The organism is Leeuwenhoekiella obamensis, from assembly GCF_055391795.1.
In genome coordinates this window covers 294412-345000 of record NZ_AP029251.1, presented here as the reverse complement: position 1 = coordinate 345000, position 50589 = coordinate 294412, and the positions used below count along the sequence as shown (strand labels likewise).

At 39.8% G+C, this 50589-nt stretch carries 38 protein-coding genes and 1 rRNA gene (2 of these 39 cut by a window edge); 23 read left to right on the top strand and 16 right to left on the bottom strand.

All coding sequences use genetic code 11. The features are described 5' to 3' along the window. Both ACZ5L8_RS01625 and ACZ5L8_RS01620 read right to left on the bottom strand, forming a co-directional pair. Positions 1-1445 (bottom strand): 16S ribosomal RNA (locus tag ACZ5L8_RS01625) (it extends 83 nt beyond the left edge of the window). A gap of 407 nt (positions 1446-1852) precedes the next feature. Continuing rightward, positions 1853-2095, bottom strand: a complete 243-nt coding sequence (locus ACZ5L8_RS01620) for a hypothetical protein (protein ID WP_464439274.1) — start codon at positions 2093-2095, stop codon at positions 1853-1855. Positions 2096-2313: 218 nt separating this feature from the next. Here ACZ5L8_RS01620 and ACZ5L8_RS01615 point away from each other — a divergent pair, with 218 nt between their 5' ends. Next, positions 2314-2721 carry a DUF2141 domain-containing protein gene (locus tag ACZ5L8_RS01615; protein WP_464439273.1) on the top strand — a complete coding sequence of 136 codons (408 nt, stop codon included), beginning with the start codon at positions 2314-2316 and terminating at the stop codon, positions 2719-2721. A gap of 62 nt (positions 2722-2783) precedes the next feature. Here ACZ5L8_RS01615 and ACZ5L8_RS01610 read toward each other — a convergent pair whose 3' ends face one another. Continuing rightward, a complete protein-coding gene (locus tag ACZ5L8_RS01610; protein ID WP_464439271.1) occupies positions 2784-4223 on the bottom strand; it encodes a glycoside hydrolase family 30 protein in 1440 nt (479 codons plus the stop codon). Positions 4224-4481: 258 nt separating this feature from the next. Here ACZ5L8_RS01610 and ACZ5L8_RS01605 point away from each other — a divergent pair, with 258 nt between their 5' ends. After that, entirely contained in the window at positions 4482-5423 is a 942-nt protein-coding gene (locus tag ACZ5L8_RS01605; RefSeq protein ID WP_462599206.1) for a LysR family transcriptional regulator, read from the top strand. 45 nt (positions 5424-5468) lie between these two features. Here the strand turns inward: ACZ5L8_RS01605 and ACZ5L8_RS01600 are convergent, their stop codons facing one another. The 3 genes from ACZ5L8_RS01600 to ACZ5L8_RS01590 form a co-directional block, all read right to left on the bottom strand. Beyond that, positions 5469-5666, bottom strand: a complete 198-nt coding sequence (locus tag ACZ5L8_RS01600) for a hypothetical protein (RefSeq protein WP_462599207.1) — start codon at positions 5664-5666, stop codon at positions 5469-5471. A gap of 141 nt (positions 5667-5807) precedes the next feature. Beyond that, positions 5808-6608 (bottom strand): TIGR00266 family protein, encoded by an 801-nt coding sequence (locus ACZ5L8_RS01595; protein ID WP_464439270.1) that lies wholly within the window; start codon positions 6606-6608, stop codon positions 5808-5810. Between the two features lie 69 nt (positions 6609-6677). Next, positions 6678-7133 carry a DUF4442 domain-containing protein gene (locus tag ACZ5L8_RS01590; protein WP_464439269.1) on the bottom strand — a complete coding sequence of 152 codons (456 nt, stop codon included), beginning with the start codon at positions 7131-7133 and terminating at the stop codon, positions 6678-6680. Positions 7134-7281: 148 nt separating this feature from the next. On the opposite strand from ACZ5L8_RS01590, the gene ACZ5L8_RS01585 reads away from it, so the two are divergent. From ACZ5L8_RS01585 to ACZ5L8_RS01535, 11 genes are all read left to right on the top strand, one after another. Beyond that, positions 7282-7818 (top strand): DUF4870 domain-containing protein, encoded by a 537-nt coding sequence (locus ACZ5L8_RS01585; RefSeq protein WP_464439268.1) that lies wholly within the window; start codon positions 7282-7284, stop codon positions 7816-7818. Positions 7819-7869: 51 nt separating this feature from the next. Continuing rightward, on the top strand, positions 7870-8214 hold the full coding sequence (locus ACZ5L8_RS01580) for a PadR family transcriptional regulator (RefSeq protein ID WP_462599211.1): 345 nt from the start codon (positions 7870-7872) through the stop codon (positions 8212-8214). Next, on the top strand, positions 8207-10228 hold the full coding sequence (locus tag ACZ5L8_RS01575) for a PspC domain-containing protein (protein ID WP_464439267.1): 2022 nt from the start codon (positions 8207-8209) through the stop codon (positions 10226-10228). The genes ACZ5L8_RS01580 and ACZ5L8_RS01575 overlap by 8 nt, the downstream gene beginning before the upstream one ends. A gap of 20 nt (positions 10229-10248) precedes the next feature. Continuing rightward, positions 10249-10986 (top strand): head GIN domain-containing protein, encoded by a 738-nt coding sequence (locus tag ACZ5L8_RS01570; protein WP_462599213.1) that lies wholly within the window; start codon positions 10249-10251, stop codon positions 10984-10986. Positions 10987-11137: 151 nt separating this feature from the next. Further along, positions 11138-12055 (top strand): geranylgeranylglycerol-phosphate geranylgeranyltransferase, encoded by a 918-nt coding sequence (locus ACZ5L8_RS01565; RefSeq protein WP_464439266.1) that lies wholly within the window; start codon positions 11138-11140, stop codon positions 12053-12055. Further along, complete coding sequence (locus ACZ5L8_RS01560) at positions 12045-12632, top strand: Maf family nucleotide pyrophosphatase (RefSeq protein WP_464439264.1); 588 nt, start codon at positions 12045-12047, stop codon at positions 12630-12632. Before ACZ5L8_RS01565 ends, ACZ5L8_RS01560 begins: the two co-directional genes overlap by 11 nt. A 122-nt stretch (positions 12633-12754) precedes the next feature. Next, positions 12755-15268, top strand: coding sequence for a PIG-L family deacetylase (locus ACZ5L8_RS01555; protein WP_464439263.1), 2514 nt, complete (start codon positions 12755-12757; stop codon positions 15266-15268). 102 nt (positions 15269-15370) lie between these two features. Continuing rightward, complete coding sequence (locus ACZ5L8_RS01550) at positions 15371-17095, top strand: sodium:solute symporter family protein (RefSeq protein ID WP_464439261.1); 1725 nt, start codon at positions 15371-15373, stop codon at positions 17093-17095. Continuing rightward, on the top strand, positions 17082-18050 hold the full coding sequence (locus ACZ5L8_RS01545; protein ID WP_464439260.1) for a Gfo/Idh/MocA family protein: 969 nt from the start codon (positions 17082-17084) through the stop codon (positions 18048-18050). The genes ACZ5L8_RS01550 and ACZ5L8_RS01545 overlap by 14 nt, the downstream gene beginning before the upstream one ends. 97 nt (positions 18051-18147) lie before the next feature. Continuing rightward, positions 18148-18921, top strand: a complete 774-nt coding sequence (locus ACZ5L8_RS01540; RefSeq protein WP_464439259.1) for an aldose epimerase family protein — start codon at positions 18148-18150, stop codon at positions 18919-18921. A 2-nt stretch (positions 18922-18923) separates the two neighbouring features. Further along, positions 18924-19784: an alpha/beta hydrolase gene (locus ACZ5L8_RS01535; protein WP_464439258.1), complete on the top strand. Its 861-nt coding sequence runs from the start codon at positions 18924-18926 to the stop codon at positions 19782-19784. 75 nt (positions 19785-19859) lie between these two features. Here the strand turns inward: ACZ5L8_RS01535 and ACZ5L8_RS01530 are convergent, their stop codons facing one another. The 4 genes from ACZ5L8_RS01530 to ACZ5L8_RS01515 all read right to left on the bottom strand — a co-directional run bounded on the left by ACZ5L8_RS01530 (position 19860) and on the right by ACZ5L8_RS01515 (position 23883). After that, entirely contained in the window at positions 19860-21233 is a 1374-nt protein-coding gene (locus ACZ5L8_RS01530) for a DUF5106 domain-containing protein (RefSeq protein WP_464439256.1), read from the bottom strand. A 144-nt stretch (positions 21234-21377) separates the two neighbouring features. Then, on the bottom strand, positions 21378-22139 hold the full coding sequence (locus ACZ5L8_RS01525) for a DUF6090 family protein (RefSeq protein WP_464439254.1): 762 nt from the start codon (positions 22137-22139) through the stop codon (positions 21378-21380). Between the two features lie 6 nt (positions 22140-22145). Beyond that, complete coding sequence (locus ACZ5L8_RS01520) at positions 22146-23249, bottom strand: adenylate/guanylate cyclase domain-containing protein (RefSeq protein WP_464439253.1); 1104 nt, start codon at positions 23247-23249, stop codon at positions 22146-22148. Positions 23250-23307: 58 nt separating this feature from the next. Continuing rightward, positions 23308-23883 carry a M48 family metalloprotease gene (locus ACZ5L8_RS01515; protein WP_464439252.1) on the bottom strand — a complete coding sequence of 192 codons (576 nt, stop codon included), beginning with the start codon at positions 23881-23883 and terminating at the stop codon, positions 23308-23310. A 113-nt stretch (positions 23884-23996) separates the two neighbouring features. Here ACZ5L8_RS01515 and ACZ5L8_RS01510 point away from each other — a divergent pair, with 113 nt between their 5' ends. The 4 genes from ACZ5L8_RS01510 (at position 23997) to bshA (ending at position 30108) form a co-directional block, all read left to right on the top strand. Next, positions 23997-25352: an MATE family efflux transporter gene (locus tag ACZ5L8_RS01510; protein ID WP_464440899.1), complete on the top strand. Its 1356-nt coding sequence runs from the start codon at positions 23997-23999 to the stop codon at positions 25350-25352. 152 nt (positions 25353-25504) lie between these two features. After that, complete coding sequence (locus ACZ5L8_RS01505) at positions 25505-25990, top strand: ABC transporter ATPase (protein ID WP_464439250.1); 486 nt, start codon at positions 25505-25507, stop codon at positions 25988-25990. Positions 25991-25997: 7 nt separating this feature from the next. Further along, positions 25998-28904: a glycoside hydrolase family 3 N-terminal domain-containing protein gene (locus tag ACZ5L8_RS01500; RefSeq protein ID WP_464439249.1), complete on the top strand. Its 2907-nt coding sequence runs from the start codon at positions 25998-26000 to the stop codon at positions 28902-28904. A gap of 58 nt (positions 28905-28962) precedes the next feature. Further along, the gene (gene bshA, locus ACZ5L8_RS01495) at positions 28963-30108 is read left to right on the top strand and encodes an N-acetyl-alpha-D-glucosaminyl L-malate synthase BshA (protein WP_464439247.1); all 1146 of its coding nucleotides are present in this window, start codon (positions 28963-28965) and stop codon (positions 30106-30108) included. A gap of 105 nt (positions 30109-30213) precedes the next feature. Here the strand turns inward: bshA and ACZ5L8_RS01490 are convergent, their stop codons facing one another. Continuing rightward, complete coding sequence (locus ACZ5L8_RS01490) at positions 30214-30708, bottom strand: hypothetical protein (protein ID WP_464439246.1); 495 nt, start codon at positions 30706-30708, stop codon at positions 30214-30216. 134 nt (positions 30709-30842) lie between these two features. On the opposite strand from ACZ5L8_RS01490, the gene ACZ5L8_RS01485 reads away from it, so the two are divergent. Then, on the top strand, positions 30843-33770 hold the full coding sequence (locus ACZ5L8_RS01485) for an FAD-binding and (Fe-S)-binding domain-containing protein (RefSeq protein ID WP_464439244.1): 2928 nt from the start codon (positions 30843-30845) through the stop codon (positions 33768-33770). Here the strand turns inward: ACZ5L8_RS01485 and ACZ5L8_RS01480 are convergent. Further along, on the bottom strand, positions 33767-36706 hold the full coding sequence (locus tag ACZ5L8_RS01480) for a protein O-mannosyl-transferase family (protein WP_464439242.1): 2940 nt from the start codon (positions 36704-36706) through the stop codon (positions 33767-33769). The genes ACZ5L8_RS01485 and ACZ5L8_RS01480 overlap by 4 nt on opposite strands. A 256-nt stretch (positions 36707-36962) precedes the next feature. Here ACZ5L8_RS01480 and ACZ5L8_RS01475 point away from each other — a divergent pair, with 256 nt between their 5' ends. Further along, a complete protein-coding gene (locus ACZ5L8_RS01475; RefSeq protein WP_464439240.1) occupies positions 36963-40412 on the top strand; it encodes a beta strand repeat-containing protein in 3450 nt (1149 codons plus the stop codon). A 37-nt stretch (positions 40413-40449) separates the two neighbouring features. Continuing rightward, complete coding sequence (locus ACZ5L8_RS01470) at positions 40450-41433, top strand: hypothetical protein (protein WP_464439238.1); 984 nt, start codon at positions 40450-40452, stop codon at positions 41431-41433. Positions 41434-41514: 81 nt separating this feature from the next. Here ACZ5L8_RS01470 and ACZ5L8_RS01465 read toward each other — a convergent pair whose 3' ends face one another. Continuing rightward, positions 41515-43335, bottom strand: a complete 1821-nt coding sequence (locus ACZ5L8_RS01465; RefSeq protein WP_464439237.1) for an MGH1-like glycoside hydrolase domain-containing protein — start codon at positions 43333-43335, stop codon at positions 41515-41517. A 181-nt stretch (positions 43336-43516) separates the two neighbouring features. Here ACZ5L8_RS01465 and ACZ5L8_RS01460 point away from each other — a divergent pair, with 181 nt between their 5' ends. Continuing rightward, positions 43517-43855, top strand: a complete 339-nt coding sequence (locus ACZ5L8_RS01460) for a potassium transporter KefB (RefSeq protein ID WP_464439235.1) — start codon at positions 43517-43519, stop codon at positions 43853-43855. A gap of 367 nt (positions 43856-44222) precedes the next feature. Here ACZ5L8_RS01460 and ACZ5L8_RS01455 read toward each other — a convergent pair whose 3' ends face one another. Continuing rightward, positions 44223-46589, bottom strand: coding sequence for a S9 family peptidase (locus ACZ5L8_RS01455; RefSeq protein ID WP_464439234.1), 2367 nt, complete (start codon positions 46587-46589; stop codon positions 44223-44225). Between the two features lie 97 nt (positions 46590-46686). Here ACZ5L8_RS01455 and ACZ5L8_RS01450 point away from each other — a divergent pair, with 97 nt between their 5' ends. Beyond that, positions 46687-46962, top strand: coding sequence for a YciI-like protein (locus tag ACZ5L8_RS01450; protein ID WP_464439232.1), 276 nt, complete (start codon positions 46687-46689; stop codon positions 46960-46962). Positions 46963-46964: 2 nt separating this feature from the next. On the opposite strand, the gene ACZ5L8_RS01445 is transcribed toward ACZ5L8_RS01450, so the two are convergent. Together ACZ5L8_RS01445 and ACZ5L8_RS01440 are read right to left on the bottom strand one after the other, a co-directional pair. After that, a complete protein-coding gene (locus tag ACZ5L8_RS01445) occupies positions 46965-47528 on the bottom strand; it encodes a pyridoxamine 5'-phosphate oxidase family protein (RefSeq protein WP_464439231.1) in 564 nt (187 codons plus the stop codon). Positions 47529-47530: 2 nt separating this feature from the next. Further along, entirely contained in the window at positions 47531-48229 is a 699-nt protein-coding gene (locus tag ACZ5L8_RS01440) for an HAD family hydrolase (protein WP_464439230.1), read from the bottom strand. Positions 48230-48400: 171 nt separating this feature from the next. Here ACZ5L8_RS01440 and ACZ5L8_RS01435 point away from each other — a divergent pair, with 171 nt between their 5' ends. Further along, a protein-coding gene (locus ACZ5L8_RS01435) for a S41 family peptidase (RefSeq protein ID WP_464439228.1) crosses the window boundary here: on the top strand, positions 48401-50589 show its 5' portion. The gene runs 1042 nt beyond the window's last position; 2189 of the gene's 3231 nt are visible here — the first part of the coding sequence; it begins with the start codon at positions 48401-48403; its stop codon lies off the right edge, out of view.

The window sequence follows — 50589 nt, the reverse complement described above, 5'->3', positions numbered from 1 at the left end:
CCTTACGGTGACGGACTTCAGGTACCCCCAGCTTCCATGGCTTGACGGGCGGTGTGTACAAGGCCCGGGAACGTATTCACCGGATCATGGCTGATATCCGATTACTAGCGATTCCAGCTTCATGGGGTCGAGTTGCAGACCCCAATCCGAACTGAGACCGGTTTTTAGGATTCGCTCCACCTTGCGGTGTGGCTGCCCTCTGTACCGGCCATTGTAGCACGTGTGTGGCCCAGGACGTAAGGGCCGTGATGATTTGACGTCATCCCCACCTTCCTCACGGTTTGCACCGGCAGTCTGGCTAGAGTTCCCGACTTGACTCGCTGGCAACTAACCACAGGGGTTGCGCTCGTTATAGGACTTAACCTGACACCTCACGGCACGAGCTGACGACAACCATGCAGCACCTTGCAATCTGTCCGAAGAAAAACCTATTTCTAGATCTGTCAGACTGCATTTAAGCCCTGGTAAGGTTCCTCGCGTATCATCGAATTAAACCACATGCTCCACCGCTTGTGCGGGCCCCCGTCAATTCCTTTGAGTTTCATTCTTGCGAACGTACTCCCCAGGTGGGTTACTTATCACTTTCGCTTGGCCACCCAGCCCTCAATTGGGCCGGACAGCTAGTAACCATCGTTTACGGCGTGGACTACCGGGGTATCTAATCCCGTTCGCTCCCCACGCTTTCGTCCATCAGTGTCAATATATTATTAGTAGCCTGCCTTCGCAATCGGTATTCTATGTGATATCTATGCATTTCACCGCTACACCACATATTCTAGCTACTTCATAACAATTCAAGATTAACAGTATCAATGGCAGTTCTCCCGTTGAGCGGAAGACTTTCACCACTGACTTATTAATCCACCTACGGACCCTTTAAACCCAATGATTCCGGATAACGCTTGCACCCTCCGTATTACCGCGGCTGCTGGCACGGAGTTAGCCGGTGCTTATTCCTACGGTACCGTCATCAGATCACACGTGATCCTTATTCTTCCCGTAAAAAAGCAGTTTACAACCCATAGGGCAGTCTTCCTGCACGCGGCATGGCTGGATCAGTCTTTCGACCATTGTCCAATATTCCTCACTGCTGCCTCCCGTAGGAGTCTGGTCCGTGTCTCAGTACCAGTGTGGGGGATCTCCCTCTCAGGACCCCTACCCATCGTTGCCTTGGTATGCCGTTACCATACCAACTAGCTAATGGGACGCATGCTCATCTTGTACCGTAACCTTTAATAATTAAGTGATGCCACTCAATTACACTATGGAGGATTAATCCAAGTTTCCCTGGGCTATACTCCAGTACAAGGCAGATTGCATACGCGTTACGCACCCGTGCGCCACTCGTCAGCAAATTAGCAAGCTAATTCCTGTTACCGTTCGACTTGCATGTGTTAGGCCTGCCGCTAGCGTTCATCCTGAGCCAGGATCAAACTCTTCATCGTAGTATCTTATATAATATTCAACGAATCAAGGTCTTGTCAAGGTTTGAAAATCTAAGGATTCCCAAAATGCTCATAATGATTAATTCTAGTCTTTTGTTTCAAATACTATCTCTATATTTAGAAATAATACGCGCTGTCAATTCAATATGTCAATGAACAACGAAAATCAATTTTCGTCTCTTTGGTAGTTAGTAAGGAATCGAACCTTATCTCTTGTCACCAGACTAACTCTTTTTTTTTTAAAAGAACCTACCCTCAGAACCTCTCTCTGAAAGCGGGTGCAAATGTAAGAACTTTTTTAAACATCAAACAAATTTAATTTGATATTTTTTTTAAGTCTCTTTTGCTACTATTTTAATGAACGCCCGTCTCGTTTATTTTTAAGCCGGAAGGCAAAGGTACGACGTTTATTGAAATCTGCAAGCTAATTGCAAAAGTTTTTTTAACCTCATTTTAACCTTTATTTCTAAGAACTGCCCCGCAACGTTTTTACCGTTTTGGGAGCGCAAAAATACACTCCTTTTTTCTTTACTTCCACACATTTTTTGAAGTTTTTTGAAATTATTTTTTGACTCTCTTATTACCAGCATTTTATACACTGAAATAAATTTTAAAAAGTCTCTAAATAACTTCAGGATTTCTAGAATCATGAAAAATGAACTGCAATTTGCGTTAAGGATGGAGCGCATGTTTGAGCTCATGCGCCTAAGCGCATAGCGAGTAGCGAGAGCCTGACCCCGCCCAAAGCGGGGTAACGCCCAAAAGGAGAATGCTACAATTCATCCTTATAATATTACAACTGGGTAATTGAAATTACCATAGCACACTGATTCCCTATACTTTAGCAGCATAAACAAAACAAAAAATCATGAAAACTATTATTTATGCTGTTGTTCTTATGCTGGGATCCTTAATTTATGGTCAGGAGAATTCTACGATCACTGTTGCTGTAAACAATGCAACTTCTGATGTTGGAAAGATGCATTTTGCCCTGTATACAAAGGGTTCTTTTATGAAAAAGCCTGATGCGAGTGCTACCGGAATTATCAAAGACGGTAAAACGGTGGTGACCTTTGAGAATATTGAGCCGGGCGTGTATGCTATTTTGTGCTTCCAAGACAAAAATGAGAATGAGAGAATGGATTTTGAATTGAACGGAATGCCTAAAGAGCCTTACGGAATGTCAAATAATGAGTATTTAATGGGTCCTCCTACTTGGGAGTCGACAAAATTCACGGTGAAAGATGAACCGCTTGTGATAGAAATTAGACTTTAAAACGCATACCGACTAATAAAAAAGACCTCTAATAGAGGTCTTTTTTATTTTAGTGCATTGCATTAATCAAAAACAAAGGTCATAACTGCTCGTGGTGGAATGCTCAAAATATGATCTGCATCATTTAATTGCAACTTGAAATATTCTTCTTCCTCACTTTTGTTTTGTGCGATAAGCACAATATTTCCTTCCGGAGTTTTAAAAGCGACGTTAGCGATGGAAGAAATTTCGGTTGATTGAATTCTATGCGAACCTGGTTTTACAAATTTTGAAGCTTGACCGATTGTATAATACGCCGGATTTCTTTCAACTTTATCTCCTGTAATGGTAATTGCGCCCAAACAACGGTCGCACCCTCCTCTATCTGTATGTGGATCTTGGTTCTCATCGGCAGCAAGATTCCATTCTAAAACTGTTTTGCACCAATTGCGCGTAGCGCCGATGATCAAATTCTCAATATGCCAATCTAATTCTTGCTCAAAATTTGCTGGCGCTCCCACCCATTGCTCTGTGAAATAGAGATTCTTTTCGGGATGGGCATTATGCACTTGGCTTAAATTTTCAATTTTACCACCATATAAATGAAAAGCACTACCATCAACATACTGCGCTGCATCTATATCATCAAGTATACTTATGGGATAATCTGGTCTGTCTGCATTATGATCATACAAAATGATCTTTGTCTTGATTCCCTCTTTTTTGAACGTTGGTCCCAGATTTTCTTTAATAAAAGTAGCTTGCTGATCTGCTAGCATGAGTAAACTGGGATTGTTGCCTGGATGCAGCGGTTCATTTTGAATGGTAATCGCATCAATTGTGATTCCGTTTTGCTGCATTGCTTTGATATATTTCACAAAATAATCTGCATACGCTTGGTGATATTCTGGCAACAAACTTCCTCCGCGTGTATCTCCATTATCTTTCATCCACACGGGCGGCGACCATGGCGAACCCAAAATCTTAATACCTGGATTTATTTTTAAAATTTCTTGAAGCATCGGCACAACATCTAGCGTGTCATGTGCTAGAGAAAAATGGTTAAGCTCTGGATCCTTTTCGCCGAAAGGCAAATCATCATAAGAAAATGGAGCTTCATCAAGATCTGAAGCACCAATGCTCACCCTAAGATAACTTATGCCAAGATCGTTCTCACCGTTACCAAAGAGTTCTTGCAAAATATTTGCCCTCGCCGGAGCACTCATCTTATGCAAATGCATCGCGCTACCGCCGGTAAGCGTGTAACCAAAACCATCCATTTCTTGAAAAGTAGTTTCTGGATCTATCGCTATAACTGGCAAATTTGCGATCGCAGTGTCTGTCGCAAAAATGGTTTCTTTCTTAAGTTTTGCTTCACCGTCGTAGGTTGTAAGATATCCCGTGGCGATTTTTTGATTCGATTTTTCTTTACCGCAACTTGTAATTAGGCTTGCGCCAAAAAGAATCCCAATGAAAATCCCTAGCAATTTTGATGTGCTAAAACCCGAATGCAACCGACTCATAAAATTTGAAAATTACGCTTGATAAAATGGTAGAAATATCATGTTGTTCTACAATGTTAATATACAGTGAAAAATAGTATATATATTAAGGACAAGTAAAAAATTGCAAAACATACAGTTTAACTGAAGCAAAATTGATTTCATATCACTGAAAACAAACACCTTAAAACAATCTTAATAGATAACACTTTTGTTTTATATCTATTTTAATAAGTTTTCCTGATAGTTTTAATAATTTTACTTTACTAAAATTTCCCTATGACTATTACTCAATTAAAATATGTTCTTGCGGTTGCTGAAAACCAGAATTTCACGAAAGCTGCTCAAAAGACTTTTGTTACTCAACCTACACTGAGTATGCAAATCCAGAAGTTAGAAGATGAGCTTGACGTGCAGATTTTTGATCGCAGTAAAAAGCCCATTGAGCTTACAGACATAGGCAAGAAAATCGTTAACCAAGCGAGAAATATAGTTAACGAAGCAAACAGAATTGCAGATATCGTTGACCAACAAAAGGGGTACATAGGGGGAGAATTTAAACTAGGTGTTATCCCAACGGTAATGCCCACATTGCTCCCTATGTTTTTGAGAAACTTCATTAACAAATATCCTAAAGTAAAACTTAGCATAGAGGAACTACCCACTGAAACAATTTTAGAACGTTTACAAGAAGGACATCTTGATGCTGCCATCGCCGCTACGCCTTTAAAACATGAAAATATTAAAGAGCGCCCTCTCTATTACGAGCCATTTATGGCGTATATACCAGAGAATCATCGCTTGCGTGGTCAAGAAAAAATAGATGTTACAGATCTTGATCTTGGCGACATGTTATTGTTAGAAGACGGCCACTGCTTTAGAGATGGCGTTATTAATCTTTGTAAAGCAAATAGAAATTATGATGATGAGACTTTCTCTTTAGAAAGTGGAAGTTTTGAAACCATGATAAAACTAGCTAATGAAGGTTTAGGAATGACTCTTCTTCCCTATTTACACACATTAGAATTTAGCGCTAAAGCAAGAGAATCATTGCATTCTTTTAAAGAGCCAGTTCCTGCGAGAGAAGTAAGTTTATTGTATCATAAAAGCGAATTAAAAATGCAGATCATTGAAGTCTTAAGAGCTACAATTTCTGGTGTAGTAAAAGGTGCGATCGCTTTTCAAAATGTAAAGATCATAAGCCCTATAGCTAAATCATAAAATTAAAAAAGCCTCTGATTAGGAGGCTTTTTAATAATTAGTATTTTACTTCGTTAAATAGATCAATGATTTTTCCAGTTCTGGATTAGTTTCGCTCAGGGAAAGAATATATTCTTTTAACTCTTCGATTTCAAAAGGTAAAAGACGCTTTACAGCTTTCTTTAATTCCCTGCAAAAAAGTACATAATCAAAACTCACCTTATCAAGGATCGTTTTTGTGTACTCAAACATCGCTCTTGCCATATTTGGATTGTGATTAGGGTTATTGTTAGTAATTAAGTAGTTGTACAATCAATAAGCAGAATTCATAATTTATACTTTAAATATACTAAAACTGTTAAAGATTTTACGAACTAAACCGGTTTTTTAACAAAAAATATGCAATTAAAAACGGTTATCCCCATCTAGTAAATTACCTAAACCTCCTAGGATACTACCTTCTCCTTTATCGTGTCCGCCCATCTTTGGCGCTGCAGCGATAACTCTATTTGCCAGACGGCTAAAAGGTAACGATTGTATATACACAGTACCTGGACCAGTAAGCGTAGCAAAGAAAACTCCTTCACCACCAAAAATCGTATTCTTAATACCGCCGACAAATTCTATATCATAATCTACGGTATGGTCAAAACCTACGATACAACCTGTATCAACCTTAAGACGTTCACCAGGCAGTAATTCTTTTTTCATCATGGTTCCGCCGGCATGAACAAAAGCCATACCGTCGCCCTCTAGTTTTTGCATGATAAAACCTTCGCCTCCAAAGAGTCCTCGACCCAATCTTCTAGAAAACTCAATACCTATTGAAACTCCTTTTGCCGCGCAAAGAAAAGCATCCTTCTGACAAATAAATTTCCCACCACTTAATGTAAGATCCAGAGGAATGATTTTTCCTGGATATGGCGAAGCAAAGGTTACCTTCTTCTTCCCCATGATCTGATTGTAGAAAACAGTCATAAAAAGACGTTCGCCGGTCAATAATCTTTTTCCTGCACCAAAGATCTTCCCCATAAATGTGGAATCATTTTGTGAACCGTCGCCAAAAATGGTTTCCATCTTTATACCATCTTCCATGGTCATAAATGTTCCTGGCTCTGCAATTACGCCTTCTTGCGGGTCTAGTTCCACCTCAACATATTGCATTTCTTCGCCAAAAATCTTGTAGTCTATTTCGTGTGCAGTCATTTGTATTTTTTGTTTTGATTGATGAATGTTCTATTAATACGTATAACAATACTTGATATTGTTACAGGTTTAGGACTTCAATTTTACCGTCCATTGAAATTGAAACGTGCTTACCTCTACTCCATCTTTATTTGCACCCACAGCTTTCATCCAGCAAGTTTGCCCTTCTCCTGTTTCAATAGCTCTATTAATTGTCTCTCGTATAAGCGCTCCATCTTTACAGATAAAAGTGATCTTCCCAGTGGCCTTTTTGGTGAAAACCGCATTATTTTGCGCCACCAGCATAGATATCTTCTTACCTGATCTTTGCACTTCGCTCATTACTAATGCTCCTGTGCTCATCTCTGCAGCCATACCTTGCACCGCCCATAACATTGACTTAAATGGATTTTGATTGATCCATTTGTGCTTAACGTTAACCACGCAAAAACCATCATTGATCTCTTTGATGCGCACCCCGCAAAGCCAGGCAGATGGGAGCTTAAGCATCATAAACGTATTTATTTTTGAAGGAGTAAGTGCCATAATAAAAGGGTATGTTTCTCCTCAAAGATACAGTTTGAGTTCTATATTTTGAGTTAAACTCAAAAGTTAATAAAAAGTTAATTTTAGGTACTATGTTTTGCAAACTACCTTTTTTTAGACATATATTTGCATAAGAAATTAATAAGTAATGGAAACTAGCATCACAAATCACCAGAAAACTTTGGCAATGTTTATACACTTGTCAACCTTTTCACAAATCTTTATTCCGTTTGGCAACTTTATAGCGCCAATGATCCTATGGATGGCTCAGAAAAAAGATTCAGCGTTTGTTGATGATCACGGCCGCAGGGCTATTAATTTTCAGTTAAGCTTATTTCTGTATAGCATTATTATCATTCTTATTGCCGTGCCTATTATTCTTTTACAGGCATTAGCAATTGCAGATGATACGCTATATGGAACTATTGATAACTGGGAAGAAATAATCTCTGTGGGTGAAGTTACTGGGCTAGTCGTTACGGCTATTATCACCGGGATAGTATTAATCGCACTATTCGTTATCGGTATAATCGCTGTAATTTCTGCCTCGATAAATGCTAACAATGGCAGGTATTACAAATACCCTATTTGTATTTCATTTATCAAACCAATCGTCAATCAAACTGAATCTGCGTCGGCCTCATCAACCGATAATTCAGAGGGACCATTCAACACACCTCAATAATGAGGAAACAATCAAAAAACGAACAGTTTAATCGAATTAAAATGAGAATCCATGAAGATTGAAAACACAAAGGCGCAGATGCGCAAAGGGGTTCTAGAGTACTGCATACTCAGCATTCTTAAAGATAATGATGCCTATGTAGCAGAAATTCTAGAGACTCTTAAAGAAGCTAAGCTCCTTGTGGTTGAGGGTACGATCTACCCACTTCTAACAAGACTTAAAAATGCTGGGCTTCTTAGCTACCGCTGGGAAGAATCTACTAGCGGTCCACCTAGAAAATATTATGGACTTACCGATACCGGAAAACTCTTTCTTAACGAACTCACCGGCACCTGGGAAGAATTAAAAATGGCCGTAAACACGGTAACCTCTCAAAAAAGCAACACAAATGAATAAGACAGTTAATATAAATCTTGCAGGCTTATTTTTTCATATAGATGAAAACGCCTACATGAAGCTTCAGCGCTATCTTGCCGCGATAAAGCGATCATTTACTGATGCTCAGGGACGCGATGAGATCATACAAGATATAGAAGCGCGTATTGCAGAGCTTTTCAGCGAAAAGGTGCAAAACGAAAGACAGGTTATAGGCCTTAAAGAAGTAGACGAAGTCATCGCGGTAATGGGACAACCCGAAGATTACCAAGTAGACGAAGAGATCTTTGAAGATGAACCGCAACCTAAAACACACTATAAATCACAAAGCAGCGCAAAAAAACTGTATCGTGATCGTGACGTCTCTTACGTGGGCGGTGTATGTTCTGGTCTTGGCCATTATATGGGTATAGACGCGATCTGGGTTCGTATTCTGGTTATCCTTCTTACTTTCTTAACAAGTGGGATATTCATACTATTTTATGTAGTGTTCTGGATCTTTATCCCAGAAGCAAAAACCACTAGCGAAAAACTAGAAATGCGGGGAAAGCCGGTGAACATCGACAATATTCAGCGTAAAGTAAAAGAGGGATTTGAAAATGTTGCCGACAGTGTAAAAAGCGTAGACTACGAGAAATATGGTAACAAAGCAAAACGCGGAGCTACAGGTTTTTTCGCCACACTAGGCAAGATCTTAATGTTCATCGTTAGAGTCTTTGTGAAACTATTCGGTATTCTATTGATATTAATTGGAGCCTCTAGTGTGATTGGTCTTTTTATCGGACTTTTTACAGCCGGAACATTAGGAGTGCTTGACGGCGGTTTCAATGATTATGTTACAGTATTCAATACCACAGGAGCGCCGCTTTGGTTAATCTCACTTTTAACGCTATTAGCAGTAGGAATTCCATTTTTTGCAATCTTCTACCTAGGTCTTAAGATCCTCGTTAATAATCTTAAAAGTATGAGCCTTACGGCGAAATTAATCTTGGTAGGATTGTGGTTTATTTCTCTAATCGCTCTTGGCGTACTTGCTATAAGACAAGCTACCACTTATACCGTAGAAGGTGAAACCTTTGAAAAAAGAGAGATCAATCTCACTGAAGACGATACTTTGAGAATCGAGATGGTAGGTTACAGAACAGGAAGAAGTAACTACTATAAAGACATGAGCATTGTAAAAGACAAAGACAATAACAAAGCACTTCTTGTAGGTCATGTAAGATTCAGAATCTTAGAATCTGAAGATGACAAGGCACATCTAGAAATTATAAGAAGTGCTCGTGGCACAACTTATGACGATGCAGAAGAAAATGCTTCACAAATTGCAGCAAACTGGTCTTTAATTAATGGTAACGAGTTAAAGCTTTTCAATTATTTCTTATTGCCTTTAGACATGCAGTTTAAAGATCAAGAAATCAATTATGCGATCTATTTGCCAGAAGGAGCTAAACTTATAGTAGATGACAACACCAGCCATTATCATTTAAATTCTTCGATCAGTGGAGATCTGCTTTGGAGTGGTTCAGAAGAAAATCTACTGATCATGCGTGATGGCGAGTTGCATTGTGACTATTGCCCAGAATCTAACAGAAGAACTTCTACCAGTGAATGGAAGTACTCTGATGAAGATGGTGAGTATGATTTTGACGCAAGTCTAAAAAGACAAGATGGTACGGCTATAGGTACAGATGTAGATACTACTGCGGCAACTATAAGTGATGATGTTATGGAGTATCTGCCTGGTGCATGGACGCAAACAGGAAGTGATGAGATCAAAGAAATAGATTTTAGAAAAGATGGAACAATGTCTATTACCTTTGATAACGGTGATAAAATAGACGGTAAATGGGACACAAAACCTTCGGCGATAGCGCTTAAGTCATTCCCAGCGATGGAATCTTTTTCTGGACCAGACCTGTATTTAGAATACGACAGAACGAAATCTAACTATATGATTACCGCACTTAATAAGGAGATGTCTGCTGGCGAACTTACTTTAACCGGCAAAGACATTGTACTTAAGAGAAAATAATAATCAATAAATCAATCAAAATGACAACTCTAATCAAATTTCTTGTAGCATCAGCAGTAGGTTTACTGTTTACTTCATGCAACTTTAATGTTTCATGGGGTCAAGTAGATGGCAACGGCAATGTTGTAGAAAAGGATCTTATGATAGACGAAGCATTTACCACCGTTGACGCAAGTAGCGGTTGGGATGTGTATTTGTCTCAAGGTTCTCAAGTAGAAGTTACCGCAGAGACTGATGAAAATCTTCTAGAACTTCTTGAAGTTGAAGTTCGTGGTAACACACTTTACATTAAAACGCTAGATCATGAGAATGTAGGCCGCGCAACTTCTAAAAAGATCTATGTTACGTATGTAGATGATCTTAAAAATATCTCTGCCAGTAGTGGTGCAGATGTTTATGCAGAAGACACACTAGAAGGTGAAAATCTTAAAATAGATGTTTCTAGCGGTGCTGAAGTTGAAGCTAAAGCAATGGTTAGAAAAATATCTTTAGAAGCAAGTAGCGGTGCCGGCATTACCGTAAGCGGTGGCGCAGAAACAGTAAGCCTTGATGTAAGTAGCGGCGCAGATATTGATGCTCGCGAACTTAAAGCAGAAGATGTAGATGCAGATGCTTCTAGCGGCGGATCTATAGAAACTTGGGCTGGCAATTCTATCACCGCAAATGCTTCAAGCGGCGGCGATATAGAATACTGGGGAAATCCTAAAAAGAGAGATATTCCTAAGAGTGTTTCAGGTAATGTAAAAAGCCGCGATTAGAGTGAAATTTTAGTATTGAGCAATGCCTTTTCGGTTTGCCTTTCGGCGAAAGCCATAAAAACTTGATCACACTTATAATTGACCGATTAAAAAATAAAAGCCGCATTTGCGGCTTTTGTTATATTTGGCAAAATAATTATCTGTAGCAATATTGGCCTTTCTCAATCTTATTAGATACAAAAACCTGTTGATGATCGCGATCACGCAGGTTATTATACATTATGGTTTTATAATTCAGTTAAAACTCCCGCACACACTGAATGACCTCCAACTCATAATTTTAATTCTGGCCAGTGTTTTTATTGCGGCAGCGGGATACATTATTAATGATATTAACGACGTTGAGATAGACAAGATCAACAAGCCGAAGAAACTTTATATCACAAAAAACTTTTCGGAAAAGACGGCTTACAATCTTTATTTGCTCCTTAATATTATAGGTGTTGGTTTAGGGTTTTTATTAGCAAATCTCATCAACAAACCTGGTTTTGCGTTGAGCTTTGTTTTGATCTCAGCTCTGCTTTATAGCTACGCTTCTTTTTTAAAACGTATTTTACTTGTAGGCCATATCGTGGTAAGTGTTCTTGTAGCTGCGACCATTTTTGTTGTCATTCTTTTTGATCTTGTTCCCGTGTATGCCGTTTATTATAATGTGCTAGCTACACCATTATCGGTTTTGAGAGATTATGCGATTTTCGCTTTCTTGCTCAATCTTTTGCGAGAGATCGTAAAAAGCATTGAAGATATTAAAGGTGACAAAAATGGCGGAATAAAAAGTCTTCCTATTCTTCTAGGACGTACACGTACATCTGTGATCACTTCAGTTTTAGCACTTGTTTATATCGCTGTGCTTATCGCGTACATTTATGAGTTTCTTTATGGTAATTTATTTTTTGTGATCTATCTGCTTCTTGGAGTTTGTTTCCCATTATTATTTTTTGCTACAAAAGCCTGGACCGCCGAAACTAAAAAAGAATTCACAAAGCTTTCAATAGTGATAAAGTGTGTAATGCTTGCCGGTGTTCTATCTTTGGGCGTACTCACGCTAACGATTAAATATGCTGCTTGATAAATTAGCCGGTAAAAAGATCATTCTTGCATCGCAATCTCCCAGAAGAAAAGAGTTGCTTAATGCAATGAATATCCCGTTTACTGTTAAGCCAAAACCCGTAGATGAAACCTTCCCTGACGGACTGAACGGCAAAGAAATAGCAGAACATATCGCTAAGCTTAAAGCCGAAGTTTACCTTAACGATATCGCAAAAGATGAGATCGTGATAACTTCTGACACCGTGGTTTGGTGCGATGGTATAGCAATGGCAAAACCTGCAGATGCTAAAGAAGCTTTTAAAATGATCAAGCACCTTAGCGAGAAGAAACACGAAGTTATTACTGCGATCTGTCTTTTTACTGCTGATAAAATAATGGTGAAAAGCGATGTGGTTTCGGTTACATTTAAGGAGTTGCGAGGTGCAGAGATCAACTATTATGTTGAGCATTTTCAACCGTTTGACAAAGCTGGTGGTTATGGCATTCAGGAGTGGATTGGCCACATTGGCATCACTAAGATCGATGGCGCTTACAACTCTGTCGTGGGCTTACCTACGCACTTGCTCTACGCTATGCTAGAGGAGCTTTTAGATTAGAATTTTTCTTTTTTGGCTGTAGCCAAAACAACACACTTTACCACTATAAAACTTTAGCAACAGCACAACAATTATTGCAGAAACTAAATGTTTATCTTTGAAAGTATAAGTCGCCATAATCCATGAAAATCAAATCCCTTTTACTTCTATTTTTACTCTGTTTCAACACAACTTTATGGGCTCAACAACCTGAAAAATTAAATGCTTCACAGATCTATGAAAAGATCGAAGACCTCAATTTTCTGGGTACTGCGCTGTATATCGCTGCGCATCCTGATGATGAGAACACCACGATGATCTCTTATCTGGCAAATGAGGTGCACGCACGCACGGGATATTTATCATTGACGCGTGGTGACGGTGGCCAGAATTTGATAGGTCCAGAAATTAGAGAATTGCTTGGCGTGATTCGCACAGAAGAGTTGCTTGCCGCTCGCGATATTGATGGTGGCGAACAGCGTTTTTCGCGTGCTAATGATTTTGGGTTTTCAAAACATCCAGACGAGACCTTAGAAATTTGGGATAAAGAAGAAGTGCTGGGTGATGTTGTGTGGGCGATTCGCAATTTTAAACCAGATGTGATCATAAATCGTTTTGATCATCGTACGCCAGGATCAACGCACGGTCACCATACATCTTCGGCGATATTAAGTTATGAAGCTTTTGATCTTGTGGGTGATCCTAAAATGTATCCAGAGCAATTAAAATACACCGAAATTTGGCAACCTAAACGTCAATTTTTAAACACTTCAAGCTGGTTTTACAGAAGCAGAGACGCTTTTGAAAAAGCGATGCAAGACAAAGATCTTGTAAAACTCGACCTTGGCGTTTACTACCCCAGCGCTGGTCTGAGCAATAATGAAATCTCGTCGTTAAGTCGCAGTGAGCACAAGTCTCAGGGAATGGGCAACACCGGATCTCGCGGCAGTCAGCAAGAATTTCTTGAACTCATTAATGGTGATGAGACCACTAATAATAATATTTTCGCCGGTATTGACACTTCCTGGGGTCGTGTAGAAGGTGGCAAAGCCATAGGCGATATTCTTTACGCAGTTCAAAAAAAATATGATCATAACGATCCTGCGGCAAGTTTGCCAGAGTTGATAAAAGCCTATAATCTCATCCAGAATCTGTCAGATAAACATTGGCGAACGCTTAAAGAAAAGCAGATCAAAGAAGTGATTGTTGCTTGCGCTGGTCTTTATCTTGAAGCGGTTACAGATAGACAAACCGCCACAAAGAACGAAGACGTAACCCTTAGAATTGAAGCGATCAATCGCAGTGATTTCTCAATTAAACTAGATGATATAACTGTTTTGCCTTCCGGCGAAAAGATCGCTGCTAGCACTACCCTAGCCGATAATTCTCGCTTTAATACAAATGCTAATTTTAACACAGGCAATGCCGAATTGACTACACCATATTGGTTAAAAGAAGAAGGAAGCCTGGGCATGTACAAAGTAGATGATCAAGAATTAATAGGCAAACCTGAAACTCCTAGAGCGATCCAGGCACGCTTCAATCTAGACTTCAACGGCACCAAAATCCCTGTAACTAGAACTATTACTTACAAATACAATGATCGCGTAGCTGGTGAAGTTTTTGAACCTTTTGAGATCGTACCACCAGTTTCGGTGGCGATTGATGAGCCGGTAATCATTTTCGCGGAAGCGTCATCAAAAAAAATCGGAGTAAAAGTAACGGCTTACAAAGAAAATCTTAGTACAACCGTTAAGCTAAAAACATCACAAGGTTGGGAAGTTTCGCCTGGGCAGCAAGACATCATCATCGCTCAAAAAGGTGAATCTCAAACGGTGATTTTTGATGTTACTCCGCCTGCAAAACAAGATCAAGGAACCATTGAACCCATCGCTACCATAGATGGTAAAGATTACGATCTTAAGGTTCAGAAAATAGATTATGAGCATATCCCGTTATTAACGTTAAGCCTTTCGGCGAAAGCCAAAGTGGTGCGATTAAACATCGAGAAAAAAGGAAATTACATAGGCTACATAGAAGGTGCTGGCGACGTTGTACCGCAGGGCCTTGAACAGATAGGTTATCAAGTTGCAAAGATCTCGCCCGCAGATGTCACACCAGAATTGCTGAAACAATTTGACGCGGTAGTTGTGGGAATTAGAGCGTATAATGTGAGCCAAGAATTAAAATACAAACAGCCTGCTTTAATGGATTATGTTAAAGATGGCGGCACGATGATCGTGCAGTATAATACTGCTCGCGGTTTTGATTATGATGATATTGGTCCGTATCCTTTATCATTGAGCAGCGACAGGGTTACACGTGAGGATGCTGAAGTGAAAATTTTAGACCCAAATAATGAGTTACTTAACGCGCCAAACAAGATCACAAAGGAAGACTTTGATGGCTGGGTGCAAGAACGCGGATTGTATTTTCCTAATCAGTGGGATGAGCATTACACACCTGTATTTTCTATGCATGACGATAAAGAACCCAATAGTAATGGAAGTTTATTGATCACAAAATATGGCGAGGGTCACTATATTTACACAGGTTTAAGTTTCTTTAGAGAGTTACCTGCTGGTGTTCCTGGAGCATTTAGATTATTTGCGAACATGCTCTCTGTGGGTAAAAACGACGAAAAAATTAAAGGATGAAAAAGATCTTTGGAGATAAATGGCAGTGGTGGTACACCTTGCTTCTTGTAGCAAATGCTATTTATATCATCCTGTTTTATATACTGATGAAGGCCTATTAATATGCAGCAGATAGACTGGATCATACTTAGTGTCACTCTTGCTTTTATTGTGATCTACGGAACTTACAAAACCCGTGGTCGTCGCAATGTTCAGGATTATTTGCGTGGTGGTAATGAAGCAAAATGGTGGACGGTAGGTTTATCTGTTATGGCAACGCAAGCCAGTGCAATTACTTTTTTATCTACGCCAGGACAGGCTTTTAATAGCGGAATGGGATTTGTTCAATTTTATTTTGGACTTCCTATCGCGATGGTTTTGATCTGTATATTCTTTATACCGCTTTACCACAAACTCAACGTTTATACGGCATACGAATATCTCGAAAGTAGATTTGGAATAAAAACTAGATCGCTTGCGGCAATCTTGTTTTTGCTTCAGCGTGGCCTTTCTGCCGGGATCACCATTTTTGCGCCCAGTATAATTCTATCTGCAGTTTTAGGTTGGGATCTTAACACACTTAATATAATCATAGGATTATTAGTGGTGATATACACTGTTTCCGGTGGTACAAAAGCGGTAACTGTAACGCAAAAGCAACAAATGACGATCATTTTTCTTGGGATGTTTGTTGCTTTTTTATTGATCCTTTTTAGACTTCCAGATGATATTTCATTTAATAAAGCGCTTAACATCGCTGGAGCGAGTGGCAAACTAGATGTGCTTGATTTCTCTTTTGATTTTGAGAATCGCTATACCATCTGGAGCGGATTACTAGGTGGAACTTTCTTAATGCTGGCATATTTTGGTACAGATCAAAGTCAGGTGCAACGTTACCTTACAGGTCGTAGCATGCGCGAAATGCAGCTAGGTATGATCTTTAACGGTCTGCTTAAAGTACCTATGCAGTTTTTCATCTTGCTTGTGGGTGTAATGGTTTTTGTTTTTTATCAATTTAATCCCACACCAGTAAACTTTAATCCTGCAGCCGAAGAAGCTGTTATAGGTTCTCCTTACGAGCCAGATTTCTATGCCTTGCAGGGAAAACTTGACGAACTACGTAGTGATAAATCTGATCTTAGTTTTGCTTATGCAAATGCCGCAGACAACCCCGAAAAGCAAAAGGCCTTACGCCAAGGATTAGACAGAATACAAAACGAGGAAGAAACCATTCGCGAACAAGCACGTACATTGATCGCTCAGGTAGATAAACATGTAGAAACTAATGACAAAGATTATGTCTTTATTCACTTCATTCTGCATAATCTGCCGCGTGGTTTTATAGGTCTTTTACTCGCTGTGATCTTATCTGCTGCCATGTCTTCTACCGCCTCAGAACTTAACGCACTTGCCACGACAACAACCATTGATATTTACAAAAGAAGTATAGAACCAGACAAAGACGATCCTCATTATGTAGGCGCTTCAAAATGGTTTACACTAAGCTGGGGAATTCTCGCCGTGCTCATTGCATGTACAGCAAATCTTTTTGACAATCTTATACAGTTAGTGAACATTATCGGTAGTTTATTTTACGGTACAATATTGGGAATATTTATCTGTGCATTCTTTGTAAAAAAAGTGGGCGGAAAAGCCGTTTTCACAGCAGCCATTCTCAGCGAAATAATCGTGATCTCGTTATTCACACTAGATAAATTTGACCTGATCTCACTACCTTATTTATGGCTTAATATGGTAGGCTGCGGTTGTGTTTTTGTGATCGCATTAATTATTCAAAGCACGCTTCCGCGAAATCCTGAAAAACAACTTAGTCTTGAAAACAATTAACTGGGGAATACTAGGCACCGGCAAGATCGCGCACAAATTTGCCACAGATGTTCTTACTGTGAGCAACTCACAGGTTTATGCGGCAGGCTCGCGCTCGCTAGAAAGCGCCACAGATTTTATCAAAGAATTTAATGGCCACAAGGCATACGGCTCTTATGAAGCGCTTGCTCAAGACCCTGATGTAGATATTATTTACATCGCCACACCGCACGTACGTCATTGCGAAGACACCATACTTTGCCTAGAAAATGGCAAACACGTGCTTTGTGAGAAACCATTTGCCATGAACGCTCAGCAAGTTGAGCAGATGATCGCTTCCGCGAAAAAGAATAACAAATTTCTCATGGAAGCATTATGGACACGCATGATGCCCTTTTTCCTTTTTATAGAAGAAGAGATCAAATCTGGCAAATACGGAAAGATCCAAAGCATCACTGCAGATTTCTGCTTCCCTGCTCCTTTTGATCCAGATGGCAGACTTTTTAATAAAGCCCTGGGCGGCGGCGCGCTTCTAGATGTTGGGATCTATCCGGTGTTTTTTGCACTTGCGCTTATGGGTGAACCCAGCGAAATTTTGGCGAAAGCCAAAATAGGAAAAACCGGTGTAGACGAGTTTACCGAAATGACTTTCACATATCCTGATGGAGCAAAAGCCCACCTCAACGGCGGTGTCACACAACAATCTCCCACGGTTGCGACCATCATTTTAGAAAACGGAATGATCTACGTTCCCACACGATTTCACCACAGCGACACAGTCACGACGGTGCTAGACGGCATTAAAGTAGATCATGATTTTTCGCACGGCGCACGCGGTTATAATTATGAGATCGCGCACGCTGCAGATTGCATAAGAAACGGCAAGACCGAGAGCGATCTTATGACGCACGACCTCAGCCGACTTATTATCAAAACGCTAGATACTGTGAGAGAAAAGATCGACCTGCATTATTAAAATATATTCGCTTTCGCGAAAAGAACTACGCCGCTGTTTTATCATCAAATCAGCGGCTTTTTTATTTAACTTTAAGCTATAGAACTAAAATAAAACCATGCAATTAAAACATAAAGACCTGACGGTAACCATTGATGCTGGCGAACTCGTTGGGTTTACAAAAGAAGATAAACAATACATCCATCAAAAGGGAACTCCCGGTTGGGGAAGCAGCGACACCGAAATGTTCCCAATCATCGGGCCAACGGCAAATGCAGATTTTAAAGTAAAAACTCCGCGTGGAGAAGCTGTGATGGATCAGCATGGTTTATATAGAGAACTAACGTATTCTTTAAAAGCGAAAACAGAAACAACTGCTGTTTACGAGAAAAGCTACACCGCAAACACTAAAGTCAAAAACTCAAAATTCCCCAAAAAATCTACTGAAGAATGGCTTCACTGGCCGTATGATTTTAAAGTAGAAAAGCACTTTGAGCTTAGTGATGATAATCTTAAAATCTATTTTAAGATCTATGCCGCAGATGAAATGCCATATATGCTAGGCTATCATCCTGCTTTTAATCTAGAAACTGACGATGTTACCATAACCGCAAACGGCAAAACGATCACGCTAGCCGATGTTATGGCTGTGGGAGATAGAGCGTATCACGTTGCAAATTGCTCTTCAGTAATCTTACAAGATTCTAAAAAAATAGAAATCACTTCAGAGGGTTTTGGTGATTTTATGCTTTGGAGCCCTACGCCAAACATGATCTGTATTGAACCCATTACATTCTATCCATACGCTGTAAATCAACTGAACCTTAATGAAGGTTTTAGAACTTTTGGCGAAAGCCAAAACACATACAGCTTAACCTTAAAGCCACTTTAAAAATGAAAAAACTAATTTTTACGCTTGCCTTGATCTATTGCTCAACTGCATTATTTGCGCAGCGCGGTAAAGTGTTTGACGAACTTTCGCTCCCTAGTAAGATCCTTAAAATGGATCGTAAATATGCGGTGTATCTTCCGCCAGACTATGAGACTTCTGGACGTAGTTATCCTGTTTTGTATTTGTTGCACGGCGCTGGCGATGATCAGACGGGTTGGGTGCAATTTGGTGAAGTTTTACGCATTACAGACGATGCGATAAAAGATGGCACGGCCACGCCTATGATCATTGTGATGCCTGATGCAGATACTAAAGTGCGTGGATATTTTAATACCATTGATGAGTCATGGAATTATGAGGATTTTTTCTTTGAGGAGTTTATGCCTTTTATAGAGAATAAATATCGGGTAAAGAAGGAGCGCCGTTTTAGAGCGATCGCTGGTTTATCTATGGGTGGTGGCGGCACTTTAATGTACGCAATGCATCATCCTGAGTTGTTTTCTTCGGTGTGCCCGCTAAGTGCTTACGTTGGTCCGCTTACACACGATCAGCTTAAAGAACGTCTAGATAGATCTGAAACAAAATATAAAGAGGCTGACATCAAACCGTATTTTGAAAAACACAATGCCGTAGAACTTGCTAAAAGTATGGATGCAAAAGAGCTTTCTTCCATTCGCTGGTATATAGATTGCGGCGATGATGACTTCCTTTATGAAGGCAATAGTTTATTGCACATGGCCATGCGTAAAAACAAAATCCCGCATGAGTATCGCGTGAGAGAAGGTGCGCATAACTGGACGTATTGGAGAGAATCACTCCCCGAAGTGCTCAAGTTTGTGTCTGATGCTTTTCATCAATATTAAGAACAAAAAAATGCGCTTTGAGAAAAGCGCATTTTTTATATCGTGTGTTTTTATTTCGCTTTAAGCGAAAAGAACTTATTGCTGTTGTAGCTCTACATTTTGCAACACCGCTGGTATTTGTGACGGCATCACCTGTTTTGCAACAATCTTCTTGTCTGCATCTAAAATATAGATCTGCGGAAAAGTTGTAATATTATATTGTGCGCCCAGTTTATCTGCAAGTTCTTCACTTTCTGGGATGGTCATCTTCCAGAAGTAATCACGCTCTTTTTTTACAAGTTGAAGCTTATCCATCTTTGTGTTGAACGCTACGCCAAGAATGGTAACAGTTTCTGGTAATTGCTCGCGTGTTTTCTTAAAATCATCTGCCGCCTGCTGACAGTGATCGCAATCTGGATCCATAAAGAAAACCACTGTGTATTTTGAATCTACATCGTACAGTGAATATTCTTTACCAGTAGACTCTATCACATTAAAATCTTGAGCCGGCATACCTACAAGACTCGTCTTTAATTGCTCAACATTTGCTTTAATTCTGTCAAGGTTTTCTTGATCTGCCCATGGCGCATCGCCGCTTAGATAATATTTGTTCGCAAGGTGAACATACACACCGTCGTAACCCATTCTTTTGCTAGAAGCAAATTGATTAAAAAGATTTACAAGCGTGTATTTGTAAACTTCCTCGTTGGCCTTAGATTTCTCGATAACCTCATCTGCAGCAACCTTTAAAGAATCTACCGCCGGAAAAGTCAATCGCTGTAAATACGTATCTATCGTACGCTGATATAAAGGTGTGCGAATAACCCACTCTTGATCAAAAGGCACATTGTCTAAATAATGATCCTTAAAATAATAATACGCCGCCTCCTTATTATCTTCTATCGCTGCAGGAACTTCAGGCTCTTTGCTCATGCTCATCATTCTCACAAAAAGATTATCAGGGTGCTCTGCGATCATTTTATCTACAAACGTTGCATACTCTGCATTAATAGCATCAACATCTGCAGTACCTTCTGCTTGACCAGCATTTTGGCGCGCATCGCTCATCTTTTTAACGATCTGCATGTTATCATACTTCAACTCGTTAGAAAGAGAATTTTTTGCCGTCATGGTAAACATAAGATCAGATCTATCTGCAGTTACATTAAGATCTTCACCGTCATAAATAAACTCTCCATATTCATTATTAGGAGGAAAAACCACCATATACAAACCTTTCTTTAAACTGTCGTTTGTATACGTTGCCTCACCTTTATCATCAAGATGAATTACCGTATTATCGCCTTTATCACCTATAAAGTACTGCTTATCTCCCAGATAATATCCTATCATCAAACTATCGTTTGCAGCACCATTAATCTTAAAATGAACATTAGCACCTTCAGCTGAATCCTCACCACATGAGATCATGCAAAATACAGCCAGTGCGATCAATAAAAATCTAGACATTCGTTGTTTGAATTTTTTAATTAAAGCGTGAAAATTAAACAAAATAAAACAGGCATTACCGCTCCGCACAGATAAACTTCATAATTATGATCACAGCAGTGATGATCTTTATTTTTTGGCTGCAGCCAAAAGACAAAAACCTTATCAACTCTCCTCTTCCAGAAGTTCTAGAATTGCATCTATCTCTTCGCTTAAAGGCAAATAATGCTCTGCCGAAGTTGTGATACCGGTAAGGATAAAAAGTAGCAGCGCATTCTCAAACTCACGCGAACTCAAAACCGCCGCATTACTATCATGTTCTTGAAGTGTGGGGATGAGCAAAGCGTTCTCGCTAATACTTGTAAGATCTAGTACCGTGCGAATGCTGCCATTTGCATTTCTAAAAGCTTCAATGGTATTTTGTCGCTCTTGCGAAAGGGTTTCTTCTTGTCGCTGCACGCTAAGCACATGACTTTCCCAAGCGGTGAGATGCATTCTCAACTCAGAATTATTGATGTCTTTGAGATTGCCAGAGTTGAGCAATTCTCGCAACATAGAATTTGTAGGGTTAAAATAGGTCTCATTCGCAAAAGATTTGTACATCAACGTTGCTAGCTCCTCTTCGCCAGGAATACTATCGCCATGCATATAATTGACAAGCTTTTTCGCCATCTCATAATTCTGCATATTCACATCCATGAGAATAGCGAGCTTGGCTTTATTCAGTTTGAATTCGGTTTTTAAACCGGCGAGGTAAAAATCTTCTCGCTTACTTGCCGCGCTATTTTCTGAAATATTATTAATTCCCACAGCGATGAGAATACCTATTACGATCAAGACAATTTCGCCTACAGCATAAAGCAAATATTTACTGATCTTATTACTGGCTATAAATTTCTTTCGGGCTTTTTTAAAGATGCTTTTCATGACAATTTACTCTGTATTGATCTTCAATGCGGTTGTAAAAAGTTTTGCCTCTTTTTTTCTTCCGCGCAAAGCGACCGTTCCCAGCGCAGTGATCTGGTAAGAGTTGTTTTCATGCAAATGAGAATAAAAAGATTGCGTTATAATATTGTCTACTGCATAACTGTTGCAAAGCGATTGTATGCGAGCCGTGGCGTTAAGAACATCGCCGGTATAGAGAATTTCTTTCTTAACTTTGCCTATCTCTCCCGCTGTAACAGAGCCGCAATGTATGCCGGCTTTAAATGTTGGGCTTTCGCCAAAGGTTTTCTCATACCATTCTGCCTTTTCCAGAAGTCTGTACTTCATCTCATAAAAACAATCTAGCACACAACGCGCCTGAAAGTTCTTCTTCAATGGCCACGAAAGCACAAGCTCATCACCTACATATTGATAGACTTCGCCATAATTGTTGATCACCGCCTCAGAAATATCATCGTAGTATTGCTTTAAAAACTCAAAGTATTTGCTGTGTCCTAAACGTTCTGCGATGGTTGTTGAAGATTTCATATCCAGAAACATAAAAACCCGTTTCTCTTGAATAGGCGCATGATATTTACCGGTAAAAAAATCGAGCATTACCTCATGACCTACATGTGCTCTAATCTCAACATAGAAGAAACAGGCAAAAAGCGTCACCGCCATTTGAAGCATGGTGCTGTAAAACGTCTGACTTCCTAAAAATTCTTCTGTTCGCTCTAAGATCGCACTATCAAAAAGTGAAATTTGTTGTTCTATACTTGCCGCAACAGGATACGCGATGCCAATGATCAAGACCATCAACCCGGCATACAATAGGGTTTTGAAGATTATTTTTTTTACTAAAGGCTTACGCGAAAAGACTTTTTGCAGAAGAAAATTCTCAATTGCACCAACAATAAATCCTACAATCGTTACCGCTATCATCGCGTAGGTAAAAACATAAATATCTACCTTGATAGCAGACTTTGCGATCTCTTGCTGATTTTGCGTAGCAGCAAATTCTATAAACATAAAGATCATTCCCAATACTAGCCAAATAACCGGGAATGGTAGAATTTGATAAAAATTGCGCTTCGCCCTTGGGCTGATCATATACCTTAAGTTGAATCTCTAAAGGTATATTTTTTTATAAAAACTTAAAATTGAGTATTTAAAGACCTACTTCTTCGACTTTATGGTCTTCTATAAGCTGCATGATCTCTTCTGGAGAGAGGTATAATTTTTTAATTCGGGCTTTGTATATCGGCGAGATCTTAGCATGGTTAAGAATAAAATCTTTAGTCTTTAAAATATATTCTCCCATGCCGTGAGCCACAGCATAAGTATCTGCTGCTCGTTCTACTTCTTGAATATGCCCTTTGCTGTAAAGATATTTAGCTCCAAAAACAAGCATACCTAGATTACTGCGCTCCATATAATCAACCACATGACCTAGTTCATGTCCCAGCCAACCTATAAGCACATCACTAGGAATATTTGTGATCTTAAAAGTCTCATCATCAATTTTGACTTTCTTACTGATCAAGATAATGTAAGCGCGATCTTTTTTATTCTTAAAAAAGCTAGACCACGTAGGCTGTGCTTGCATTGTAGATTTCTTAATATCCTTCTTAAATTGAAATGTGATGGATGTATCCTTCAATTCTGGATAATAAGACAGCGCTTTTAACGCCTCTTTCTCAATAGACTTTGGTATTACTTTATTTTTAAAGTCGGTAGTATTCATGCCTAGCAAAATAAAAAACAAAAAACCAAGCCAATGTTAACATGCTGGTAAAATAAGTTAAGGTAGGTTAAGCCTAAAAAATGCCTAATTTTGCACGCCTGTTTTTAAGAGCCATGACGATAACTGCATACACAAGAGAATTCAAAAAAAACCTTCATCTCGCATTTCCTATAATGCTGGGGCAACTAGGTCATGTGATGGTGGCGCTTGCAGATAACATCATGGTAGGTAGACTGGGCGCTGCGCCACTTGCAGCGGTTTCTTTGGGCAACAGTCTTGTGTTTATCGCCATGTCGTTAGGTATTGGCTTTTCATTTGCGATCACACCGCTTATCGCAGAGACAGATGGCGCTAAAGATCTCGCTCTGGGGCGAAATTACTTCCAGCACGGTATCATTATGTGTGGCATTAATGGCATTATGTTATTTGTCGCTTTGCTTTTTGCTAAACCCTTGCTCAATCACATGGATCAACCGCCAGAAGTGGTTGCACTTGCCATCCCGTATATGGAAGTGATCGCATTTTCATTGATCCCGTTAATGATATTCCAAGCATTTAAACAATTTGCAGATGGTTTATCTAACACGAGATTTGCGATGTATGCAACACTTGCAGCAAATGTGGTAAATGTACTTTTCAACTATTTATTGATCTACGGTAAATTAGGCTTCCCAGAAATGGGATTAGTTGGCGCTGGTTATGGAACGCTGATCTCACGTATTTTTATGGTTTTGCTGTTGATCTTTATCTTAAAGAATAGAACCAAATTCAAACCTTATTTTGAATTCAAGTATTTCAAGAATTTGAGATGGTCTGTCTTTAAACGTTTATTTCTACTAGGTTTCCCCACGGCTTTACAAATGTTCTTTGAAGTCGCGCTGTTCACTAGTTGCATTTTCCTTTCAGGGATTCTGGGTACAAACGCTCAAGCAGCAAACCAGATCGCACTTAATCTTGCTTCAATGACGTTTATGATTGCGACAGGTTTTGGCGTTACAGCCACAATACGCGTAGGTAATCAAAAAGGGATGAAAGACTTTCCAAACCTGCGTCGCATTGCATTTTCGCTCTTCTTGCAAGTATTCTTGATCATGGGCGTTTTTGCATTGGGCTTTATCGCTTTAAAAAATATCCTTCCCGCATTTTACATTGACAATGCAGAGGTAGTTTATATCGCCTCACAATTATTGATCATCGCAGCCATCTTTCAGCTTAGTGATGGTTTGCAGGTGGTGATCTTAGGTTCGCTTCGTGGACTGCAAGATGTTACCGTACCGATGGTGATTTGCTTCATCGCATACTGGATTGTTGGTTTTCCTGTGGCGTGGTATTTTGGCAAAGAAGATATCATGGGCAGCCAAGGAATTTGGCTGGGTCTTTTTGCTGGGTTGACCACTTCTGCCCTATTGCTTTTTATACGTTTCAATCAGTTGAGTAAAAAGCAGATCGCAAATTTTAATTTGGCTTAAAGCCAAAAAACCGCAGCGACCTTTTCGATAAAAATCTTAAAGATCTACATCCAGATTTTTACAAAACTTTTGCAGTTATTAACAGCCTGAAAGGAGTTTAACCCTATTCATATTCACCTGCTTTACGGTATATTTGTGCTAAAACTAGCACAATGCTTATTCCCTTTAATGAACTACCTGGAGATGCCAGGATCTGGATATATCAAGCCGATAGAAAATTTGAAGAAAATGAGGAACCTCAACTCAAAGAAGACCTCGAAACTTTCTTAACCCAATGGACGGCACATGGCTCTAGCCTGCATGCCGGTGTGACTATTGAGCATCAAAGATTTATAATTATAGGTCTAGATCAAGAAATGGCTGCTGCCAGCGGTTGTAGTATTGATTCTCAAGTGAGATTCATTCAACAATTAGAACAAAAATATAACGTTGAACTTCTAGACAAGATGAACGTTACTTATTTTCAAAACGAGCGCGTGCACTACAAACCATTACTTGATTTTAAGAAAATGGCAAAAGATGGCGCGGTAGGAAAGAAAACTATAGTTTTCAACAATTTAGTAAATACAAAAGAAGAATTTGAAGAGCATTGGCAAGTGCCTGCAATAGAAAGCTGGCATGCTCGTTTCTTTAAATAAAAAATATATGCAGAGATTTTTTGCGATCCTTACCTTCTTGCTGATCAGCAGTACGCTTTTCGCTCAGGGTAAGAATCCTTTGATGGTGAGAGAACTGAGTGAGCAACAAGCTTGGGTTGACAGTGTTTACAACAGCATGGACCTTAGAGAAAAAATAGGTCAACTGTTTATGCCCATGGTCTTCAGCAATGGCTCTAAGGCAGATTTGCAGTATGTAGAATCGCTGGTTAAAAACTACAACATAGGCGGAATTATCTATTCTAAAGGTGGTCCCATTCGCCAAGCGAAACTCAACAATAAGTTGCAGGCTAAAGCCAAAATCCCAATGCTCATCTCAATGGATGCAGAATGGGGATTGAGCATGCGCCTAGACAGCACTTATGCCTTCCCGTGGAATATGACACTGGGCGCCATTAAAGATGATGAGATCGTAAAAGAAGTAGGCTACAGAATTGGTGAACATTGCAAACGTCTGGGCGTACACATGAATTTTGCTCCAGATGTAGACATCAATATCAATCCAGAAAATCCCATTATTGGTAACAGAAGTTTTGGTTCAGATAAAGTGAATGTTACGGCTAAGGCAAAAGCTTTTCTTCAAGGAATGCAAGAAGCCGGAGTTTTAGGCAGCATAAAACACTTTCCTGGTCATGGCGATACAGATCAAGATTCGCACAAAACACTTCCTACGATCCCCTTTTCGCGCAAGCGTCTAGATGATGTTGAGATGTATCCGTATAAACCGCTTATTGATGCCGGCGTTGCCAGCGTGATGGTTGCGCACCTCAACGTTCCTGCATTAGAGAGCAGAAAAGGTTATCCTACTTCGCTTTCAAAAAAGGTTGTGACAGATATTTTGCAAGACAGTCTTAAATTTCAAGGATTGATCTTTACTGACGCGTTGAATATGAAGGGCGCGTCTAATTTTAGTGGTTCGGGCGAGGTAGATTTGCAAGCCTTTAAAGCGGGTAATGATATTTTGCTTATCAGCGAAAATATTCCTGCCGGGATTGACCGTCTCGAGAAAGCATACAATGACGGTGAGATCACAGAAACCCGACTTAGTAAAAGCGTAAGAAAGATTCTTTTTGCTAAATATAAAGTGGGTTTAAATGATTATCAACCAGTAAAAATTGAAAATCTATACGAAGATCTTCACACGCCGGAAGATGAAGTTGTGTATCGTAAAGCCATAAGTGCGGCGATCACGGTTTTAAAGAATGACGAAGCCATTTTACCGGTAAAAGATCTTGACAAAAAGAAAATAGCTTATGTAAAATTAGGCGACGACAGTGGTTCTGCATTTTACAAGCAGATGAAAAAATACGCTGACGTTACAGAGATCACTACAAACGATTTTCAGGATCTAAGAACAAAGCTTAAAGATTTTAATTATGTGATCTTTGGCTTTCACAGAAGTAACGACAACCCGTGGAAATCTTACAAACTTTCTTCACAACAGATCAATTGGATAGAAAGCATCGCTGCAGAAAAACCTGTAGTTCTTGATCTTTTTGTAAGACCATACGCGCTGATGGATTTCAACAATACCACAAACATTAAAGGTATTGTGATGTCGTATCAAAATAGCGATACCGCTCAAGAATTAAGCGCTCAGATGATCTTTGGTTCGCATGGAAGTAACGGTAAACTGCCTGTTGATCTAGGTATAGATTTCCCGGTGCATACCAGTTATGAAATTGGGACTTTAAGAAGACTTCAATATGGCATCCCTGAAGAGGTGAAAATGGATGGCGAGAAGCTTAAAAAGATTGACACACTTGTGGAAGCCGGAATTAAGCAAGTGATGTTTCCTGGTGCGCAAGTTCTTGTAGCCCGCAATGGCAAAGTCATCTATGAAAAGGCTTTTGGCAATCACACCTACACAAAAGATGAAAAAGTAGACCTTGACGATGTTTATGATCTAGCCTCAATGACAAAGATCCTTGCAACGTTACCTATGCTTATGGAGCGTTACGACAATGGTAAGATCAGTCTTAACACTAAACTGGGCGAAATTTTACCTGTTCTTAAAGGTTCAAACAAAGAGAATATTACTGTAAAGGCCGTTCTAAGTCACTATGGGCGTTTAGCACCATGGATCCCTTTTTACACGGCAACACTAGATGGCGGCAAACCAGCAAAAGCATATTACCACACACGCCCTGATGAGAAATTTGACCTCAAAGTTGCTGAAGCTTTGTACATGCGTCATGATTATCAGGATAGTATAATCAAGGTTATTGCAGATAGTGATCTTCTAAGCAGATCGCAATATAAATACAGCGACCTTTCATATTATCTGTTTAAAAAATATTTAGAAGACACTTCTGGTAAAGATCTAAATCAGCTTACGCAAGAAACCTATTATTCTAAATTAGGAGCGTATCGTTTAGGGTATTTACCGCTAAATCGTTTTGGCAAAAGCCAAATAATCCCAACCGAAAATGATCAAGCCTACAGAATGCAGCAATTACTTGGTTACGTGCATGATCAAGGGGCAGCGATGCAAGGCGGAATAGGCGGTCACGCAGGTTTGTTTGGCAATGCTAATGATGTGGCAAAAATGATGCAGATGTATTTGCAAAATGGTTACTACGGCGGTAAACGATTCTTTAGTAAAGAAACCATGACCGACTTCAACACGAGATACTACGAAAGTCAAAATGTGCGCCGTGGTGTAGGTTTTGACAAACAACAACTCTCTGGTGGCGGCCCTACTTGTGGTTGCGTTTCAGATGAAAGTTTTGGTCACAGTGGTTTTACAGGCACACTTACATGGGCAGATCCTAAAACAGGGATCATCTATGTTTTCTTGTCTAACCGTGTGCATCCTTACGCCACAAACAGAAAGCTAATTTCTTCTGGCTTACGATCAGATATACAGCAGGTAATAGAAGACGCTATCCTTTAAAGGTTAAATATTCTTTTAAAGTATGGTAAGTACGTTTTTCATGCTGTATTTTTAGGCAATGAAAATTGCAATAGTTTGTTATCCTACATTTGGCGGTAGTGGCGTAGTTGCTACAGAGTTAGGTATCGCTTTAGCGAAAAGAGGTCACGAAGTACATTTTATCACCTATAAACAACCCGTAAGATTAGATCTTCTAATGGAGCGCGTGTTTTTTCATGAGGTGAATGTTCCTGATTATCCTCTTTTTCATTACCAGCCTTATGAGCTTGCACTTAGTAGCAAATTGGTTAACATCATCAAAGCATATCATATTGATCTTTTGCATGTGCATTATGCTATACCGCATGCCTATGCTGGATATATGGCAAAAAAGATGCTGCAACAAGACGGCATAAATATTCCGATGGTTACAACACTTCACGGTACAGATATTACCCTTGTGGGCAACCATCCTTTTTACAAACCTGCGGTTACCTTTAGCATCAATAAAAGTGACATGGTAACCTCAGTTTCTGAGAGTTTAAAGCAAGACACGCTTAGGTTATTTGATATTAAACGTGAAGTTTCTGTTATACCAAACTTCATTGATCAAAGCAATATAAAAAGCGGTTTTACTGACTGCCAGCGCGAACTTATGGCGGCTCCTCATGAGCGTATCGTGACGCACATTAGTAATATGCGCGCTGTAAAATGCATACCAGATGTGATCAAGGTTTTTGCTAAAATTCAGAATGAAATTCCGGCAAAATTGATCATGGTGGGTGAAGGTCCAGAACGTGAACCAGGAGAAGCGTTGTGTGATGAACTAGGCATTTCTAAACAAGTGATCTGGCTGGGTAATAGCAACGAGATCGATAAAATCCTTTGCTTCTCAGATCTTTTCTTGCTTCCTTCACGAGCAGAGAGTTTTGGTCTGGCAGCGCTTGAGGCGATGAGTCACGGCGTTCCTGTGGTTTCTTCAAACGCTGGCGGACTAGCAGAAGTAAATATCGATGGTGTCTCAGGTTATCTAAGCGATATAGGCGATGTAGATGCAATGGCAACAAATGCTTTGAGCATTCTAACAGAAGATGGCACATTAGAGCGTTTTAAAAAGCAGGCTAAGGCTGAGGCTAAAAAATTTGATATTGATTACATCGTCCCAATGTATGAAGAAGCTTATGAGAAAGCTTTGGGACGCAAACAGAAAAAGGAGAAAGCCTAAAGTCAATCTGAAGGCAATTACATAAAAATACTTTTCCCCGTAAGGCAATAAAAAAACCATCTACAATTTGCAGATGGTTTTCTTTTTATCGTTTGATCAAGTTTCTTAGAACTGGTATCTTATACCTAAAGCGATGTCTAGATCTACATCATCGTCATAATCGTCAAAACCAAATTCTGGTCTGAAGTCTAGTGACAACATCAACGGGATATCAAAGTTATACTCAATACCTACGTTACCCGCAACCAAAGCAAAAAGCTCATCGTCATCGTCATTAAAACGATCGTTATCTGGATCAAAATCATAAGATCCTAAACCTGCACCAGCACCAGCATACCAGTTAAAACCACCGTCAATTTTCCAAACCCATTGGTAAAGACCTACAAGCTTAACGGCATCATAATATCTTGAATCTCTCCAACCAAGGTCAAACTCCAGACGGTTGTTGTCAGAACCCACGGCTCTTTGATAAGAAATCTCTGCCCCAAAACCGTCGCTATCTCCTAATCTTAGACCTAAAGCGTTATCAGCGATTTCTTGTGCTTGCGTAGATAGAACACCTCCTACAGCAAGGATAAATAAAAAGATTATTTTTTTCATGTTAGTTTTTTTAAAAGATTGTGAGGCAAATTTATATCAGTGAATGTGTTGATTTATCGAGCGCTCCGCCAATCTTTTGTTAACCTTATTTAATAATCTGTTAAGCAAAAGATCTTAGTTTGTATTTTTGGGATATGCATGAAGACCTTAATCAATCGCTGCAATCACTGGCAGAAACGCTAGAAGGAGAGCTCTATTTTGACGACTTATACAAAGGGCTTTACGCCACAGATGCTTCTGTTTATAGAATGATGCCTACGGCTGTTGCGTTTCCTAAAACAGTTGAAGACATCAAGCTTCTTATCATTTTTGCAAAGAAGAATAAGGTCTCTATCATTCCGCGTACGGCAGGAACTTCGCTTGCCGGTCAGGTTGTGGGAGAAGGCATCGTCGTGGATGTTTCAGAACACTTCAATGCAATTATCTCATTAGATCTAGAAGAGCAAACAGTAACCGTACAGCCGGGCGTCATTAGAGATGATCTTAACCGCTATCTCGCAAGGCATGGTTTGTTTTTTGGCCCCAATACATCAACATCTAATCGCTGTATGATAGGCGGTATGGTGGGCAACAACTCCTCTGGAACTACTTCTATAAAATATGGTGTTACCCGTGACAAGGTTATCAAACTTAAAGCGGTATTGAGCGATGCGAGCGAAGCTACATTCTCCACTATTTCAAACGCACTTTTTAAAGAAAAAAGAAAACTCAAAAATCTAGAAGGCAAGGTTTACAAAAAAGTAAATCAGATTCTTGAGGATAAAGATATTCAGCAGGAGATCAATGCTAATTTCCCAAAACAAGAAATTCACCGTCGTAGCACAGGCTATGCGTTAGATGCTTTATTGCGCAATAGTTTTTTTGGCTCTAGCCAAAAAGAGACGATCAACCTTTGCGACATCCTTGCTGGTAGTGAAGGCACCCTTGCTTTTACCACAGAGATAAAACTGAAACTTGACAAATTACCGCCACAACACGGCGTGATGGTTGCTGCACACTTTAGCACCATAGATCAATGTATGCAGGCCGTAGTTCCTGCGATGCAGCACGATCTGTATTCTTGCGAAATGATGGATAAAGTGATTTTAGATTGTACTTTAAACAACCGCGAACATCAGAAAAATAGATTCTTCATTGAAGGTGACCCCAAAGCCATTCTCATGCTAGAAGTTCGTGATGAAGATCTCACGCAGGCTAAGGAAAAAGCAAAAGCGCTCACAGAAACTTTACAGAATTCTAAACTTGCCTATGCCCTGCCACACTTAGAGGGCGAGCAGATCAATATGGCTGCAGAGCTGCGCAAAGCAGGTTTAGGATTGCTAGGCAATATTGTGGGCGATCGCAAGGCTGTTGCTTGTATTGAAGACACAGCCGTGATGATAGAAGATCTTGCGGAATATATCAGCGAGTTCTCTCAGCTTATGGCAAAACATGGTCAAGATGCTGTTTATTATGCTCACGCTGGCGCTGGCGAAATTCATTTGCGTCCTATTCTTAATCTTAAAAAGCAGGAGGATGTAAAGCTTTTTAGAAAGATCACTACAGATGTTGCTGCATTGGTTAAAAAATATAACGGCAGTATGAGTGGTGAACATGGCGATGGTATCGTAAGAGCCGAGTTTATTAAAGAGATGCTGGGCAAGACCAATTATAAGCAGATCAAAAAAATAAAGAAAGCCTTTGATCCTGACGGAATTTTTAATCCTGGCAAGATCGTCGCTCCTTATAAAATGGATAAAAATCTGCGCTACACACCAGATCGAGCCGAACCAGAGATCAAAACCTTGATGAACTTTGAAGAATCTCAGGGAATTCTGCGTCTTGCCGAAAACTGTAACGGTACCGGTGAATGCCGCAAACCAGCAGCTGCCGGTGGCACAATGTGTCCTAGTTATCGCGCGACAAAAGACGAAAAAGATTCTACACGTGGCCGTGCTAATTTGCTACGCGAGTATTTAACTACTTCAGATCGTAAGAACAAATTTGACCATAAAGAACTTAAACAGGTTTTTGATCTTTGTATCAGTTGTAAAGGCTGTAGCAGTGAGTGCCCTAGCAATGTAGATGTTGCCGCATTAAAAGCCGAATTTGAATATCAATACAAGAAGAATCACGGGAGCTCTTTGCGCACAAGAGCCATGGCGCACAACGCTTTTTTAAATAACAAAGCGAGTAAAATGCCTGGTTTTATAAACACCATTTATAACGGCAAACTCACCAGCAAGTTCATGAAACGTGTGTTGCATATTGCTCCGCAACGCGAACTTCCTAAAGTAGCAAAGAGAACCTTAAACCAAGAACTTAAAACACTTTTAAAAAACAATCCGCAGCGGCCTGTAAAGACTGTGCATCTCTTTGTTGATGAATTTACAAATCATCTGGATGTTCCCATTGGTATTGCCGCGGTACAGCTCTTACAGAAGTTAAACTATGCTGTTAAGATCAGTAAACATACTGAAAGTGGGAGGTCCTATATTTCAAAAGGGTTCTTAAAACAAGCCCGCAAAGTAGCTTGTAAAAACGTGGAGCATTTTCAAAACATCATCTCTGCAGATGAACCTTTGATAGGTATAGAACCATCGGCGATCTTAACGTTTAGAGATGAATATCCTAGACTTGTAGATGATATGGCTTCCGCCAAAATCCTAGCCCAAAACTGTTTGCTTATCGATGAGTTTCTTGCAAACGAAGTGAAGATTGGCAACATCAAAGCAGAACAATTCACTACCGCCGCAAGGCGATTGAAAATACACGGCCATTGTCATCAAAAAGCGCTTAGCACAATGGAACCAACTTTCATATTGATGAATCTTCCTGAGAATTATAAACCCACGATCATTCCTTCTGGTTGTTGTGGTATGGCGGGAAGTTTTGGCTATGAAGAAGAGCATTATGAAATTAGCATGAAAATAGGTGAGCAAACCTTATTTCCGGCGGTGCGCAAAGCAGATAAAGAAACCATTATCGTTGCGCCAGGAACAAGTTGTCGTCATCAAATACAAGATGGTACGTCGCGTGAAGCATTGCATCCTGTGGAAGTTTTGCTAGAAGCTCTTCGTTAATACGGCCAGTTTTCCGTTCGCCAGTTTTCAAACTGCTTTACAAAATTCATGTAATCGTCTGTTTCCTGATTTTTAAAGTTGGGTGCGATATCTCCTAGTTGATCAAACATTCCCTGCAGAATATTAAATCTTGTATTTGCGGTTCTAATATTCACTACAGGACGAGCGGGATCTGTACTGATCATCCACTCCAGTTCTTGCTTCACGGTTTGGTAAGATCGTATGCAAACACTTTTGGCTAAAGCCTTATCTCCTACTCTATCATACAACCTGCCCAGCGCAAAGGCGTATTGCTTGTAAGGCACCGCCGATGCATCAAAATTCTTCATGCAAGCGTCTAGATGTTCTTTCGCTTCCGCGAAATTGCCGCGCTCAATTAATGCTTGCGCGGTAAAATAATACGCAGGCCGTATGATCTCTTGCACATACGCTAACGCTTCTGCTTCTAGTTGATGCTCCGCATTATATTTGGCAAAATCAAAATTCAATTTTGCTTGCGTATTGACAAGTTTTGGGTTTGCGTTGGGATCGCGAGGTTTGTAAGGAACAAGCTGCTCTACGAGTCCGTTTTGCTCTAAGGCATCGCCTAGATTCAATTTATGGTCTGCCTTGCCGTTGTTTAAAAAAGTGATCGGCCTGCGATTAAAATTGGCTTGCAAAATGTCTAAAAGCACAACATCTGCACGCTCATAAAAGTCTTTTTTCCATTGCCAAGTCACGCGCTGCAAACGCCCTAAACCTTCGCGCGGCTGCCAGTAATTTGCATCTGTTGTGAGAGAAAATGTCTTTGTAGGTACAAAATATTGCTGCTTTCCATTCCATAAAATGGTGTTGTTCTTATTTGAGACAAATGCAGGAAATGCCTTGAGATCAATAGGTCTTTGCTCGATCTCGTTTAACGGAAAATGCGTCTGAGAACCTTTGGCGTAAGCCGAAAAAGGAAGCGATAATTGAAGATCAAATTTCTTATGATCTAACTTCTTAATATACCAATCTAGATTAAGCATATCGCGATTTATCACCGTCACATCTGGGCGATACTTTAAGACTTCCTGCAAATACCACAGCGGGAATGTGAAGTTATCACCGTTTGTAATGAGCAAAGCGTTTTGCGGACAAGAATCCAGATATGTCTTTGCCAGACTTTCGGCGAAAACTTCGTCGCCACGATCATGATCTGCAAAACCTTTTGCTAAAAACTGCCCAGGAATAAGCAATATGACCACAACAATCGCAACTGAAAAAACCTTCTGAGAAACTTGTTTAAACCTCAGCAACCACAACGGCGATAAGCCAACAAAAACACTAGCGATCGCAAAAGAACCTATGTAAATATAATCGCGCTCCCTAACGTAAATACTTAAAGGTGGCATATTCACAAAAACAACGATCCCAACGCCATAAAGCAAAAACAAAGCACTAAAAAAGTAAAAAAGCTTGCGATGATACACTAGCAAAAACAGCAATCCAAGAGTCGCAAAAAATAAAGGAATACCGTAGTAATGCACTTTACCAGAACGATTTTTGTAAAACTCTCGCGCATTTTCTGCTTCTTTTAAATCTGCATCTAGAAAACTCAGACCGCTTTGCCAATTGCCATTATAGATAGCGCCTTTGCCGTGCAGATCGTTTTGCCTTCCGGCGAAATTCCACATAAGATATCGCCAGTACATCCAGTTAAATTGGTAATTATAAAAGAAGCTGAAATTATCTGCTTGCGTAGGTTTCTGAATTGTGATAATAGAATCGCGAACTTGATATTTTACAGGTTCTCCCTTAAAAATGGCCCAATCTTTATAGCCTTGCGCATTAATTGCAGACTTGTGATACATGCGCGGAAAAAGCATATTGAATTCGCTTGCATATCGCGGCTTAGTAAATTTCCCGCTGTCTGTGATAATGTATCTTTTTAGACTTTCGTCAAAAACTCTCGTAACGGATCCATCAACTAGTGGCTCTTTAAAATCTAGCGGAGCATTAAAAACAGCCCCAGAAATTAAAGGGATCTCATCAACCCCAAACTGTTCTGCTTGAAAATATTCTTTTAAACGTTCGGCGGTTTCAGGGGCATAACCGGCGATACTTAAATTATTAGATCGTAAAACCGGAAGCAGATAAGACGATGCTCCAATAGTAAATATTGATACAAGAATTAGAGCGCTAGCGATTTGGCGAAAGCCAAATTGTTTGAGATAGTAAATGGATGTGAACATAAGAATTCCACCCAAGATCACAAGACTTACAAACCCCGAATTCTTAGGCAAACTGCGATAATTAACAAGCCAGACATCAAGTTTTTGCGCCAGACTTAAAAATCCCGGGATCAACAAACTGTAAAGCAAAAGAAAAGTGAAGCCACCTAGTAGAATTCCTGTTATTGTTTGCCATTTTTTCTTGATAGGTAATCTGGTGGCAAGTAAGATCCCAAACGGTATTAATAATGCCAAATTAAGTGGATGGACACCAATGGTAAGCCCGAGTAATAGAGCAATTAATAGCATATACTTATGCGAGAGGCTAGATTCTGGGAGTGCATAAAATTTAAGCATCAAAAAGATGATCCACGTATAAAAACTAAAAGAAAGTGTATAGACTTCAGTTTCTGTCGCCGAGGTCCAGAATGTGATGCAAAATGCAAAAGTAAGCGCGCCAAGTAGACTACAAAATATAGTATTGATACGCTCAGTTTTACACTTCTTGTTGAGTAAAAATTTAACTGCAATAAAGATCACTTTATACAAGCCCACAACCGCTAAAGCTCCAAAAAACGCAGAGATCACATTAGAGACAAATGCATGAGATCCTACCGGAAAAACTGAAAGTATTGCACCACAGATCATGCTATACAAAGGTGCACCAGGCGCATGCGTTGGCACAAAAAGAGAACTACCTGTTACAAATTCTGCACTATCCCAAAAAGTAATTGAGGGCGGCAAACAAATTAAGTAAACGATAAACACCGTTAAGAAAAGAGCAATTTCTGGTAAGTATCTGACAGCTTTTTTAAGGTGCACAGGTAAAAAGTTATGTCACAATAATACTTGAAATATTGAAATGACACCCAGTTAAACTTTAACAATTATATAAAAAAGGGGAAAAACGGGAAGAAAAAGGGGAAAAACCCCCTAGAAGTAAAAATGCTACTCCTTTTACATTCGCATGTGTAAACCTTAATTAACCAACAATATAAGTATGAAAACAAAATTACTCGGTGTGATTTTGCTGTTTTTTACATTCAGCATAAGCGCACAAACCTTAAACGAAACAAGCGGTACTGGCTCTGGTGTAAGTATCACCACTGGAGATTTTAACACCATGTATGGAGACAGCACGGGTAGCTATCTTAGAACTGGTTCATACAATACATTTACTGGCTATCAATCAGGTAGAAGCGCTACCACTTCTTCTGAAAATACATTTTATGGATATCAAACAGGATATTCTAATACTACAGGATTTGACAACACCTTTATAGGGCACCAAGCAGGATACTCCACTGTGACTGCTGGTGACAACGTGTTTGTAGGAACCGAGTCTGGTGAAAGTAATACTACTGGATATGATAACACATTTGTAGGAGAAGAATCTGGTGCGAATAATACCACTGGCTATGAAAACACTTTTATAGGAGAAGATGCTGGTTTGTACAATTCTACGGGTTACAAGAACACATATGTAGGTAATGAGGCTGGTATTGGTCCAAATTCAGGCTTAGTGACAACCGGTTATCGTAACACGGCTGTTGGTTCAGAAGCATTATCAGATATAACATCTGGTGATCATAATACCGCTATAGGAGACTCTTCTGGTATAGATATAAGCATCGGTAGATATAATACATTTTTAGGCGCTGCCTCCGGTCCTGCTACTGAGTATGCTAGCTATAATACCTTTATAGGCGCGATGTCTGGATGGGATAACAATAGAACAAACAATACAACAAACGCTAACAGAAATACCTATGTAGGTTTTAGTACAGGTTCGGTTAACAGAGAAGGTGAAGATAACGTAGGTATGGGAGCTTTTTCAGATTTTGACAATACTAATAGAAGTAGAACTACCTACTTAGGAGCAAATATCACTGTTTCAAACAATGATGTTATCGCCATAGGTTATGACCAGTTTGTAGATGGAGAATATTCGGTAACCATTGGAGAAAGCAGTGATACTAGAGCAACCGGAGCTGTTGCTGTAGGATATAATTTTGCGATACCTTCTGCAGCTCAATACAGTATCGCCGTAGGTTATGAAGCAGATGTAAATGAAATTGATGCTGTTGCCATAGGTCATACAGCAACAACTAACACTGAAGAGAGTATTGCAATAGGTGCAAGTTCTGAAGTTGATGCAATGGGTGGTATTGCCATAGGTGCTAGCACCGTTCTTGACGGTACAAATTCTGCAGCGGGTGCAAGCTACAATATGGCTATAGGTTATGAAGCACAAGCTACTGATTCACTTGCTGTCGCAATAGGTAAAGGAGCTTCATCATCAGGAAAATTTTCATATGCTATTGGTACAGGTGCTCTTGCAGCTCAGGATAGCACTTTTGTTTTAGGTGGTGCCGCAGTACCGCTTAGTGTTGGTATTGGGACAAACACACCTAATAAATATGCTTCGCTTACACTGGGAGATACGAATAAAGGTTTACAATTAAATAGATTAACAACAGCTCAGCGAACAGCTTTAGAAGCAAAACTTGGAGCTTCAGAACAAGGTATTCTTGTTTATGACGCTGATGAAAACAAGATATACTCATGGAATGGTACTGCTTGGGCATCTTCTGTAGGAGCAGATCTTGACGAGCAAGAGTTGACACTTACTGACAATACATTAAGTCTAGAAAATGGAGGTGATGTTGATCTTTCGGCATATTTAGATAATACAGATAGTCAAGAACTTTCGGTTTCTGGTAATGTACTAGGTATTTCTGGTGGTTCTAATACTATTAATTTAGCAGGATACCTTGACAACACAGATGATCAAGCACTTAGCTTATCAGGAAATAATCTTACGCTTGAGAATGGTGGATCTGTAAGCCTATCTGATTTTATGGACAACACAGATAATCAAATCATCTCTATCTCAGGAAACACAATTATACTAGAAGATGGTGGTTCTGTTGATTTATCAGATTACCTTGATAATACTGATGATCAAGCATTAAGTCTTTCGGGAACAGTTCTTAGCCTTGAAAATGGTGGTTCTGTTGATCTTTCTGCCTTTCAAGGTGGTGGTTCTGGTGGAGGAACTGACGACCAAGTTTTAAGCCTTACAGGAAATACACTTTCGCTTGAAGCGGGTGGTAGCGTTGATCTTTCTGGGTATTTAGATAATACAGATGCACAAACACTAACGCTTACAGGAACTGATCTTGAAATCGCTGGTGGAAATACTATAAGCCTTGCCGCTTTACAAGATGGTACAGGTACAGATGATCAATCGCTTAGCTTTGCAGGAACTACATTAAGCTTAGAAGATGGCGGTTCTGTTGATCTTTCTTCTCTTCAAGATGGCACAGGGACTGATGATCAAGCATTGAGTCTTGCAGGAACTGTTCTTAGCCTTGAAAATGGTGGTTCTGTTGATCTTTCAGCATTCCAAGGTGGTGGTTCTGGTGGAGGAACTGACGACCAAGTTTTAAGCCTTACAGGAAACACACTTTCGCTTGAAGCGGGTGGTAGCGTTGACCTTTCTGGTTACTTGGATAACACAGATTCTCAAACACTAACGCTTACAGGAACTAGCTTAGAGATCGCTGGTGGAAACACTGTAGATCTTTCTACCGTACAAGATGGTACAGGAACTGATGACCAAGCTTTGAGTCTTGCAGGAACTATTCTTAGCTTAGAAAATGGTGGTTCTGTTGATCTATCTGCCTTCCAAGGCGGTGGTTCTGGTGGAGGAACTGACGACCAAGTTCTAAGCCTTACAGGAAACACACTTTCGCTTGAAGCTGGTGGTAGCGTTGATCTTTCAAGTTACTTAGATAACACAGATTCTCAAACACTAAGTCTTACAGGAACTAATCTTGCAATCGCTGGTGGAAACTCTGTTGACCTTGCTGCTTTTCAAGATGGAACAGGAACAGATAACCAAACGCTTGCTGTAAGCGGTACTAACTTATCTATTACTGGTGGTAACACTGTAGATCTTTCTTCTTTCATCTCAACAGATTCTCAAGATCTAACTTCTGCATCTCTTACTGGTAACACGCTAGTTATAGGTATAGAAAATGGAAATTCTGTAAGTGTTGATCTTACTCCGTTAGTGCAACCATTAATGGAAAGTATCGCAGATATTGAAAGTAGACTTCAAACTGTAGAAGCTTGTGCTTGTGATGGTTCTTTAACCGTAGGTGGTAGAGTTTCTGTAGAAGAGGATAAAGCGAGATTACTTCAGAATATCCCAAATCCATTTGATAGTTCTACTGTGATAGGATATTACATTCCGCTTAGCGCAAACAAAGCAAACATCGTAGTGAGCAACAGCGCTGGGCAAATTCTTGAAAACAGAAAAATAGGTCAGTTTGGAGATGGTGAGATTATCTTTGATCGCCAGTTCTTGCAGCAAGGCACATATTTCTACACACTATATGTAGATAATAGCCGCATAGAAACTCGGAAAATGATCGTAGACTAATTATATTAAGGGCCGCAAAAGCGGCCCTTATTTTTTTATGCAAGTTGATAGATTAAATACGCTTCTTATAATTCTCTCTCTGGGACTTTCAATTCTCTTACCCTTTGAGCTTTTCTTGATCGGGTATGCGGTTTTGGGTCCGCTTCATTATTTTACAGAGATCAACTGGATACGAGACAGACGCTTTTTCATTTCTTCAAAGGCTTGGGTTTATGCTGTGATGATCATCGCACTTTTGATCACACTACCCTATCTGGTACGATTAGATTTCGCGCAAAGCGTACTAGGAAACACAGCAACTTCTATTGAAGAAATGCTGAATTCTAAGATCTACACCACTGGATATTTTCTCATTATCGCGCTGGGTTTCGTTTTGCTCTTTTTAAAAAAATGGACGCATCGCGTTCTTGCGCTTTTAAGCTGTATCGTTTTGGCCTTTTTGCTTAATGACTTTAGCTTCTATCACATAATCATAGGCATCTTCTTACCTACGTTGATCCATGTGTATTTGTTCACGCTGTTGTTTATGTACTATGGTTTTAAGAAGTCTAAAAATAATTTTACACTGCTCAACTGTATCCTCATGATCCTGGTTCCTGTGGCGATACTTCTTTTACCGCTCAATGGCGAAAATTTCTTTTTTGACAGCGCTGTAGAGGCGAGCTATACTACAAACAACTTTCACCTGCTAAACACTAATATTTCAAAATATCTGGGGATTAATGACGGCAGCACCTTTAACTTTAGAGGCACTTGGGAGATCAAGATTCAGATCTTTATCACCTTTGCGTATATCTACCATTACCTCAACTGGTTTTCAAAAACCACGGTGATAGGTTGGCATAAAAACATGACAAAGCAGAGCACTTTGCTCATCGCTGCTTTCTGGATCATTTCAATCATTTTGTATGCGTACGATTATGCGCTGGGCTTTACTTTACTGCTTTTTGTAAGCCTTGTGCATGTGTTTCTTGAGCTTCCGCTTAATTACATGACATTGCGATCTATTTTTAAAAAATAGCAATGTATTTTCATGTTTCACAAAGGTTTTCTTTTGGCTTAAAGCCAAAAAACAACACGCACAATTGAGCTTTACAATATCTTAGTTAAGACCTTTAATTACCACTTCGTCAAGCGGCCACTCTGAAGATTTAGTTTTTAACTCGCCATCTACCCAAACGCACAACCACGCTTGATTGCCTTCTTCTTTTGGCTCCCAGTCTTTGTTCCAGAGGATGTCAACCGAGTGTCCTGCTATGTTAAGATCGCCTAGGTAAAAAGAATCCCACGCGTCTACCGGCAGCAACGGCTCAATGTGTAGCGCACCATCATAATCTGCTTTTATGCCCAAAAGATCTGAGATGATCATATCAGGAAAAGTGGAGTGAAAATAATCGCGCACACCGCCAAATTCCTTACCATCACTCGGGATATACCACTCGCCTATGTTCTTCTCTTTATCGCCATGCATCGCCGCATATTTGTCAATCAATTCCATAAGAAGTTCTTTGTCTTCTTCTGTCGCGTGATCTTTGTAATTGCGTAGATAGTTTGCATACGCTTTGTTCACCACCGAGTTTTGAAAAGGCCATCCGCGACCATTCCACGCGTAGGCTTGCTCGTTATAATATGGGTGGCTACGCTCTGCAGTTGTCATCCCCATGGTATTATTAAAACCTTCGGCAGAACCTAAAAACTCCCAAGCAGCTTCATATTTTGCATTGCTTTCTTGTGGTATCATATTAAAATACCACGGCGTGTACCCCACAGATTCACGCACCATCGCTTCATAATCTTGCTTCCCGTATTTATTATCACCTGCAGAATACGTCATAAAAAACTGCTCATCATCATCCCATAGAACATCTAAGGTTTTTTGCTGTACAGCGGCAGCGCGGTCTTTGTATTTTTCGCTTAAAGCGGAATTGCCTACCTCTTTATACATTTCTGAAAGTGCCATCATATTACCATACGCATATCCATTTACTGATGGACGCACGAGATAATACCAAGGATAACCATGGTTGAAAGCTTCTGGATATTCTTTAGCCTGAGGTGAATTGCCGGCGCGGTCATTTGTACCCCAGCCTAAATAATAATCTCTCCAATTATCTGCCGTGTATAAACTGAATGGGCCGTCGCTGGCGATAAGCCCCTCAACCGCCGAAAGACTGAACTCCATACCGTCATAAAGATCCATGATCTTGTACATTCCGTTTGTTTTTGAATCTGGATTGTGCACAGTAAAAATGCTATCCCAAACATGCTGATGTTCTTCCATGTATGGTAACATTTCTTTAGTCCACTCTTTATCTGGATGAACCTTAAGAAATGCATCTACACCATTTACTAGCCAACTGCTAAAATGATGACTTTCTGGTCGCGGTACGCTCGTCAATAAGCTAGAATTGCCGCGCTGATTAAGATAAGATGCAGAACCCTTCATGTAATATTCTGCGTACGATTTTAAGTATTCTGGATTTTTAAACCAGCGTGCATCATAAAATTGATGTCCCACAGGACAAGGTATCGCACCACTGCGCGAGCCGTGTCTAGGCCACCCGAAGAATTCTGTAAAAACCCAATAATCCTTATCATCTTCTGGATCGTGATATCTTCTAAGGTGTTTAGACATCATCCAGAAACGGTAATTAAAAACCTCTGTGATCGTGCTGTCTGAACTTAAAAACAGCGGAGTATTCTCTACTAAAAACGCTTCGTTATTACTGGCATTTAGATCTCCATCAGACTCAGGACGATCTTTATAATTATTAAATGTCGTGATGTCTTGCTTGAGATTTGCTTTAGCCTGAGCCTTATATTCTGCCAGGTGTTTATTAAAGTCTGGTGCTGTTTTGCAACTAACTACGGCTAAAGCTGTAAATAGTAAAGTGGTTTTTAAAACCGCCGAAATCGATTTCATTTCTTGATTGGATTGGTTGTTTAAGCTGACTAAGTTAATAAATGTAATTTATACACTTGTGCGTTTAATTTAACTTCTTTCAGCAAATTGTAAATTCTCAACTTTCTACAGTCTCAAATTATCAACGTATCAAAATATTTATTTACTTTGCACTTCAAAGTACTTTAAATATTCATTCATCATGACACTTACAAATCCTATTACTACAACTCCTATCAACCAAAAGAAACTTACCATTTGTCTAATTCTGGGATATCTCATCGGGCTAGGAATTATTTCATCTTTTGTCTTCACCGTTAACACTCCAGACCCAGCTTGGGGGCAAAACTGGTGGATGCGACCATTGGTCATCACTCCACTTGCAACGGCTTGCGGTAGTTTAGCATTCTTTTTAGTTGACTTTGTTAAACCGCAAAACACATTTGGGAAGATCATTTGTTACCTGCTCAGCAGCTTTGCATTTGTGATCTCACTGTGGCTGGGAATCGTTCTAGGACTTGACGGCACGCTATGGAATTAAGCTAAAGTAGTTTTGGCTTTATGCCAAAAAATTAAAAATAATAGACGGTTACATCGCCGAAGTCTCTGATTGCCTTCTGTGCCTAGCTTCGTAGGAAGTGTATATAACTCTAGTGCTAGATACTTAATCTTGCTTCTCCCAAAAAGATCAGTAGCCGCAATAATTTTTGAGGATGTTGTTATATGCAGTATTAAATCACCTATTCATTATTGACATCGGGTCTGGCAATTTTAAACTCTTGAGCATAGCTAGTCGCAGCTATTAAGATCAAAAAAATACCGCTTAACCATTTGCTATTACTCATTGTTTTCCATTTTTAAATTACCAGACCGCGTTGCCAATTTTTCTTTTGGCTACAGCCAAAAAATTATTTATCTAATAAACTCTCATTAAATAGTTTAAGAATACGCTTATACTCGTCTGTCCAACTGCTAGGCTCTACAAAACCGTGGTTTTCTACTGGATAAACTGCCATTTCCCAATTGTCTTTTCCTAATTCAATAAGGCGTTGAGACAATCTCACCACATCCTGAAAATGAACGTTTGTGTCAACCATTCCGTGAGCTATTAAAAGATCTCCTTCAAGACCTTCGGCAAAATAGATAGGTGATGATCTGCGATATGCGATAGGGTCTTGAGACGGCTCATTAAGGATATTTGCCGTGTAGCCGTGGTTGTAATGCGCCCAGTCTGTCACCGATCTTAAAGCTGCACCGGCACTAAATGTATCAGACTCATTGAACATCGCCATAAGTGTGATAAAACCACCATAACTACCGCCATACAATCCTACTTTATCAGGATCAATGTCATAGTTCTCGATAAGATATTTTACACCATCTACTTGATCACTTAGGTCTTTACCGCCCATATGACGGTAAATGCCCGTGCGCCAATCGCGCCCATAACCGGCGCTACCGCGATAATCAATGTCGATCACTGTGTAGCCTAGATCCGTCAATAAATTATTGAACATGTATTCTCTAAAATAGCTACTCCACCATTTATGAACGTTCTGTAAATATCCTGCTCCGTGTACAAAAACCACTGCCGCATCATTCTTCACATCGGCCTTTGGCACATATAATCTCGCAGCGACCATCGCACCGTCTTCAGCTTTAAAATGAATAAGCTCTGGCTCTCGCCATTGGTAATCTTTAAACTCTTCAGACTGACCATCTGTAAGTTGTTCTGGCTTTGCTTTTGCACTGGTTTTCTTAAGATATAATTCCCATGGCTTGTTGCTGTAAGAATACAATATTGCCATGTATTTCTCATCTGGTGAAAGGCTTACATCATTATTACCTACCATTGTGGTAAGCTTTGTCATTGCTCCACCACGAGCAGACATTTTATAAAAGTGACGCTCACCAGGACCTTCTTCTGAAGTGGTAAGAAACCAAGATTTTTTATCTTTTGACAAGAATGGATCAAACACTTCATACTCACCCGGAGTAAGATCTGTTTTCTCACCAGAGTTTACATTTTGCAAATACAAATGCGAATATCCACTTGCTTCAGATTGGTAATAAATGGTGTTGTTATCTAACCAACCTAAAGTTCCGCCGCCAAAAGACCATCCAATACCAGGACCAGCAAGCCAAGCTTCATCACGCTGACGATCCAGACTTTTAAGGCTACCATCTGTAAGATCGATCAATGCGATCCAGCGGTCTTTATTATCTGTAGATCTAATATTCACGATCGCTTTATCTCCTTTCGGCGAAAAGTCTGCTGATGATAAAATAAGATCACGCTCTTTTTCTTCCCATTCTTTATCAGGATAATCCTTAACATAATCTGGTAGATCCTTTATTCCTGGAAGTTTATCTGTTTGCACATAATAAGCAGTGTCTTTTTTAATGTTATAGATCGCAAGCTCTACTTTAGTATTTTCATCGCCTACTTTGCTTCTTGCTCTCAATTCTTTTGTATATCCTGAAGCATCCACATAATTAGGAACTTCTGTAGAAGTGCTACGCTCTCTTTTGATCAAATTAAAAGCAACAAAATCCTGTGATGGCGCAATCTCAATGTTACTGATAGACATATCCCCTTTATAAAAAGCATAAGGCTCTTTCTCACCCATCGCTTTGTAATACTGCTGAGACAAACTATCATTTTCTTCGCGCTCTCTAACCACTTGAAGCAAGTCTAGATTTTCGCTTTTTAACCATGCATCTTTAGCAGATGATTTCTCTGGTCTTTCGCTGCGTGCTTCACCGCTTTCAATATTTGTAAGTTTATTGATCGCGCCAGTTTTCATATTGTAGACGTACGCATTATCACTTAGTGAAAATCCTATGGTCTCCTCATCAAGAAAAGTCGCATCTCCTATTCTTCCATCTAGTTCTAGAAGTTTTTTGCTATTATCTTTTTTAATATCATAGATCCACAGCTTGTTGCCATCTGTGGTAAGCATCCTGGTTTTGTCTTCATTATAGCTTCCATAAGAAGGAGACATTGCTTTTTTTTCTGCGATACTTACTTTTTCAATTTTATCAAGATCGCTCAGACTTATCTTATACAATGAGTCTGACGGGTCGCCGTCTAGATTGTATTGAAAGTAGATATTTTCGCCCTGAGCGCCCCATTGCACACGCGACGGAAAAGTTCCCATCCATTTAGGGTCTTTCATGATCTTTTCAACAGAGAGTTCGCTCTGTTGCGCAGTAGTTTTGGCGCAAGCCAAAATCAAAAACACTAGAAGTGCTGATTTGTAGAATCTTATCATTTTATGGTCATTTAGTGTACGATAAAGCTAATGTAATCTTTGCAAAAAGTGTAAAAAATGTACCACGGCGCTTATCTTTGATAGCAAATTAGACCTTATGTATTGTGTACTTATTTACAAAACGGTAGAAGATTATATTGAGCGCAGGGTTGCGTTTAGAGAAGTGCATCTCGCGCATGCTAAAAAAGCTCAAGAAGAAGGAAAACTCTTTATCGCCGGTGCTTTTGCAGAACCTGCAGATGGCGCTTTGCTGGTTTTTAAAGGAGAAACAGCCTATGAAGATGCTGAGGCTTTCGCTAAAAATGATCCGTATGTAAAAAACGGACTGATCAAAAGTTGGGAAGTGCGTAAATGGACAGTTGTTATCGAGTAAATCTACGCGTCTTTTAAACTAGATCGCTCTAAGATCTCTGTAGATTTACCGTCAAGACTGGTTGTGTTTTTTTCTTTCCAGTATTGTTTGATACCGTTTTCGCCCTTTTGTTGAGACCATTTTGTAAGAATATCTCGATCTTCTTTAAAATCCATTAATGGCACACCAAAACCGCAACTGGTTTGCACAAGATCTACCTGCATTTTTATGATCTGTCGTGAGCCATCACTTTCAGGGAAGTGTGAGATATACTCTGTGAACTCGGCATCTGTATCATGATAGATCGCGGCATTACCATATAATCTCAAAATAAGCGGCTTGCCCTCAAAAGCGCAAAACATGATCGTCATGCGGTCGTTCTCTAATAAATGCGCAGCAGTCTCATTACCGCTACCGGTAAGATTAAGCCAGATCACTTCGTTTTCATTTAAAACGCGTAAGCTGTCTAAGCCTTTCGGCGAAACGTTAACACGTCCTTCTGGAGCAGCTGTCCCGACAAAGAATATTTTTTGCTCAGCGATGAACTCTTGTAAATATGGTGCGATATGATCTGTTTTCTTACCCATGATTATTTCTTTAAAAATTGAAGCATTGCCTGTGCAGAATCAAAAGCTTTAAACTTACTATGCGCGATAACCTCGTCAGTCTCTTCGTGCGCCCACGTGGTGTGAAATGGAATATGAAACGCATGACCGCCCATCGCAAGCACAGGCAGCACATCACTTTTAAGAGAATTCCCTACCATTAAGAACTCCGCTGGCGCAATGTCTAGATGTTTTACAAGGCGCTTGTATTGCAGTTCTTTTTTGTCTGAGACGATCTCGATGTGATGAAAATAATCTATCAAACCAGATTTTATCAACTTGCGCTCTTGATCTAGCAAATCTCCTTTTGTCGCAACAACCAGTCTATAGTTTTTGCTTAATTCATCTAGCACTTCTTCAATACCGGGAATAAGCTCAATAGGCTCGGCCAGCATCTTTCTACCGATGTCTAGAATAAATTCTACCAGCTCAGCATCAACATTATTTTTTGTAATACGCAAAGCAGCTTCCATGAGCGAAAGCGTGAAACCTTTGATCCCATACCCGTAGTGTTGCAGGTTCTGGATCTCTGTATCAAGAAGGATCTTTATAATATCTTCTTCTGGTAAATATGCGGTAAGTCTTTTGGCGAAAGCCTGCTCAGCATCTCTAAAGATCGTCTCATTTACCCACAGCGTGTCATCTGCATCAAAAGCGATGACTTTAATTTTATCTAGTTCCAACGGCTTTACTATTTATTACTCAAGCAAATGTAAGCATAATCCTTTGCAGAGCTTGGCCTCACAGCTGTTAATTGAAATGAGATAATTATGGTTTTCCTTAAAAAAACGACGCTTAAGGCCTAACTTTAGAGAGTTAAAACCTATTACTAATTCATCAAATCTTAAAATTACATGAGAAGATTTTTACTTGCTGCGATGATCTGCTGCCTTAGCGGTACGATTTTCGCGCAAAAAGATGCCCAATGGATGCGCTACCCCAGCATCTCTCCAGATGGAAAAACCATCGTTTTTGGATACATGGGCAACCTCTACACAGTTCCTAGCAATGGCGGCAAAGCCACTGCGATCACTACTGGCGACGCTTATGATATGCGCCCAGTATGGAGTCATGACGGTAAAACACTAGCGTTTGCAAGCGATCGTTATGGCAATTTTGATGTGTTTACTATGCCCGCTCAAGGCGGAAAACCAACACGTCTAACCTTTAATAGTGCAAATGATTATCCATTTGACTTCACAACAGACAATGCAACAGTGCTTTTTGGTAGCGGCCGCACAGCGCCTGCTGAAAGTGTGAGATTCCCATCAGGGATGTTTCAAAACATGTACACCATTCCTGTTGCTGGCGGCAGACCAGTGCTTGAAAGTGCTGCCGGCGCTGACGAAGCATCTTACAATGCAGATGGTTCTAAGATCATTTTTCAGGATAGAAAAGGATATGAAGATGCATGGAGAAAACACCACACATCTTCTGTAACCCGCGACATCTGGATCTATGATATCAAAAATGATACGTACGAGCAGGTCTCAACCTTTGAAGGTGAAAATCGCGAGCCGGTTTTTAGTCAAGATGGCAACACCGTGTATTACATAAATGAAAAAGACGGCACTTTAAATCTGTATGCTTTAGATCTTAACGCTAAGAGCGAAAAAGAGCTAACGCAGTTCACTGACTTCCCTGTACGTCACCTTAGTATTGCAGATAACGGCACAATAGCCTTTACTTACAAAGGAGATATTTATACGCTTTCTTCTGGGTCTACGCCCAAAAAACTGAACATCCAAGTTCTAGACGATGCAGGTTATGAAGCGATTGAAAATATGGATATCAATTCAGTTTCAGAGTTTGCTGTAAGCCCGAATAATAAAGAGATCGCTTTTGTAAATCGCGGTGAAGTTTTTGTAACCGGTGTTGAAGACAGACGCACAAAACGCATCACAAACACACCAGAACAAGAACGCATGATCAGTTGGTCAAAAGATGGTAAAACCCTTCTATTTTCAGCAGAGCGTGGTGATAGTTGGGATGTTTACAAAGCAACTCTTAAGCGTCCAGAAGAAGAATATTTCTATGCTTCTACTGTGATTAATGTTGAGCCACTTATTGCAACAGATGCAGAGGAGTTTCAAGCTACCTTTTCGCCAGACGGCAAAAAAATCGCTTATATAGAAGAGCGCAACATTCTTAAAGTAATGGATGTTGACAGCAAAAAAACAGTGACCATTTTACCAGAAGGTCGCAATCATTCTTACAGCGATGGCGACTGGTCTTACAGTTGGAGTCCAGATAGTAACTGGCTTCTTGTAGATGATCAAAAGGGTTATTTCTTCAAGAACAATATCGCACTTCTTAAGGCAGATGGTAGCGGTGAGATCTTTCATCCTGTAAATAGTGGTTTTGGAGAAAATCGTGCAAAATGGGCGATGGAAGGCAAAATGATGACTTACGAAAGTAGTAAAGAAGGTCTTATGGGTTTCTCTATGAATGGCGGTGCTGAGCAGGATATTTATGCTGTTTTCTTTGATCAAGAAGCTTATGACAAATACGAGCTTAGCAAAGAAGAGTTTGAGCTTATGAGCGAACTTGAGAAAAAGGACAAAGAAGACGAGGATGAAGATAAAGATGACAAGAAGAAAAAGAAAAAAGAGGATAAAGAAGAGGTTGCAAAACTAGACCTCAACCTTGATAATCTTGATATGCGTAAGGTAAAGCTTACCATAAACAGTAGCAGAATAAGCGACTATGTACTTAATGAAGATGCTAGCAAGGTATTCTATCTTACTTCTTTTGAAAAAGGCTATGATCTTTGGGTAACTGAGCCACGTACAAGAGAAACTAAAATTCTTGCAAAAATGGGCGGTTCGCCTAGCGGTATTGAGATAAGTGACGATGGCAAAACTTTATTCATGAGCAACAGAGGTAGCCTTGTAAAAGTTGATGCTTCTAGTGGTAAAGTGAGCAACATCTCTATTGACGGAGATATGCGTCTTGATACGTATGCAGAGCGTGAGTATATGTTTGATCACATGTGGAGACAGGTAGTAAAGAAATTTTATGATCCTACAATTCACGGTATCGA

What these genes read in the sequence shown, in the direction of transcription:
- ACZ5L8_RS01490 (WP_464439246.1), bottom strand. Translation starts at nt 30,708, where the DNA reads ATGAAAAAAATAATCTTTTTATTTATCCTTGCTGTAGGAGGTGTTCTA.
- ACZ5L8_RS01475 (WP_464439240.1), top strand. Translation starts at nt 36,963, where the DNA reads ATGAAAACAAAATTACTCGGTGTGATTTTGCTGTTTTTTACATTCAGC.
- ACZ5L8_RS01560 (WP_464439264.1), top strand. Translation starts at nt 12,045, where the DNA reads ATGCTGCTTGATAAATTAGCCGGTAAAAAGATCATTCTTGCATCGCAA.
- ACZ5L8_RS01525 (WP_464439254.1), bottom strand. Translation starts at nt 22,139, where the DNA reads ATGAAAAGCATCTTTAAAAAAGCCCGAAAGAAATTTATAGCCAGTAAT.
- ACZ5L8_RS01615 (WP_464439273.1), top strand. Translation starts at nt 2,314, where the DNA reads ATGAAAACTATTATTTATGCTGTTGTTCTTATGCTGGGATCCTTAATT.
- ACZ5L8_RS01555 (WP_464439263.1), top strand. Translation starts at nt 12,755, where the DNA reads ATGAAAATCAAATCCCTTTTACTTCTATTTTTACTCTGTTTCAACACA.
- ACZ5L8_RS01600 (WP_462599207.1), bottom strand. Translation starts at nt 5,666, where the DNA reads ATGGCAAGAGCGATGTTTGAGTACACAAAAACGATCCTTGATAAGGTG.
- ACZ5L8_RS01585 (WP_464439268.1), top strand. Translation starts at nt 7,282, where the DNA reads ATGGAAACTAGCATCACAAATCACCAGAAAACTTTGGCAATGTTTATA.
- ACZ5L8_RS01595 (WP_464439270.1), bottom strand. Translation starts at nt 6,608, where the DNA reads ATGACTGCACACGAAATAGACTACAAGATTTTTGGCGAAGAAATGCAA.
- ACZ5L8_RS01485 (WP_464439244.1), top strand. Translation starts at nt 30,843, where the DNA reads ATGCATGAAGACCTTAATCAATCGCTGCAATCACTGGCAGAAACGCTA.
- ACZ5L8_RS01500 (WP_464439249.1), top strand. Translation starts at nt 25,998, where the DNA reads ATGCAGAGATTTTTTGCGATCCTTACCTTCTTGCTGATCAGCAGTACG.
- ACZ5L8_RS01610 (WP_464439271.1), bottom strand. Translation starts at nt 4,223, where the DNA reads ATGAGTCGGTTGCATTCGGGTTTTAGCACATCAAAATTGCTAGGGATT.
- ACZ5L8_RS01620 (WP_464439274.1), bottom strand. Translation starts at nt 2,095, where the DNA reads ATGATTCTAGAAATCCTGAAGTTATTTAGAGACTTTTTAAAATTTATT.
- ACZ5L8_RS01605 (WP_462599206.1), top strand. Translation starts at nt 4,482, where the DNA reads ATGACTATTACTCAATTAAAATATGTTCTTGCGGTTGCTGAAAACCAG.
- ACZ5L8_RS01550 (WP_464439261.1), top strand. Translation starts at nt 15,371, where the DNA reads ATGCAGCAGATAGACTGGATCATACTTAGTGTCACTCTTGCTTTTATT.
- ACZ5L8_RS01510 (WP_464440899.1), top strand. Translation starts at nt 23,997, where the DNA reads ATGACGATAACTGCATACACAAGAGAATTCAAAAAAAACCTTCATCTC.
- ACZ5L8_RS01590 (WP_464439269.1), bottom strand. Translation starts at nt 7,133, where the DNA reads ATGGCACTTACTCCTTCAAAAATAAATACGTTTATGATGCTTAAGCTC.
- ACZ5L8_RS01465 (WP_464439237.1), bottom strand. Translation starts at nt 43,335, where the DNA reads ATGAAATCGATTTCGGCGGTTTTAAAAACCACTTTACTATTTACAGCT.
- ACZ5L8_RS01575 (WP_464439267.1), top strand. Translation starts at nt 8,207, where the DNA reads ATGAATAAGACAGTTAATATAAATCTTGCAGGCTTATTTTTTCATATA.
- ACZ5L8_RS01505 (WP_464439250.1), top strand. Translation starts at nt 25,505, where the DNA reads ATGCTTATTCCCTTTAATGAACTACCTGGAGATGCCAGGATCTGGATA.
- ACZ5L8_RS01470 (WP_464439238.1), top strand. Translation starts at nt 40,450, where the DNA reads ATGCAAGTTGATAGATTAAATACGCTTCTTATAATTCTCTCTCTGGGA.
- ACZ5L8_RS01580 (WP_462599211.1), top strand. Translation starts at nt 7,870, where the DNA reads ATGAAGATTGAAAACACAAAGGCGCAGATGCGCAAAGGGGTTCTAGAG.
- ACZ5L8_RS01450 (WP_464439232.1), top strand. Translation starts at nt 46,687, where the DNA reads ATGTATTGTGTACTTATTTACAAAACGGTAGAAGATTATATTGAGCGC.
- ACZ5L8_RS01535 (WP_464439258.1), top strand. Translation starts at nt 18,924, where the DNA reads ATGAAAAAACTAATTTTTACGCTTGCCTTGATCTATTGCTCAACTGCA.
- ACZ5L8_RS01460 (WP_464439235.1), top strand. Translation starts at nt 43,517, where the DNA reads ATGACACTTACAAATCCTATTACTACAACTCCTATCAACCAAAAGAAA.
- ACZ5L8_RS01445 (WP_464439231.1), bottom strand. Translation starts at nt 47,528, where the DNA reads ATGGGTAAGAAAACAGATCATATCGCACCATATTTACAAGAGTTCATC.
- ACZ5L8_RS01530 (WP_464439256.1), bottom strand. Translation starts at nt 21,233, where the DNA reads ATGTCTAGATTTTTATTGATCGCACTGGCTGTATTTTGCATGATCTCA.
- ACZ5L8_RS01570 (WP_462599213.1), top strand. Translation starts at nt 10,249, where the DNA reads ATGACAACTCTAATCAAATTTCTTGTAGCATCAGCAGTAGGTTTACTG.
- ACZ5L8_RS01455 (WP_464439234.1), bottom strand. Translation starts at nt 46,589, where the DNA reads ATGATAAGATTCTACAAATCAGCACTTCTAGTGTTTTTGATTTTGGCT.
- ACZ5L8_RS01540 (WP_464439259.1), top strand. Translation starts at nt 18,148, where the DNA reads ATGCAATTAAAACATAAAGACCTGACGGTAACCATTGATGCTGGCGAA.
- ACZ5L8_RS01520 (WP_464439253.1), bottom strand. Translation starts at nt 23,249, where the DNA reads ATGATCAGCCCAAGGGCGAAGCGCAATTTTTATCAAATTCTACCATTC.
- ACZ5L8_RS01515 (WP_464439252.1), bottom strand. Translation starts at nt 23,883, where the DNA reads ATGAATACTACCGACTTTAAAAATAAAGTAATACCAAAGTCTATTGAG.
- bshA (WP_464439247.1), top strand. Translation starts at nt 28,963, where the DNA reads ATGAAAATTGCAATAGTTTGTTATCCTACATTTGGCGGTAGTGGCGTA.